Below are 57,671 nucleotides of genomic sequence, written 5' to 3' on the forward strand. Positions count from 1 at the left end.
CGGATGCCCAACGGATGCCCCTTGGCTTGTCAATCAAAAAAACTGCCTTGGAGCAATTGATATGGGAACTTTGATCAATGGATTTTCCATGTGTACTGAGGTGATGGGAAATAACCCTTATAAGGTGCAAGAAAGTCAAAGGGACAATTCCCTTTCAAAATACACCTCTTCCTTATCATCCGGAGAATCCTTGACATAGCAATAGTATATTTTATTCAGGAATGCCCTGACGATCAATGCCTTTTTTGGGTTTTTACTGGAATAGACGGTTTGTCCCGCTTTGTATAGTTTGTTTACAGTGGATTTTTTGTTCAGTCGCAAACATTTCAGGGTTATGTTCAAATCTATGGATATCATTTTGAACCTATGTGTCGCAACAATCAAATAATCCGTAAACTTTGGGATAACTACGGTGTCCCCCAATTTCAAGAGGGTCGTTTCGTCGTCCATGGTTATTTGAGCCTTACCTTCTATGATCTCAAAAAATATGGATTTTGTAGACCCCTTGCCCTTTAGTTCCATTCCCACATCAAAGGACACTGCCTTGATCTCCCCCGTTTTTTTCTTTAGCACCGAGATGGTGGATATGGCGTTGGGCGCATAGGCCAATCTTTCCGTTATGTCATGGGAGATCATTTTTGAAAATTGTGTGTCGATCATGGTATGGAATGTTAACGTTAAAAGGGACATTTATATCTTGAAAACCATTCTGGTTATCTTATCATGGGGCCCTTGCCCAGAACCTTTGGTCAAGAGCCAGATGTACTTCCCATTGGGGTTCAATCAGTTCGGTGTTTTAATTTTTCTTGAAAATCGCTGATCACCCCTCCTTTTAAAAGTACTTCCATCTGTCGATCGCTCATGGTATGTACCGCTTCAAATTCAAACAGTTGTCCGGACGCATTGGTTGCCCTTATTGGGATCCCGATCCTGCTTTTGATACCAGCTCGCAAGTTTTCAAAACTTAGCATACTTCCTTGCTCTATATTATCATAGTCCTCTTCATGTATAAATTCAAGGGGGAGTATACCAAAGTTTATCAGGTTTTGCCAAGCAATCCTTGCATAGGACTTGGCTATTACACATACCTGCCCCAAATATTTTGGGGCCAAAGCAGCGTGTTCCCTACTTGACCCTTGGGCATAGTTTTCGCCTGCTATGACGACATGCCCCCCATATATTGGTTTGGCCTTGATTGCCCTTTCGTAAAAAGTGGGGTCTATCACTGAATAGGTATATTTACTGATTTCAGGGATGTTGCTCCTAAATGGCAACACGTCCGCTCCTGCTTTGAGAATTTCATCGGTGGATACATTATCCCCCATTTTTAACAATACAGGGATATTGTATTGATCGGACATAGGTGAAAAATGCGGTAGCTCCTTTATGTTGGGGCCTTTCTCCAATTGAACTCCAGACCCATCTTCAAGTGGTGCCACCAAAAGGTCGGAATTTATGATCTCTTTTTCGGGGCTAGAATAGGTAGGATACGGTATATCGAATAATTTCCCCAAATCCCTGGGATCGGTAATTTTCCCTGTCAAAGCTGATGCGGCTGCCGTTTCAGGACTGCACAGGTACACTTGGTCATCTTCAGTTCCCGACCTGCTGGGAAAATTCCTTGGCATAGTCCTCAAGCTTATGGTATTTGAAGATGGAGCCTGTCCCATCCCAATACAGCCCATACATCCTGATTGGTGGAACCTAGCCCCTGCCTTGATCAAATTTGCAAAACTATGGTTCTTGATCATATTCAGGATAAGCTGTCTCGACGTCGGGTTGATATCAAAGGACACCCCATTATTGACCGTTCTGTTTTTAACAATATGACCAGCGATCCAAAAGTCCCGTAGTCCGGGGTTGGCAGATGATCCAATTACGACCTGTCCAACGGATCTTCCGGCCACCTCTCTCACGGGGACCACATTTCCCGGACTGGACGGCAGCGCAATTAAAGGTTCCAACCCATCCAGGACAATTTCTTCGTTTAGGTCATATTTACAATCCTTATCTGAAATGATTTCGACCCAGTCCCCAGGTCTCCCCTGCGCCTTTAAAAAGCGATATGTTTCATGGTCACTGGGAAAAACCGTACTGGTGGCACCCAGTTCCGCCCCCATATTGGCAATAACATGCCTGTCCATGGCACTAAGGTTTTTCAATCCGTCACCATAATATTCCATAATCTTGCCGACACCTCCTTTTACCCCATACCTCCGCAACATTTCCAGGACGATATCCTTGGCACTGACCCACTCGGGAAGGTTCCCTGTAAGCTTCACCCCCATGATCTGCGGCATTTTCACATAATATGGTTCCCCGGCAATCACCGACGCCACATCAAGTCCTCCCGTTCCTATGGCGAGCATTCCAAGCGATCCAGCGGCACAACTGTGGCTATCGGAACCAACCAGTGTTTTCCCGGGGATTCCGAACCGTTGCATGTGGACGGGGTGGCTTACACCATTGCCGGGACGGCTGTACCATAAACCAAACCGCTGAGCTGCCGTATAAAGAAATAAATGGTCGTCCGCATTCTTATGGTCGGTTTGCAACAGGTTATGGTCCACATATTGGACCGCTATTTCCGTTTTAGCCCTTTTAAGGCCCATGGCTTCCAGTTCAAGCTGGACTAAGGTTCCGGTTGCATCCTGTAAAAGGGCCTGGTCGATCCTTATCCCTATTTCCCTTCCAGGGATGGCTTCGCCTTCAATAAGGTGGTGGTCGATCAGTTTTTGGGTCACATTGAATGGGTTCATGGGCTTCTATATTTTTTACTGGACGAAAAATCAGGGAGCCACTTTCTTATACTGTTCCGTAGGGGGAAGGTGGATATCAAAATCGGGCAGGAGGTTTCCTTATGAAGTTACGCAAATTTTCTGGATAATTTTGGTTTTTCGGGAGAATTCATGGCTATGGCTTTTTAGGATGGAAGAGACCATATTAACGAATGGTCATTATGGAGTGCCAGGTTTATCCAACCTTCCCGTTTTAGCACCTATCCTGATAATTGATGAATGTAAAAGCTTCACTCAAAGTTAAAACCACAAAATTCATAAATCCACATATACCTGTAAAAAGAGATATAGTGCAAAAAACGGTCAAAGCGAACCACTGAAAACGGAATTCTTTAAGCCATCCAAAAAAACCGTTTCAGACTATGTCATAAAAGAGTTTATTTTAATTTTTGCCATGCTCTCTTTAACCCGGCGCGGGTGGTATACTAAGACCGTCCTATCCACTTTTGGCAAGAACTACAGTTTTGAATTAAAAAATATCAATGCGGAAAAATACAATGTTGCTGTTACCATAAAATTTCCGGTATAAACTGCATTTTTAATGGAAACACTGGTTTGGCATACTGAACGTACCCTTGTCGCAATGCTATTGAGAAGCGTGAAATACGAGAAGATATACTTGAACCCTCCAAGCGACCGTATTGAACCTTTTCTATCATTGGCGGTGTACTTTGATTCTTTTAACCATGAAAGAAGACATCAGTTCATCGACTATAAAAGACCTATCGATCTATTTAAGAGAGCGGCTTATAATCAAGGAGTATAATCCCTAAATATGACTATATTTGGGGAATACAATCCCTAAATATGATAAATAGAAGTTTAGAAGAGAAAATAAAAAATCGTTTTGGCACAGGTAAAGCTATTCTATTGATTGGTCCAAGGCAAGTAGGTAAAACTACGCTTTTCAATAAATTGCTCGAGGATAAGGATCATCTGTTTTTAAACGGAGATGATCCTACTGTCCGAAAACTACTTTCCAGTCCCAATTTAGAGCAACTCAAAAATATTATTGGTAATTTCAAGACCGTATTTATTGATGAGGCCCAACGAATCGATAATATAGGACTTACGCTTAAGCTAATCACCGATCAACTTAAAGGAGTTCAACTACTGGTTAGCGGCTCATCGGCTTTTGAATTAAACAACCATACCCAAGAGCCTCTTACCGGCAGAAAATGGGAATATCAGCTCTACCCTATATCTTGGACAGAATTTGAATCCGATGTAGGATATCTTAAAGCTGAACAGCAGCTGGAACTGCGTGTTATTTATGGAATGTATCCAGATGTCATCAATAATTTCGGAGCAGAAAAGGAAATCTTAAAACAACTTACCGATAGTTATTTATATAAAGACATTCTAAGCTATGGTGGCATTCGAAAACCAGAGGTTTTAGAAAAACTATTAAGAGCCTTAGCCTTTCAAATAGGCGGCGAAGTAAGTTATAATGAATTGTCACAGCTCTTAGGTATAGATAAAAAAACAGTAGCTACATACATTGATTTACTTTGCCAGGCGTATGTAATATTCAAGCTCCCAAGTTTCAGTAAAAATTTACGAAACGAAATCAAGACCAATCAAAAAATCTATTTCTACGATACTGGTGTTCGCAATATGATTATAGGTGATTTGAATCCTATGGAAATTCGCCAAGATAAAGGTAACCTCTGGGAGAATTTTTTAATAGCCGAACGTTTAAAGCATAATTCATATACTGGTTCACTGGCCAAAGGCTATTTTTGGAGAACGGTATCGCAACAAGAGATTGACTATGTTGAAGAAGAGGCTGGAAAACTAGAGGCGTTTGAAATCAAGTGGAATCCAAAAAGTAAAGTAAAAGTTCCTAAAGCTTTTGAAACCGCTTATGATGCCCAAATTACAGTGATCAACAAAGATAGTTTTAGAGATTTTTTAAAATAGAGGGTCATGTGAAAACGTCGGACACAATCAAGTATGGTCAAATTACTAATATGTTATTGGTTAGCATCCATATAAAGCCGTAAATGAGGTGGCTTAAATAATACGCTTTTAACGTTCTTCTCTTATTGCATCCAACGATAATAATTAAAACAGCTGGTTTTAAACTTTATCTATAAAGTGGTGCAAAAATGGATTTTTTTTTAATTGGCCCTATTCTTGATGGCCCCTCTCAATTAATGATGTCAAGATTACAATCCTGGATTATATTGCAAGGTCAGAGAACACTTCCCGTTTGAAGCAATACCCTGGCCCTGAAATCATTGAATTCTTTACAGAATTTTTCAAAACGATCTTTCAGGGAGCCGTGTTGTTCCCTAAAAACGTTGTCCCTATCGGCGTTCTTCCCTTTGGGCATTCCCAATAACAGACCATGATGGTTGGTCACCTCCGATTTGATATCGACAATCATATCCCTCTTGGTCTTGATCCTTTTTTTGTACAAGTGGTTCTGTTCCCTCATGGTATCTGTCGACACAGTGTCGAAAACATCCGAGCCCAATAAACGATCAAGGAACACAATCTCATTTTCCATATGGCCAATCAGCGATTTCCATCGTTTTATATCAAAATGGAAATCGGAGAATATCTCTTCAAATGAATCTTCCTTCTTTTTTGTCATCATACCCTTTTTTGACCTAATTATACTTGGGAGCGCTATTTCGTTTAAAGATCAACCCTGAATCAACATGCGATATTCCTTACTGCTCAATTTGCTGGTAAATATCCTCACCGAATTCTCCAAGATTTCTTTTGCCTTTTCCTCGGAATAGCCCAGTTCAACGGCATATCTTAGCACCAATTTCTGTTCTTGGTCATTCATATAATGTTCTGTATAAACGGTCCTGAACAGGGTATAAATGCCTTCCAGCCTTTCCTCAACACCCTTGGCGGGGGTTGGGACGTATTTTTCGGGGTGCGCCACTATACGTCGATAATCCTCTGGTTTAATATCCATTTTCTCGGACAGTCTGCGGATCACTTTTTCTTCTTGAGGGTCCACCGAGCCATCCTTCGTGACCAATCTGACGATGGACGCAAAATGGGCAATCCTATTTTTGTGTTCGTTGTATTCCAAAAGGTTTACTACTTCCATATAAAAGGTTTAATTGATGAACTTTATAAGCAGCAGGTCCATGACCTCGACAAGGATGAGGATAATGATCACCCATTCCAACCGGTTGTTCTCGCGATGAAAGGTAATCTCCTTAAAGAGATCCAGGTTATCCTTGATGATCTCTAACTGGTCGTGTATGCTCCTATATCTATTCTTAAGATCAAAAGTGGCCTTAAGGTGCTGATCGAGTTTGTTCAGTTCCCCATCTTCCCAAGTTGCTTCTGGCGAATCGAAAATATAGAGGTTCTCTGAAATCCTGTTTTTCACATTGAGTACCCTGCCAATGTATTTTTTAAGCTTTGTCCCTCCAATGCTCAACCGGCCGTTCACTTCCAGATTGGAGGTGTGCTTTTCGGTATCCGCCAAAATTTCCCCTGATATCCAGGCATATCTGTTCAACGCAATGGATTGGGATACATGGAGCATGATCAACCGGAGTGCATCCACATGGAACTTGGCAAGATTGACCTTATCATAAGTGATCTTGTCCTCCTTATTGCCCACACATATCTCTATTTTTTCCACTAGTCTGGTCTCCAGCGGATTTTTGCAATGGGGCAGGACCTCATCTATCACCTTCTCCCTTTCCTCCGGGCCGGCATTATAGGTACAGACCACACCATATTTGAAGATATAGACAAACTCGCCCTTATATCTTTCAAAGAATAGTTCGTCATTATCGGAAACAATGAGCCTGCCCCTGAACATTGTTTTACAGGAAGGGACGGAAATGGCTTCTGCAATCTGGTGTGCATGGGCCAAATGCCCAGATGATGGGTGCCTTCTCTTCATTTCCGGGGCGATTAAATCCAATGGTGTTTCCATGTCAACTATAATTAAAACCGATATTCACATCTCCCTCAAATCCAATCTGAAAGCTTACAGATCTTGATCAAGGGCAAAGTTCACAAAGATGCTCGAATGAAAACTGGCACATTCATCATTCCCATTTGGTTCGTTCTTTGCGAGAAAATAAGGGTCCGCTTCAGTCACTTTATTGGAAAGGTTGGGATCTGCTCCATTTTTCACCGGCAACCCGACGGATATAACACCAGAGTATTCCAATACTGTCGTAGGCCCATGTTTTTCAAGGACTTTGGATATGGTTATTAGGATGACAAGGAAGGTAAACAGTAAAAAGGGCTTTCTCATTTTTCGGTAAATTTTAATAGGTTTTTGTAATGGGTCTCACCGAAAACTATATCACCTCAAGATCGGTCGCTTTTAGCGGGGATTATAACAATGGTCCGCATGTGATCTGTAAAAAATGTTTCTGTCTACTCCATACACGCCTTTTTCTTCGAATTTTTGTCAGTTGTTGGTATTTAACGTTATTGGCCGGCCTTCTATGCCGATAAACTCCCCACTGATGTAAACTACTCCCATTTACTCCAAGGAGCGGTTACTTCCGTGGCAATCCAATAAAGACCGTGAAGATCAGTAATGGGTTCGGTTCCTTATCCATAAGGATACTTTTGGTATAGATCTCCAGAGATTCCAAAGCCCGAATCCAAAAAATAACTTTGTTGGGAGTTTTCGCCCCTACCCTTGGGAGCACATAAATTTCGTATCAAAGGTAGTCGAAATACGATCACATCGTATTTTTTTGTGCTTTATTTAATCATTCGCAAATTTCTGATATTTAAATAAATAGATGTTTTGTCATGAAGCGACTAAAAAGCCTTTAAATCACTGGCCCAAAGGCGGGAGGACTGAAAAATAAATGCACCCATAAATGATTCCATGTGATGAACAGCACCCGTAAGAGTATTTGGATACATATTGTCATGTAGTGTAGGTTGCATTGGATGGGGCAGACCATTGGAACCACTGAAAAAGGGCAAATATGAACCATCCAATATTACATTATAACCATGTATTGGTCGGTGTCCTACTTTTGTTTTACGGTGGCCATTTTTTCCAGCAAAGGTAGTATACCATGCCCGTTTTTGCATTCCGGGGCGTAAAAGACAAGGTGGTGATCAAAAAATACGAAAAGCATCAGGATATAGAAGGGGTAGGTAATTTCAGTGTCGGTAAACAACAAGACTACTTAGGTTCGTTTCGAAATCTTCAGCGTTCAAACATCCGGAACATAAAGAACTAAAAGAATGGGTAAATAACAAACATGTTGCTATTGATGGCGAATATGATATCCAAAACTTTCATCCAGAAAGGATAAATTATCAATTGCTCAATTTAGATACTTATATCAAGGATTGGGAAAATGAACATCATAAATAGTAAAAACCGTTTAAAAAAGTGGCTTGTCAACGATATTGGTTTTGAAGAAAACCTCCCCTAAAAATCGGTGTATCTACAGGGATACCTTTTCAAGGTATTGCAATAGTCCCATATTGCGGCCATTATTTAGAACCTTCTTGCAACGGTCAAAAATATATCGTATTATTGCGATTAAATAATTAATATGGGACTGGCCAAGACCGAAATATTTACCGAAAACCAGAATGAGCTCGCCCTCATCGGGAAGGTATTTGCCCATCCCGCCCGGATTGCCATATTGCAGCACCTCTTCAAGGTCAAGGCGTGTGTCTGCGGTGACCTTGTGGACGAAATTGGATTGGCACAGCCCACCGTTTCCCAGCACTTGAAGGAACTTCGGAACATGGGACTGATCAAGGGCGATGTGGAGGGTACTAGTGTCTGTTACTGTGTCAATGTGGCCAACTGGAACGAAATGAAGGATAAGTTCAAGGCATTCCTGGATCAGGGGATCGAACTGGACCAAGAGTGCTGTTAGTATTTTTTTGAACTAATTAATCGTTTTATTGCGATTAACAAATAAACTAAAACCATAAAAAAGAAACCATGAAAACAAAAATGATCCGAACCATGGCACTGCTGTTGCTGTGCCTTCCATTGACCACACATTCCCAGAAACTAAGGGGAAAGATCCAACGCACCGTAAAGGAACTGAAGACCGTTTTTCCCCAGATACCGAAAGAAAAGATCCAGCTTTTGGACCAACTTGCCGCCAGGATGGTGTCCAATATGGGGGAGACCTCTTATACCGTTGTATTTGTGGACCAGACCAATGACGATATGGGCCAATTGGCCATGATCTGGCTCAGGACAGGTCTTATGTATTACGGATTAAATGACAAGTTCAAGGTAGAATCCGCAGGTCTGGATACCGCCAACGAGACCCTTGCCGGCCTGGCCCTATTGAAGAACGATGGGTTCAGGGTCACCAATGCACAGGGCGAATCCCTGTTTACGTATTCGGTACGCTATGGCTCCGATAGTTGGACCATCAACAGAAAGGCCCTTGAATCCTTGGATTTGGACGAGGACAGCAGTATCAAGGTATATGTCCAGGATGGGCTGACGGACCGAAATGCGGAGATCCTTTTTGAAAACAAGGCCGTTATCGCGGGGGAGATGATCTATGTCGCCACGAAGGTCGATGCCATTATCAAAGCTAAAACAAACAATCCATGAAATTATCAGAAGTAAAAGAAGTGCTGTCCCAATTGAAGACCCTTGGTTTCCAATTGCCCGCCGGGGAAATGGTCCCCGGACATTTCCATGTCACCGAAGTGGGGAAGATCCACAAACACTTTATCGACTGCGGGGGAACCGTGCGCAATGAGGAGGTGGTCAGCTTCCAACTGTGGGAGGCCGATGACTATGACCACAGGCTGCATCCCGAAAAGTTGGTACATATCATCGAACTGTCCCAAAAGGTGTTGGGCATAGCGGATTCCTTGGAAGTCGAAGTGGAGTACCAGGGTACCACTATTGGGAAATATGGCCTTGCCTTTGATGACGGTCATTTTCTGTTGACCACCAAGATGACCGACTGTCTTGCCAAGGACCAGTGTGGGGTCCCCGAAAAAAAACCAAAGGTAAGACTGTCCCAATTGACCAACGAGCCCTGCTGTTCTCCTGACGGTAATTGTTGTTAAACCATAAATCCAAACCATGAAAATGACCACTAGTTTGTTCCCTGAAATAGCGGGATTCATCGCAACCTTGAAACAGGATGCCATTTCCCCGGAGCGTAGGGAAATCCTTGATCCCCTTGCCGGTTTCATCCAGTCGAAAGTCTTGGAAGATCAAGAAATACGTTTGAATTTCATTTGCACCCACAATTCCAGGAGGAGCCACCTGTCCCAGATATGGGCACAGACCATGGCGTGCCATTTCAACATCAAGAACGTGTTCTGCTATTCGGGGGGCACCGAGGCCACGGCCCTGTTCCCGATGGTGGCGGAAACCTTGGGAAAACAAGGGTTCCAGATCCAGCAGCTTTCAGAGGGACAAAATCCCGCTTATGCCATCAAATTTGCGGAAAATGCCCATCCAGTGATCGGGTTCTCCAAAAAAATGGACAATGCCTTCAACCCAAGTTCCGGCTTTGGGGCCATCATGACCTGTGATTCGGCCAATGAGGCCTGTCCCTTTGTGCCCGGTGCGGAAAAGCGGACCCCCATCACCTTTGAGGACCCCAAGGCCTTTGACAATTCCCCGCAACAGGCCGAGAAATACCTTGAACGAAGCGTACAGATCGCAACAGAACTTTGGTATGTATTTTCACTGATCAAATCATAACACATGGCAGTAAAAAAATTGAGCTTTTTGGACAGGAACCTTACCCTTTGGATCTTTATCGCCATGGCGGTAGGGGTCGGTATCGGTTACCTTTTCCCATCCTTCCCTGACATCATCAATTCGTTCAACAGTGGCACCACCAACATACCCATTGCCATAGGTCTCATCCTGATGATGTACCCACCTTTGGCAAAAGTGGATTATAGACTATTGCCCAAGGTGTTCAAGAACACCAAGATAGTGGCCATTTCCCTGGTGCTCAACTGGATCATCGGCCCCGTGTTGATGTTCATTCTGGCCATCCTCTTTTTGAGCGACTATCCAGAGTATATGGTCGGGTTGATATTGATAGGATTGGCCCGTTGCATTGCCATGGTACTGGTATGGAACGATCTGGCCGAGGGCAGTGCGGAATATGGAGCGGGGCTGGTGGCCCTGAACAGTATCTTCCAAGTGTTTGCCTATAGTTTCTATGCGTGGATTTTCATTACTGTTTTGCCCCCGTATTTTGGCTTTGAAGGGGCCATAGTGGACATCTCCATTAGTACCATAGCGGAGAGTGTGGCCATTTATCTGGGTATCCCCTTCCTTATGGGCATCCTTAGCCGAACGCTATTGGTCCGCATCAAAGGGGAACAGTGGTATGCCCAAAAGTTCATACCCGCCATTTCCCCCATGACCTTGGTCGCCCTGTTGTTCACCATCGTGATCATGTTCTCCCTCAAAGGGGAGCTTATCGTGGAGATTCCCATGGACGTTGTGGTGATCGCCATTCCCCTTTTGGTGTACTTTACCCTGATGTTCATCATCGGGTTCTTTTTCAGTAAGGCCATGGGTGCCGAATACGATAAGACCGCCTCTGTGGCCTTTACGGCTGCCGGGAACAATTTTGAGCTCGCCATTGCCGTGGCCATTGCCGTTTTCGGACTGGATTCCGGCCAGGCCTTTGCCGGGGTCATAGGACCCTTGGTGGAAGTCCCCGCCCTGATCTTATTGGTCCGGGTCGCCTTTTGGCTGCGTAAGAAGTATTTTTAAACCATCAACTGCTTAAAGCATGCGATTAACTTAGTTATTGTTCAAGGAAATAAGTTAAAGGATCGGTGAGAAAAGATTATTCATAGAAAAGTGTATTGAATAAAGAAAACAGTCTAAAGTTAAAATAAAGGATCATTCCAAATACTGCTTCAAAATTTCAATTCTAGAGGAGCTTCTTAACCTGGCCAAGGCATTTACTTTTATTTGTCTGACCCTCTCTTTTGTAAGGTCCAAATTAAAAGCAATTTCTTCCAATCCCATGGAATCTTCTGCTCCTATCCCAAAGTACATCTTAATCACAAAAGCTTCGCGATAAGATAAAATATCCAAAACACCATCAATTTCCAATTGTAATGATTGATCGATCAGCTTTTGTTCTGGGCTAACAAACCCATCGGAACGCATCACGTCATGTAAGTTCAATCCTCCATCCCCAACCCCCAATGGCTCATCCATTGAAAGGGGCCAGGAAGAGTGCTTTAAGCATATCTGAATCTCCGATAGTGAGAAATCGATCAGTTCAGATATTTCTTCTGCTGTTGGTGGCCTCTGATGCATTTGTTCGAAATGGGAAGAGATGCTGTTTATCTTGTTGATTACATTTATTTTGTTCAAGGGCAATCTGACCATCCTTGATTTTTCCGTAAGCGCCTGTATTATTCCTTGACGTATCCACCATACTGCATAGGAAATGAACTTGAAACCACGCGTCTCATCAAATTTGGATGCTGCTCTGACCAGCCCAACATTCCCTTCATTGATGAGGTCATGTAAATTTAGACCCCTTGATTGGTACTGTTTCGCTACGGACACAACAAATCGTAAATTGGCGGACACCAACTTTTCTAAAGCTTCGTTATCTCCTTGCCTTATGCGAACGGCCAGATCAACCTCTTCCTCTTCGGTTACCATTGGAATTCGACTTATATCACTAAGATACTTGTTCAGGGAAAGGGTATCCCGTGTTGTTATTTGCTTTGATATGGTAAGAGATCTCATAGGTTTTGTTTTTCATTAGGCCATCGTCCTTACATAAATCAAGTTTCCATTGCCCTTTGGATTTTTTCTAGACCCTATTTCGATTTGACCGATGGATTTGACCAAAGGGGTCAACTTTTTGAAACCATAATTCCTTGCATCAAAATTGGGTTGTTTCTTTTGCAACAATGTGCCTACCTCACCTAAGAACGCCCAACCTTCCTCATCCTCCACATCGGCAATGGTGGAAAGTATAAGATCAATAACCTTTGGGGTGATTTTATCAATCTTGTTTTTATCATTTTTCTCAGGAGTATTGGACTCTCCCACATGGGTCTTATGAAGTATCTCAAGGTATATGAACTTGTCGCATGAAACGATAAAAGGATCTGGGGTCTTTCGCTCTCCAATACCAAAAACTGTCATCCCAGCCTCTCTCAGCCGTATGGCCAGTCGTGTAAAATCACTGTCACTGGAGACCAGGGAAAAACCATTCACCTTTCCAGAATAGAGTATATCCATAGCATCAATGATCATGGCACTGTCCGTTGAATTCTTACCGGTGGTATACCCATATTGTTGCACAGGGGTAATGGCATTTTTTAGAAGGACATCTTTCCATTTTGTCAAACTTGGCTTTGTCCAATCCCCATAGATTCTTTTGATACTTGGATTCCCATATTTGGCAATCTCTTCCAACATTTCCTTCACATATTTGGAAGGGATATTGTCACCGTCTATTAAGACGGCTAGGTTTAAATCTTTGTCCATAAAATCACTCCTCATTCTTTTTTAAATATTCCTTTCTATGGATTGCCTTTTTCAGGCCCTCCCTTCTCTCCTCGGATTTTTTGGTAAACTCCTGATTGTCCCTGATACGTTTCAACTGTTGGGTGTTCCTCACCTTGTTCCTATACCTTTTTAAGGCCCTTTCTATGTTCTCGCCTGGAACTATCTTAATTATCAGCATATTTTCTTGTCATTACTTATTATTTAAATCCTACCATTAAGGGCCAATATTTACACATTGGACTCTTTTTCAGGGATATAGCGGATTCCCTGGCATATACAAAATTTTGGACTTTGACCTGTTTGGTCTGGTCTTAAAAATGTGAATATTGGTTCAAGCAAAAAATAACTAAGAGGTGGCCCTTTGTGAATTGTAAATGGGAAAAAGGGAGGGCTATCTTTTTATTTAAGGATTGGAGCAATCATCGTCCATAACCCGTGATGCGCTGTAAAGGAAAGGATTTAAATTGGAACTAAACCCGTTTGCCCAGTTTATTTTATGATAAGGAATGGTTCTACTTTCATAGTGCACGATCGTTTTTTCGATTCTAATTGCCTTTGAAATGGCAATTCAACCTTTCAATAGTTTCGTTTCCTAAAATACTTATTTTCAATAATTAACACATTATTGGGGAATACTGCCCAGATAAATGGTAAGTTTGTGAGGTTAAAATTCAGAAAGCCCAAGTCAATTTAGTCTTCGCAGATTTTCAATTCATTTTCAGCTCTCTTCTTTTTAATTTATAACGTAGTCAAATATTTTAAGCCAAACGTTAAGGATGGTGACGCCTTTATGGAGTCGGACAATTATGTAAGGGTCCCCATATTTGGATAATTCTTCAACATGCCCAAGCCAATTGCGCTTATCAATTATCCCTTTATATCACATGCGTGAGCAACACCAAACCGCAATTAATGGCATTAACAAGCCAAGATTTTCAAAAAATTCAAATTCTGATTTTTCAAAAACCCTAAGAAACCGGGTCAGCACCTATTTTAAAACGAACAATATCAGTAGGCATGCCAACAAAAGTATGGTTTTGAAGACCATGGTCATGCTCACTGTTTATTTTGCCCCCTTGATTTTCATAAACATAGGGATGGTTACCACTCCCTTGCTACTTTTTGGTCTTTATATAATAAGTGGAATAGGAATGGCGGGAATAGGAATGGGCATTATGCACGATGCCATCCATGGATCTTACTCCAAAAACCAAAAAGTGAACACATATCTTGGGTACACCATGAACCTTATAGGTGGTAATGCCGCTGTTTGGAAAATCCAACACAATGTACTCCATCATACCTATACCAATATAGAGGGGGCCGACGATGACATTAACGCTCCTTTTTTCCTTCGGTTTTCCCCACATGCCAAAAAAAATGGCCTGCATAGATTCCAATACTTGTATGTATGGTTCTTTTATGGCCTATCCACGGTCTCTTGGATAACCACCAAAGATTTCATAAGACTTGATCGGTATCGGAAAATGGGATTTTTCAACAAAAAAAATGGTTACAGGAATGCACTCATGAAGATTGTTGGGTGGAAGTTGATATACTTTTCGTATGCCTTGATCATACCCTTGTTGGTTGTACCTCTGTCCCCATGGATCATCGTCCTAGCTTTTCTCAGCATGCATTTTGTTACAGGTCTACTGATAAGCATCGTATTTCAAGTGGCGCACATCATGCCAAATACGGAATTTCCACTGCCTAATGAAGATGGGGTAATTTCAAGTGACTGGGCAGACCACCAACTGGCCACAACAACTAATTTTTCTCCCAAAAGCAGGATATTTTCATGGCTGATTGGCGGGTTGAACTATCAGGTGGAGCATCATCTATTGCCCAATGTCTGTCATATCCATTACAGAAAAATATCTGGTATCGTAGCGGATACTGCCAAGGAATTTGGGATTCCTTATAATACAAAAAGAACATTTATCGCCGCCATTATCGACCATGTTGGAGTTTTACGAAAGTTAGGAAAGGTACAACCTGTTCATACCTGAAAGAGGAGTGATAATAAAAACAAACATTGAATAGAATATTAATTTTAAACATAAAGTAATGCAAGAAGGAACAGTAAAATTTTTTAACGAAGCAAAGGGTTTTGGTTTTATTCAGCCCAATGATTCCAATGATGATGTTTTTGTGCACCAAACTGGTCTCATAGATAAAATCCGTGAAAACGATAAGGTGAAATATACAATGGAAAGAGGCCAGAAGGGCATGAACGCCGTAAATGTCGAATTATTGATCAATTAGATTCTAGAATCCAAGAACAATAAAAACCATCTCTAAATGATGGTTTTTTTATGCGGTAAACTGTCCCAAAGCCCATTTAAACAGTTGGTATCCTAAAGGTATATTTTTCAAACAAACGGGATTACCACGATCCATGGTCAGGTTTATTCCGTACATAAGAATCAATAGTGCCCCTTTTCACTCAATCCTTGCCGAACCATTGGAGCAAAACAACACTGAACCTGGAAAGTTTACTGAGAAATCCGATCCTGAGCGACTATATTTTATAGATGCGCTTCGTGCCTGGGCCATTTTGATGATGCTTCAGGGACACTTTGTGTCCGCATTATTGATGGAAAGCTATCGGGAAGATGGAGGTGCGACCTATTTCGTCTGGGCTTATCTCAGGGGAGTGACAGCACCCGTTTTCTTTACCGTATCGGGATTCATATTCACCTATTTGCTCTTCAAGCACTATGAAAAAGGATGGGCAAATCCCCGTATTAAGAAAGGATTCAAAAGAGGTGGCCTGCTCATTCTCATCGGTTATGTGTTGCAGATCAAGTTCGGCCTATTGTTGAAAGGCTCGATCAATACCAGTTTTGATATTGTCCATGTCCTACAATGTTTGGGACTCTCTATGATCTTGATCATTGTCCTTTATTTGACCACCCATAAGTTCAGCAAATACGTATTTCAAATCTTTTTGGGCTCCATTACCATCTTGCTCTTCCTCTCCAATGGCACCTTGGGCCAATGGGAGTACAGTTTCCTGCCCGACTGGTTCTCCAATTATATCACACGGGAAAATGGTTCCGTTTTTACCATGGTGCCTTGGTTTGGTTTTGCAACGGCAGGTGGGTGCATTTCGGGGTTTTTCCAATCCAATCTCACCAAAAAGGGGTTCTACCCCAAAGCATTTTTGATCATCCTGTCCATCGGCATCCTATTGATCTTCCAATCCTATGAGTCAATAAGGGACCTAGTAAGCTTGACTGAAATCCGTTTTTTTCATAGTGCACTTGACGACAGTTATCTTTTTGCCCGTTTGGGCGTGGTCCTTGTGGTCTTTGCGCTATTCATTTTTTTGAGAAATATTTTAAACCACAAGATCATTAATGATATTGGGCAAAACACATTGGCCATTTATATCCTGCATGCTATAGTCCTCTACGGTAGTATTACAGGATATGGCCTGAGCAGGTATTACCATCACTCCCTCTCTCTTTCACATGTTGTCCTTGGGGCAGTCCTTTTTCTTATCGTTATTTGTTCCGTGGTCCTAATGGCCGATAGGAAAGTAAAGCGGCTTTTTAGCTAAGACCGGTTGTGCCAAGGGTTCCCAATATTGCCCATCATGTGTGGTTCATTCCTTTTCCTTTCTGGACGAAGCCAAAATCACAATGGCCAGCGACAGGACAATAAACCCCAAGGAAGCCCATTCTGGAAAGCTATAATGATGTGCGAGTATCAACTTGACCACGACAAAGCCCAATATTGCCACCTGACTATATTTGAGGTGGTGGAACCTGTTGATCATGTGGAAAGGAAAAAGTTCATCGATTGGAGTCCCAAAATGGCAAACATATTGGAACTGAAGACCAAAAAGGGATCCGAGGCAATGGCCAAGTTGGCGGGAACACTGTCCAACGCAAAGAGGACATCGGAAAACTCGATAATCACCAAGGCGACGAACAATGGTGTGGCCGCAGTAATGTGGTGAAGTTTGATAAAAAACTTCTGGCCCTGCTTACTGAATTATAGTTCTTCTTTTAAATCTCTCCCAGATTCCTTAAATTCAGCAAAAGCTATTGGATATACATATCGCAAAACCAATGACACTTCATATAATCAACCTTGCATCTGGCGTATGTACCTTTTAAAGAACTTTATGCCCAAGATTGGTGATGGCACCAATCCTTTTGGAAAACGTTCTTTGAAAATATTCAGACTCCTTCTTCCCTACTTGATAAGTGCTGGACTTTCTTTTTTGATTTTTAAAGTCCACATGTTGGTCGAGGTCGACAGTATGCTCAACGAAAAAAACGATGTGATTTCAAACGGGTTCCTTACTTCACAGATAACTTATCATAAGGAATTTGCCCCCTTTGCCCGAAGGCCATTGACCACCTTATTGGTGGAACAGGTGTCAAACGGCTTAGGGATCACTTTGGGCAAGGCCTTTGTATGGGTCAATTTTTTCTTATTGTTCCTAGCTGGGGTATTGTTGTTCCGTTTTTCAAGGGAAATGGGTTCTGGATATGTAAAAGGCATTATGAACATCATTTTTTTCTTCTTGTCATTTTCGGTGTTGTTCGCCTTTTTTCCACCTATCTTCAGTTATGATGAACCGTTGCAGTACTGCTTGCTCTTTGCAGGTATGACCTGTTTCCTTAGAAGACAATGGATGGGTTACGTACTTTGGTTCACAGCTGCGATGATAGCCCGGGAGAACACAGCTTTTTTGATTCCGGGTCTTTTGGCCTTTCTTCCGGACCTTCACCCTAAAGGTCACAGACTCTATTCCTCGGAACACTTATTGGATTACCTTTTGATCGGCTCGCCCATACTGATCTATGCGGCGTTCCTTGTATTTTTTATGGAATGGAATGGTCTATGGATACCGACACAAATGGAATTTCAGGACAGGTTGCTTTCTATTAAGGAAAATTTCAGGGATGCCCAAAGCTCTATCGAAACTTTGATCTCTATCGTCTTGACCTTGGGGATGTTCGTTTACTTCATCTTCGGTCCAATTGGCCATGCCCCCAAGAAGACAGAGAAAAAGTTTGTCCGGGCATTTGTGCTGAGCTGTTCCGTAAACACCGTTGCCGTTCTCGTGGGGGCTTTGGCAAGGGAAGCCAGGTTGTTCTCCCTTCCACTTATCTTTTTATGGCCCATAATGGGACAATATTGTTCCATGGAAATTTCCTTGTTGCTCTCCTATAAGACCTATGTTGCTTGTTTTTCAAGATTAAAGTATATGGCCCTTTTAGGCATCCTGACCCTTTTGAACTATCTCGTTTCCTTTAAAGTGTACCAACCCAGTTCGCACCCTGCCGACAACTACTTCAACGAATATCTTTTCACCGCACTGATGATTATGTATGTACACTATTTATTAAGACAATATACTAGGCACGATGCTTTGGAGGTCACTCCTACTTCATTTTCGCTATAAAAAATTGCCCGAAAAGATTGTTTTTTGGATAAAAGGGCGTGAGTTCCAGGTTTCAGGCTCAAGTTTCTTGAATACTTAAAAACATTTTAGGGTCAGGTTTCAATATCTTGACGATGGTTTTCCTTTCTTATAGACCATTGACCTTTTGAACAAACTTCAGTGTCCATCAACCTCACTACGCATCATTTTTACTGGCGTTTGACGCATTTCAGTTCTTAAAAGGATAATAATAAGATTCTTGTAGTTACCTGCATTTCCCATATCATATTTGGTATAAAAGTCCTGGCCTTAGGAACAATGATTAAATTAAATAGTTCCCCTTTGTTTTTAATGAAATTTTTTTCTTTTTCAACACTACCACAAATCGACCCCTTGTACAGAAAGGTTGTACAATTCTCAAAAAATAGAATTGCTTATCGTGAATCCCTTATGTTTCGCACGAAAGAGGAAATATCAAGATCAAGGACTCCCCCTTTAAGTCATTGTAATAATTTAAGCATATAATCGGAAATAATCCGATTATCATGTGAAAAAACATCAATATGGATTTTAGAGCATTAGTAAAGGAATATGCCGAAGGCCCAATATCAAGACACCTGATTCTGGGGCTACTACATGAGTATCAAAGTCCGAACGACAAAATCAGTGGATTGATCAAAAACAAGGAACTTATTTCCATTAGAAGAGGTCTTTATGTCATAGGCCCCAAAATAGACCTGCCGTCACCCGAGCCTTTTTTGATAGCCAATCACCTAAGAGGGCCAAGTTATGTGTCATTGGAATCTGCTTTGTTTTATTGGAACATCATTCCGGAGCGCTCCTATGAAATAAGTTCCGTAACCCTAAAAACCTCCAAAACCTATAAAATCCCTGTTGGGCGGTTCAGTTACCGACACTTAAAAACTCCTTATTATTCATATGGCCTAAAAAGTGTAGCTTACTCCAATAAACAAACTATCATTATTGCTTCTCCGGAGAAGGCCATATGCGACAAAATTGTCCTGACCGCAGGTATCAATCTTAGAAGTATCAGTCAAACCAGAGTATTGTTATTGGAAGATTTCCGAATGGACATCGAAGTACTGCGTACATTGGATACGCAGGCCATGGAAGCATGGATAGAAAATGCACCAAAAAAAATAGCTTAAAAACCCTCATCCAAACCCTAGTTGCCTTATGATCAAAGAATGGATTGCTGAATATGGCCCAAAAAATGAAGAAGAGGTACTGTCCGCATTGCGTGAAATCATGCAGGAAATTACCCTGGCAGGTCTATCAGATTTTTACGAAAAGGCCGCTTTTTATGGGGGAACCGCCCTGCGAATCTTTTATGGCCTTGATCGATTTTCAGAGGATTTGGATTTCTCCCTACTACAACCTGATCCCAATTTTTCCATTGAGCCCTATTTCAAAGCCATTGTGGATGAATTCAAATCATTGGGGCTCAATGTCAGCATAAAGGAAAAACAAAAAGCTGAAAATTCCTCGATCGACTCCGCTTTCTTGAAAGCTGAAACCATATGGCAAGAAATTGTGTTGGAGGACATCATCAAGGAAACCGGGGTCCGTTCCAACAAGACCTTAAAAATAAAAATAGAAGTGGGCCGAATGCCCCCTTTACATTTCAGCACCGAAGAAAAGCTGCTACTTCGTCCATTTTCCTTTTATGTGAAATGTTACACTAAACCCAGCCTATTTGCAGGGAAAGTCCATGCCCTACTTTTCAGAAAGTGGAAAGATAGGGTAAAGGGAAGGGATTGGTATAATCTGGAATGGTACATTAAAAAGGGTATTGATCTGGATACCGATCACTTTTTGGCTAGAGCCAAAGATACGGGTAACTGGAAAGAAGACAGCATTTCACCCGAGGATATCATGGAATTGCTCCATAAAAAAAATCGAATCCGTTTCTTTTAAAAGTATCAAGGAGGATGTCGTAAGGTTTATTAAAAATGATGAAGTTTTAAATATTTGGGGGCCTGAATATTTCAATGACCTAATAGAGAAAATCAAATTCAAGAATACTTAATGTGTTAGGATATTTGGAAGAATGGTGGGTTTAAAAAGAGTTGCTTTAAAGGTCCAAAAAAAGAATGAAAAATCTATGCCATAAAATGGAATTAAAAAATACACATTTACAACACAGAAATAGTAATCCTAGCCTTATTGAAACCAAAACTTCATTTTACACTAAAATCCATCATTTTTAATGTTAAAAAGGTTAAAATTTGTTAAAAGGTGAGCAATTCGGTGCCTCTTGATTTTACCCCTCTCGGAAGCCCTGAAAAATCGGCTCTTCTGGTAAAAAGTTCGAGTCCCGTCCAGACCGCAAAAAGCTCCGAGAAATCGGAGCTTTTTTGTTTTGAACCATTTGCTCCCACAATCACCGGACAGCTAAATCCAAAGAATTTCTATATTTATTTACAGTCCAAGTGCCCTATCTAATTTATTTGGACCTATTTTTTGATACAGTCAAACATCTTATCGTTTGAGCAAAGCTCTTCTTCATCGAACCCCTATATTGCTGATAATCAAAAATAGTACAAAACAAAACATATGAAGATTTAAAAACAGGGCCAAGATGGCAGGGACAGAGTTGGGTAAAGGTTTCATCTATGTGATTTCAGAAATCAATAACTGACGTAAACATTACTCGATGTAATCATCATGCAGGGCAAGGTGATTTGTATCCAATGTTCGATAGCTACAGGGGTAACAGGTATTGACCATCTAACCTTGAGGAGAATTTCAGACTTTTTTTGGTGCAAAGAAATAGTTTCAACATCCACGTAAAGCAACATGAACTATGGCTTTACAAACGTTATTAAAATCTTAAACCCCAGTATTATTGGGATTTATAGACGGTTTTACTTACCTTTGCACCGATGAACGTCAAGCTCCACGAGAGAAAGAATTGCAGAATCCTGAGTTTTCATTATCTGGTATTCAGAAACCAGCCGGATAAGTTCATTCCGCCTACCCTTTAATTACCTCTCCCTTTATTGGGAATTCAACCCTGTTGTCCAGGGGATTGGAAAAATTAACTTTTTCCGGCATTTCCTTTTTTGCCCTTTTTAAATCTATCAACTAAAAACAAAAAAATTAGAACCGTTATCGTTCAAAATAAAAGCATGGTAATCAAGACCTACGATGCCTATACCAGACTTTCAACTATGGAAGCTGACCGTTATGCCAATTTTCTATTCGAAAACCAAGAAGGCAAAAAGGCTACCAAGCAAGCCATTAGAAAAGCTATACAATATTCCACCAAGGACATTCCCGGATTGGGCGGTTATGTGTTTGCCATGGAGGATAAGGATGAAATTTTGGGTTTGGCCGTGGTGAACAAAACAGGTATGGGAGATTATATTCCTGAAAATTTTCTGGTGTTTTTTGTAATACACAGGGAACATAGGGGGTACGACATCGAAAAAAAATTATTGGACTATACGCTACAATATTGCAAAGGGGATGTTGCCATACACATAACCAGCGAAAACCAATATCCCAACAAAGAATTTTTTGAAGAGAAAGGGTTCCACACAACCCATTTAGAAATGAGATTGAACAGATAAATCATTATATGCTAAAAATAGAAGTAAAACCCGGCGAAAGTATTGAGAGAGCCTTAAAGCGCTACAAAAGAAAATATAGGAATACCAAGCGTTTGGATCAAATCAGAGATCGCCAAGAATACACGAAAAAATCTGTAGCGCGCAGAAAAACATTAAAAAAAGCGCAATACAAGGAACAATTCCTGAGAGAACAGGATGACCAATAACATTAAAACAAAAAGTATCAACAACAAAATGAGACTTTCAAGAATTAAAAGGGAAACCAAATATGAAAAACGCTATAGTGTTAAAATGGGAGAACTTACGACCCGTGTGACATACATTAAAAGGTATGTTATGGGATTGCCCATTCGCACTTTGCACAAATACCGTGAGACTTACAACGGAAAAATCAAAGATTGCAAGGAATGTAATGTATTAGCTTAACATCAACCATTTATAATCTTAATTAATTATTTAACCTTTTAATAAAAACAATGAAAGTATTGGTTATTGGCGCAGGTAACATGGGGCTTACCTATGCCACAGGTATGTCTAAATCCAAACTGTTGAAAAAACGCAACATTATGGTACTGGACAAATCAAAAGAAAAATTAGAAGAAGTAGGAAAAATAGCCTATTTCGATGCCATGGACAAAGTTGAGGATTGTGTACCACAGGCAGACATCATCTTTTTGGCCGTAAAGCCATATCATGCAGAAGACTTATTCAAACGCATGAAAAGTTTGGTCAACCCGGAACAACTTTTTATATCTATCATGGCCGGTGTTACCATAAATTACATTCAAGAATCACTTGGCATCAAAAAAGTGGTAAGGGCCATGCCCAATTTACCGGCACAGGTAGGCAAAGGACTCACAAGTTATGTTTCTGCCGAAGAAGTATCCCGCTTGGAACTCTTTATGGTAGAAGGTCTTTTGGACACTACTGGTAAATCCTTAAGGGTAAAAAACGAAAAGTTTATCGATGCCTCAACTGGAATATCCGGTAGTGGACCGGCATACGTATTCTACTTTATGCAGAGCATGATGGAGGCCGCCCTACAAATGGGATTCTCTGAAAACGTATCCAAAGTTTTGGTAAGCCAGACTTTTACAGGTGCAGTAGAGCTGTTCAACCAGAACAACCTGAACCCGGATACTTGGATGGAAAGGGTAGCATCCAAAGGTGGAACTACTAGGGCCGCCCTAGATTCCATGGAAGACAACAACGTAAACGAATTAATTAAAGAAGCCGCCTTTGCAGCATTTGGAAGAGCTGTGGAACTAGGCGAAGAATACTAAATCATGTATAAAGAACTAGTGGTCATCAAAGTAGGAACCAATGTGATGACCAATAAAGACAACAGAATTGTAAGACCCGTGCTCAACAATTTGGTACAACAAATTGCAGAGCTTTATGAAAGGGATATCATGACCATTTTGGTCTCCTCTGGATCGGTAATCGCCGGTAAAGAGGTTTTGGGTAAAGCAAAAATCAAAGATAAGACCCAACGCAGACAGGTATATTCTGCGATTGGGCAGCCCAGAATGATGAGACATTATTACAACATCTTTAATGATTATGGTATGAAATGTGCCCAAGTACTGCCCACTAAAAGGGATTTTAATCCCGGGGTTCACAGGGACAACATGATCAACTGCCTCGAAGGCCTACTTTCGGAAGGGGTAATACCTATTGCCAATGAGGACGATGCAGTTTCCGTGTCCATGTCCATGTTTTCGGACAATGATGAGCTGGCCACATTATTGGCTCAGCTTATGAAGGCCGATAAATTGATTCTGATGACGGATATCGATGGCCTGTACGATGGACACCCAGAACAAGAAGATTCCAAGGTAATCGATAAGGTAGAACCAAAAGAAGACTTGGATAAGTATATAAAAGAAGGAAACAAGGAAGAAGGTGAAGGCCGTGGTGGCATGGGCTCAAAATTGAACTATGCTCAAAAAGCCGCTGCCAATAACATTCCATCCTACATTGTGAATGGAAAGAGAGACAACGTCATTTTAGATGTTATAGAAGGAAAAAACGTAGGAACAGAAGTTTCAAAATAACAGTAATGAAATTATTAGACACAGATTTAAAAAATAAAGTATTAAAAGATATGGAGCGAATCCTCGATGAAAATCGGGATGAGTTGCTCCAAGCAAATCAAAAAGACTTGGACGCCTTTAACCGCGACGACCAAGCTCTGTACGATCGTTTGGTCGTCGACCAAAAGAAAGTAGACCAAATGATCCAGGCCGTTAAGGAAGTCCGCTTGCAGGAGGATCCAGTGAACAAGGAAATTTCTACAAGAGAACTTGACAACGGACTAAAAATTATTAATAGAACGGCACCATTCGGTACCATAATGATCATTTACGAATCAAGGCCGGATGTGACCGTTGAGGCAGCAGTGCTTGCATTTAAGGCCAACAACAAAATATTGCTAAAAGGAGGTAAAGAAGCCTACCATAGCAACAAGGCCCTTGTAAAATTTTGGCACCAGGCCCTTAAGGAAAATAATTTATCCGAGGATTTTATTCAGTTCTTGGAAATGGACAGAACTCAAACACAAGAGTTTTTAAGAAACCCGGATCAAGATTTGGACCTGATAGTGCCTCGTGGAGGTGAACGCTTGATCGCTTTTGTAAAGGAACACGCCAAGTGTGCGGTACTTATCAGCGGTAGGGGCAACAATTTCCTATATGTACACAAAGAGGCGGATTGGGATAAAAGCTTAAAAGTCATTTTAAACGCCAAAACCCACAAGATTTCGGCCTGTAACGCTTTGGACAAAATTTTGATGGATACCCAAATAGATGGTTACGAGGAAAAGCTAAAGGAACTAAAGAAGGTCCTCGAGGCAAACAACGTTTCCATTATTGTGGACGACGAAGTCAAAAAAGTATTGACAGACGAAAATACGATTACCGATGAATCCATTTGGCAGGAAGAATTTTTGGCCATGAAATGTGTAATCGGTGCTGTTGATAATATTGATGCAGCGATTGAAAAAATCAACAAAAACTCAGGTGGCCACTCTGCATCCATAATGACAGAGAACAATGAGGTGGCAAGAATGTTCATGGAAAACGTGGATTGTGCCGCTGTTTACCAAAATGCCTCAACAAGATTTACCGACGGAGGCCAGATGGGTGTTGGCGCAGAACTTGCCATAAGTACCGATAAATTGCACCACAGAGGTCCATTGGGGCTAAAACAATTGGTCACCAACAAATATTATGTATTTGGCGATGGACAGATAAGAGTATAACCACTCACAAAAACTTTCAAAAAGGAGGCCTAAGCGCCTCCTTTTTTTATGGTTATGCCAAAGGGATGAATCCCGTATTTACCCCAAAACATCCAATAGCTTATTTTATTTGCAATTTTTAATCCATTTATTGGTCAAATTTTGAGAAAATATCTAGATTTATTACTCAAAATAGAATAAACATGGGAAAATTTGAGATTAAAACGGATAAAGCCGGAAAATTCAGGTTCAATTTAAAAGCTGGAAACGGTCAAGTAATTTTAAGCAGCCAGGGGTATTCCTCTAAATCTGCATGTGAAAATGGCATCGAGTCTGTGAAAAAGCACTCACAGGATGATGCGAATTTTGAAAGAAATGAGGCAAAGGATGGAAGTCCATATTTTAACCTAAAGGCCTCTAACGGTCAGGTAATCGGGAACAGTGAAATGTATTCTAGCGATTCCGCCATGGAAAACGGCATTGCCTCTGTTAAAAAGAATGCTCCCGATGCTTCGGTTGAGGAAGTGGAATAACATTTGGATAAATTTATTGGAGCAGCCCTTTTCTAGGGCTGTTTTTTTATATCCTTTTTAGTCACAGAATCAATACCATACTTCATGGTTATAAATCGGCCGAAACAATAAAAGTATATCAACCCCAAAGAAGCGTGACCTATTAGGAGCATAGATATGGAAATTAATAAAAACTCGAGGAAAAAAGATGACTTGATCGAAGCTATGAAGCCCTTATAAGATCAATCCTTTTTATTTACAAGACCTTTGGTAAACTCATTTAATGCCTCCACTTTCTCTTCAAAATCCCCCTTTAGGGTCTTGCGATATTCGTTCAGGTTATTCACCAAATCGTCTATATTTTCGGGTAGTACGTCTTCGAAAAACTGACGCAATCTTTTAGCCGTGGTAGGTGATTTTCCATTGGTGGAAATAGCGACTTTAACATTGCCCTTTGTTACAATTCCCCCCATATAAAAATCACAAAAAGGCGGATTGTCCGCAACGTTGACCAATTTGCTCAACCTCCTACAATCGTGATAAACCTGTTCATTTACTTCTGGTTTATCGGTACAGGCCACGACCATATGCTTACCTTCCAAATACTTTTCAGTGTAAACATCTTTAGTAATTTCCACATTGTGCTTTTGGGCAAGCTCCAAGGTATCCGTTAAAAACTCGGGGGCTACCATTTGTACTTGGGCATTTGGGCTGGATTTCAGCAGAAATGTCAATTTTTCCAATCCTACGTTCCCCCCACCTACAACTAATACATTTAAATTGGAAACCTTTAAAAAAACGGGATATAGCTCATTTCTCTCCATAGCAGATCAATTTTATCAGCAAAATGCAAAGTTAAAGATACTGACTATTTCTGGCTGAAGAACCGTATGTTTTAAAATGTCGGGGCCTCTTTTTGTTTTTGGGAAGACTTGAACTCGTAACGAACAAATAATTCATGCGAACCACCAGTATAACTAGCCAAATTGGATGTGGTAAGATCATAGGCGTAACCTGCACTGAAATTGGAGTTTATCTGCATACCCAATAAAGTGGAAAAAGAATCGTCCCAGCGATAGGCCAGTCCAAAAGTGAACGTTTCCTTGAGCAATGCATTTACGGAAACATCCGCAATAATCGGAGCGCCCGGCACCCATTTCACAAAGAACGCTGGCTTTAATTTTACATCTGGGGTCAAATCCATCACCTTACCTCCGATAAAGTAATAGTGCAAACGTTCGGCAGCAATTTCCTGTTCCTCGCCATCGTAATGTTTTTGCGAAAAAAAGTTGGGTATGGCAAAGCCCAAATACCCCTTCTTCGTATCGTAATACAGTCCGGCACCAATGGTGGGAAAGAACTTGCTCTTCATATTGTTCTGAAAGGCCACATCGGCATCTTCTGTAAGTCCTTTTGAGAAATCAACATCAAAAATTCGACCGCCCAACTTCATTCCAAAAGACAGCTTGCTGTTGGTACTATCCAACTGAATGGTATAGGAAACATTTCCATCCACCGATATTTCAGAGGAAGGTCCCAACGCATCACGGGAAATGATCCCTCCAACACCAAGTTTATTTTCCAAGGGGGTATCTACGGCCAACACCTGGGTATTGGGAGCTCCATTAATGCCCACCCATTGCGAACGGTGGAGAAGCAGAGCGGTTAAATGACCGTTATTACCCGCGTAGGCAGGATTAACGCTCATTGTATTGTACATGTACTGGGTAAATTGTGGATCCTGTTGCGCATAAATGGAAATTGAGCACAGGGTCAGTAATAGTACACATAGTTGCTTATATCCCTTTTTTATATATTTTGATGATACCATCCCCATTCTTATCTATTTAAATACAACCAATCCGTTCGCGGTTCCGAACCATCACCCAAATCCAGTACATAATAATAGGTTCCAACGGGCAATTGGTCTTCTGGTTGAACCATGGCACGTCCATTGGGGGTACCGTCCCAATCATTATTATAAGATTTGGTCTGGTAGACAATGTTGCCCCATCGATTGTAAATCTGAAGCGTATTGCCCGGATACCTCGATATGCAATCGATTTTAAAAAAATCGTTGACACCATCTCCGTTGGGTGAAAATTCGTTGTATACGACCAAACAGCTAGGTTCCACAAAAGCTTCGTCCGAGTTGTTGTTTTCATTGGAATCCCATTGGTCCATATAGACTAAACCGACCCTGTTTATATAATCTTCAATATCCAGAACTTCCACGGTAAGTGATAGAGTGGCGGTTTCAGAAATTGCCAAGGATTCGATCTCCCAAAAAGAAGCTTCAGTATCGAACGTTCCCATGGATACTTCTGCACTGATAAATCGGTAACCCAAAGGGAGTTCTTCCTGAACACCGATATGGGTAGCATCATCCGTGCCTTGATTGGTCACCGTAATATCAAAAACCACCTCATCACCGATATTGGGCGCGACGTTATTGACACTTTTCGTAATTGCTATATCCGCAACTTGCGGTACCACAAACGCAGTGGCTTCGTCATCATCCGCAATACCATCTGCAAAATCGTCCTCTCCAATCCCTGTTGATGGGTCACTGTCCGGATCCGCATACAAACTGGAAGAAATAAATGTCTTGTTCAGATACTCGTCTTCTGCACCTATTGGTGGATTGACCACGGCCAATATTTCCAAACTTTCCGAATCCTGATTCAAAATGGTTCGGTTCACGTTCCAAACTCCAGAAACAGGATTGTATACCCCTGCAGTAGAAGAATGGGACTCGTAAGTATAGCCAGCTGGCAACCTATCAGTCACCTCAACATTTCTGGCATCCGAAGGACCGTTGTTGGTTACACTGATAACAAAACGAACCACATCTCCGACGTTAGGATTCCCATTATCTACGGTTTTGGACAATGAAAGGTCATTAAGACCGCCAGGAACAGGAATCACCGTTGCTTGATCGTCTTCGGAACCCAAATTATTGTTAGGAGTGGAATCGGGGTCATAGGTATCCAAAGCTGTTAATTCAGCAGTATTTTGGTATTCCCCGCTAGAAAGAACAATTGCCCTGATCGTCAATGTTTCGGTGGCTCCGTTGGAAACCGATGGCAAATCCCATGAGCCTGCAATTTCATCGTAGAGTCCAGCTGATGTTATAGCGGAAACAAATTGATAACCATTTTCCAACTCATCCTCAATAATCAATCCTGAAGCATCATTGGGTCCATTGTTGTTCACCTCTATGGTAAAAACAACCTCATCCCCTACTTCGGGATTCATATCGTTTATAGTTTTGTTCACCGAAATATCGGTTACCTGTCTTGGCAGAACCGTTAATTCATCTTGATCATCTTCCGAAACAATGCTATTGTCGGGAGTAGAATCCACATCAAAAAAAGTAGCATCCACTACTTCGGTGGTTACCATATAATTTCCGGAAGGATTCACTTCGGCCACAATCCGTAGCTCTGTTTGCGACCCTAAGGCCAGATTGCCGACATTCCAAATCCCGTTGGATGGATTAAACACTCCTCCCGAATCATCGGAAACATAAGTAAAGCCATTTGGCAATCTATTCTCTACTTCAATTCCAATAGCATCACTAGGTCCCTCGTTCAACAATACTATGGTGAAGGTGACCTCTGAACCCACATCTGGGGTCGCATTGTCCACACTAATATCCAAATTCAAATCCGCAGATGGAATGGGAGTGGTTCCCGCATTGTCCTGATCGTTTTCAAAAACGTTATTGTTGTTGGGAATGGAATTAGGATCGTATTGATCCGAAGCAAACACTTCGGTTACATTGAAATAATCACCGGTATTGTTCACCTCGGCCACTATGGTCAGGGTCTCGGTGCTAACATCCGCCATATCCCCATTAAGTGTCCACATTCCCGTGGTAGGGCTATAAATTCCTGCCGTGGTACCATGTGACACATAGGTGTATCCATCTGGTAATAAATCCATTACCTCAACACCCGTAGCATCACTTGGACCCAAGTTTGTAATATTGATGGTAAAAATGACTTCTTGACCCACATATGGGCTTAAAATATTTACCGATTTGCGCAACAAAAGGTCGGCCACTGGAATTACAACGGGCTCAATGGTCTGTTGATCATCTTCGGACTCATTGTTATTATTGGGCGTTGAATCCGAGTCCTGTTCAGAAACATTGGTCAACTCGGCGGTGTTGCTATAATTTCCCGCTGATAAAACCTCAACGGCAATTTCCAAAGTCTCGGAAGCTCCATTGGCCAAATCACCTACGACCCAAGATCCATTATTGCCATTATAGGTTCCATTGGACGGCGTTGCATTGATCAATCGATATCCTGTTGCCAAAACATCGGTAACCACAACATTGGTAGCATCACTAGGTCCATCATTTTGAACCGTTACTGTGAAAAGTATCTCTTCTCCAACCTCTGGAATAAACTGATCCACTGTTTTGCTTACAGCAATATCCACTAATGGTTCTGGCACCACCGAAACACCATCCTGATCATCCTCGCCAGGAGCATTATTGTTCGGTGCAGAATCGATATCGGTCTGGTCGTGGCCTGTGATTTCAGCTATATTATCATAATCCCCAGAAGCATTTACATTGCATAGAATACTGAGGCTAATGGACTCACCATTTACCAGTGACCCCACATTCCAAACTCCAGTATTTTCATTGTAGGACCCTCCGCTATCATCTGAAACATAAGTGTACCCCGATGGCAGTAGGTCGGTTACTTCAACATTAGTAGCATCACTAGGCCCTGCGTTAGTCACCGTAAGGGTAAACCTTACATTGTCGCTTACCAAGGGAGGTGATTTATCAATGGTCTTTGTCAACGATAAATCTATGACAGGTTGTGGAGTCAAAAGAATATCGTCTTGATCGTCCTCAATAAGATTATCGTTATTGGGAGTTGAATCTATATCAAATGCATCTGAAGCTGTAATTTGAGCTGTATTGGAATAATTTCCTGTAGGGTTGATATCGACAACAATGGTCAATGTTTCCATAGCGCTATTGGACACCGTCCCAACATTCCAAATCCCTGTAATAGGGTCATATGTTCCTGTGGTCGCTGAATATGAGTCAAAGCTAAACCCGGACAACAACTGGTCCTCGACCTGTACATTGGCTGCATCGTGGGGACCACTATTGGAAACTGTTATCTCAAAACTGGCCTGTTCGCCTACAAAAGGCGATAAATCCCCACCTACAATGGATTTGTTCAATGATAGATCGGCCTGAACAGGGGCAGCTTCAATATTGCCTTCATCATCTTCGCTTTGATCGCCATCGTCATTGTTGGGTGTACTGTCCGTATCGATTTGAGCGGCAAAAATAATTTCAGCAACGTGGATGTACTCTCCTATAGTACCCGTTGGCGTGAGTACTGTAGCATTAAAGCTTAACGAAACCGTATTACTGCCTACCGGGACATTAAAACCAAACCAAGTTATTTTTTGAGAACCATCGACAGAACCAGAATTATCGATTGCTGTTATATTATTATAACCCGATGGTACAAAATAATCCAACACAACATTGGTGGCACCAATATCCCCAAAATTGCTGATGTTTACCGTAAATGTGACTTCTTCTCCTATATCCGGTACTGCATTACTGGATACAATTTCTATTTCCAAGTCTATGGCCTCAACCGTTATACCAACTAAGTCTGATGCCGTATCGCAGCTTGGCCCAGAAACTGTCCACTCAAAAACATAATCTCCAGGGACCAAATCCAATAGCTGGGTCTGGGGGTCATTGATATCATCGAAATTTACCGAGGTTGGTCCAGACAAACGGGACCATGTTCCGGAACCGCCTACTGGAGGCGTATCCGCATCCATAAATACAGAAGTAACCTGAGATATTGTTTGATCGGGTCCTGCGTTTACTGCACAATCCTGAGCGTATCCTTTTTGTACCGAAGCCAGCACAAGAAAAACCATCAATAAAAAAAACCTGATAAAAAAGGAGGTTTGGGGTTTGTTCATAGTTTGTATGATGAGGTTTTCCTTACGTAGTAAGGCTTAATCAAACTTATCAAGAACAGGGTAAAATGGAGAAGTTATGTTGTATGGCAAGATGGTTTTGTTGTGAAATGACAGATAACTGAAGAAAGAAACATCCCACTATCATCATATATAAAAACAAAAAGAGGCCCCGATTACCGGAACCTCTTTTAATTTAGAATTGGTTATTTACTTTCCTATGCCTCGCAGCTTACACAATCCTTCTTTTGTTTGAATTTTTGTGCCGCGTTCATGCTGTGCTGATAATACAAGGATTTAAGACCTAGTTTCCAAGCGGTAACATGGATTTTGTTGATATCCTTTGTCGGCATCTCCGGATGTACAATGATGTTCACCGATTGCCCTTGATCGATATGATTTTGCCTATTGGCCGCTTGATAGATAATGTCCATTTGATCGATCTCGGAATAGGTTTTAAAAACAGCCTTTTCTTCTTCCGTTAAAAAGTCAAGGTGCTGTACAGACCCATCCATATCACGTATACTCTTCCAAACTTCGTTGGTATTTTGGCCTTTCTCCTCCAACAAATCCATTAAAAATGGGTTTTTGATGGTTGTCTTGATCTTGGCAATGTCCTTTACATAACAATTGGACCAGATCGGCTCTATTCCCTGGGAAACCTGACCTAGGATAAACGCAGATGAAGTTGTCGGTGCTATTGCATTCAATGTAGCATTTCGCCTTCCATATCCTTTCAACACTTCCGGTTCACCAAAACGTTCCGCCAATTGCTCGGATGCCTTGTAAGAACGTTCCTTGATTTCCCTAAAAATCTCGCTGTTCAAATTATAGGCCTCTTGACTGTTGAATGCATACCTTTTTGATTGCAACAAAGAGTGCCATCCTAGGGCCCCTAGACCCAAGGAACGGTTTTGTTTTGCAAAGTTGTAAGCCCTTTCCATAAATAGGAAAGTTTGTCTGTCATCCCTATCCGATGAATCCCTGTAAGCTTCCAATTTTTCAATAAACTCAGTGATTACCGCGTCCAAGAAGTGAACCATGGTCTCAACGGCATCGGTCTTCTTCCATTTATCGTAATGCATCAGGTTGATACTGGAAAGTACACATACAAAAGACCAGTCGTCGTTTGATGGCAACATGATCTCAGTACATAGGTTACTGGCATAAATACGATGATCTTTGTCCTTGTAAACATCAGCTGCACCATCGTTGGCATTGTCGGAGAAGAACACATATGGATATCCCATTTCTCCTCTACGTTGCAACACTTTGGCCCAAACCGTTCTCTTATCCGTATCGCCTTCGATCATCTCCTGCATCCACTGGTTGGTCACCGTTACACCGTGGGTCAATTGCTGGATGGGGTTACCTTCGGTTCCTATTTCCAAAAATTCCATGATGTCTTTGTGGTCAATCGGTAAATATGGAGAAAAACGTCCGCGACGAACCGAACCTTGGCTAACGACATCCACCATGGATTCGAACAACTGCATAATATGGACCGCTCCCGAAGCCTGTCCGTTATTCTTTACAGGCGCACCTCTGTGTCGGATTTTACCAAAATACCCTGATGTTCCACCACCAAGCTTGGACATCATCCCAACCTCTGACTGGGTATAAAGGATGTTCCCCATATCGTCATCAATATGAGAACCAAAGCAACTGATGGGCAACCCTCGTTTTTTTCCAAAGTTTGACCATACTGGTGAAGCCAAAGAAAAGAAACCTTCGGACATATAACCATAGAATTTGTCCGAATACCCCGGAATCTGCAAAATCTCCTCTGCCCTATCGCCAATCTCACGGATACGCTCCTCTGGGGTCACCCCTTCGGTAAGATATCCTGAAGCCAAAAATTTTCGGCTATACTCGTTCAACCATTCAAATCCCTTGGTTTCCTCACTCTTTAGTTTGGACAAGGTATCCTTTCTTGCATTAACAAGTTCTTGTGTCTTATTATCTTGTTTTTGGTCAGTGGTCGGGGTTATTTGTGTTCTCTTCTCCATAATTTAAAAAAGGTCGTCGCTTGTTATACTTTGTGTTCTTTTGCTATAGTTGATGGATCTTTTTACAAAAAAGTCTCCGTGTTTTGTTCCTATGATCTCGTCATCGAACCATTCGGTCTGTTCCAATAGTTTTTGATCGACATCGAATATTTTGGAAATGCCAATGCTCTCCAATGAATTATTGAATCTGTTTTTGATGAATTCGTTAACCAAGTTCTTTGGCAAGAAATCAAGTTCACCTTCTTCAAAGATCCAATCCACTATTTTGCTTTCTGCCTCAAATGCCTTTTCGCAGATATCTTGAATCATTTCCTTATAGGCATCATCGAACCATTCCGGATGTTCTTTTTTTATGATATTGATAATATCGATACCAAAATCACCGTGGATCTGCTCCTCTTTCGACGTCGCCTCAACGACATTCGAAATTCCCTTCAGTACGTTCTTGTGCTTGTTGAAGGCCATGATGATCAAAAACTGTGAGAATAGGGATACGTGCTCTATGAAAAGGGAGAACAAGAGTACCGATTCGGCATAATCTTTATTGTTCTCGCTTTTGGCGTTTTTAAGTGCAGTCTCCAAATACTGCACCCTTTTCATGATTACCGGCTTTTTCTTTAGGTTCTCAAACTCTTTGTTCAATCCCAATATCTCCAACAAATGGGAATAGGCATCGTGGTGGCGCACTTCACTTTCTGCGAATGTTGCCCCAACGGAACCAATTTCAGGTTTTGGCATTCTGTGGTAAATATCTCCCCAGAAAGATTTTACCGCAACCTCGATTTGTGAAATGGCCAGCATCGTGTTTTTGATGGCACTACGTTCCACATCCGATAAACCAGATTTAAAATCCTGGATATCGCTCGTGAAATTGAACTCGGTATGAATCCAGTAGGAATGCCTTATCGCTGGCACGTATTCATATAATTGTGGATACTCGTAAGGCTTCAAATTGATACGCTTTTCGAAAATATCCGACTCACGCATCTGGGCCCGTTTGTTCCTATAAATAATGTATGCTTTTGCCGCATCGTGGAACTCACTATCCATTAGTTCGTTTTCCACAACATCTTGCACTTCCTCAACGGTCGGCAAATAATGTTCGTCTTGGCTCTTTCTCTCCAACAACACTTTGTTAACGTTGTCGGCAATGGTCTGCGCATCACTGATTTGGCCGTGCTCCACAGCTGTCATGGCCTTTAAGATTGCATTAGTAATCTTGTGTAAATCAAATTCTTGCGTACTAAAATCCCTCTTAGTTATCTGAGTAATCTGCATGAAGAAATCGGTTTGGAGTTGTAAAAAATAGCTTGACTGTAAAATTCACATTTTCTTGTTTTCAATTTTAAGTTACCCCGATCAGGTTCTTAACACTTTTATCAACATTCGTGTTTCGGGACAACAAAAAATCATGGGAACAAACGTAGAACAAGGGCTCGGAAAAAAAGCTGACTTTAATCTTTCATCGAAAATACTTTTTCACAGTTTCTTAACAGATCTGTTAATAATATGAGTGAGGGCAGAAAACACCTAGCCCAAACACTATTCCGATGAAATTTTACCAAAACATCAAGTTCAACTCAACAGTCCAACTTATACACAGGTCTAACCATAATCAAAACTCAAAACATTTGAAACCTTTCCTTGAATTAATGAAGAGACCCAACCCTGCAAGAAAATCACCAATTCTTGTAAAATTTTTATTTTAGCCAAGAGCAAATCAAGCATTATGATCGATACTCCCAACACTACCATTACTCCTATATTGAGTTTTGACTTTTATATTGAAAACTACCATAAGCTTACCTTATCCTTAAAAAAGGAGGTCGACCTCAAAGCACTCAACTCGGTGCTCCGAATTGAACTTGATGGTAAAACCAAACAAATAATCGAAGAGGAACCCTATGAGGCTATGGTAGTCACCTCACCTGACCGACAAATTGTTTGGGTCAACCAGGGTTTTGCCGAAATGACGGGATACGACAAAAAGTTTGCATTGGGCAAAAACCCAAAATTTCTTCAAGGCGAAAAAACGGAAAAAGAAACCATCCACAACATAAGCAAGCATCTCAATCAACAACAGGTCTATAGTGGGTCAATAATAAATTATCGAAAAAATGGGGAACGGTATCGCTGCGACATCAAAATTTTGCCCTTGTACAATTCAAAACAAGAACTAACACATTTCATTGCCCTTGAAAGGGAAGCACCAGCCGCATAAAATTAAAAAAGCCTGAAAATCAATTGATTTTCAGGCTTTTGTTTTTGTACCTTGGGTGTGAATTCTTTATTAATAATATTTGATGTAAAATGATATTAATTAACTGTTTACCAGTTATTTAAATCATTTTTATATTTGTAAGTTTTCTCTTCGTTTCGTATTTTTAGACGGAAACCGTCACTTTTACGTCACTTTTATGTCCGTACATATTCGAAGCAGAAAATTAAAATCGGGAGAGAAAAGTCTCTATTTGGATATTCACTATAATGGTGAAAGATGGAGAGAATTTTTAAAGATAAAAATCTCCCCTCAAGATCCATCTAAAATAGAAAAAAGAAAGATTGCCGAGAGGATTCGTGCCAACAGGGAATTGGAACTGCTTTCCAATGGAACTGGACATGTCCCAGAGCATTTAAAGAAAATGAATTTCTTCCTTTTTGCGGAGAATTACATCAAGGAGTATAAAAACAAGGATGTACGAATCGTCGCCAGTTCAGTTGAAAAATTCAAAAAGGCCGTCGGAAATCCAAGATTGACCATCTCAGGAATAAGTCCAAGAACAATGACCTTGTTCAAAGACTATTTAGTCTATGATGCCGGTCTTTCAGGTGAAACCGCACACAACTACTTCACCCGATTCAAAAAGGTTCTAAAGGCTGCAAAGGTTCAAGGTTATCTAAACGAAATGCCAACAACTGACATCCGGTTTTCAAATCCCAACAAGGACGACACCTTAAAAAAACAAGTCTTGGACAGAGATGAATTGCAAGTACTTGCAAACACCAAATGCGGAAATGCTGCAGTTAAAAAAGCCTTTCTATTTGCGTGTTTCACTTCCCTTGGCCTTGCAGAGATCCGATTGCTCAAGTGGAAAAACATTAATAAAGGGCGTTTAATAACCCATAGGAACAAAACAGGGGAGCTGATAAACAATAGACTTAGCCAAACCGCCATTAAAATACTTGGCCAACCAGATAACAAAGATGATTTCATCTTTGACCTACAATCACTTAGTGATAATGGTGCCAACAAAGCCATTCGACATTGGGTGGAAAGGGCGAAGATTGATAAACATATCACCTTTTATTGCGCCAGGCATACATTTGCCTGTCAGCTTTTGATCAATGGAGCCAACTTAAAAACTGTGGCAGATGCAATGGGACATAGCTCAACCAGAAGTACCTTGAAATATCTTAATCATGTACAAAAATTGCAAGATGAGGCCATTGACAAACTCCCTTATTTACAAATTGATTAATCATTTTAACTAATAATAATTTATCTGTGATTGAAACACCTCTTTCCAGTTTTAATTGATTAATGAGGCTTTTCGATGTTCTCCAGTCCATTCTTAATTCAGTCTCTCTAAAGTCTGAAAATTGTCCTTTTCTGTTCTTTCTTAGCTCCATTTTTAGCGAACGAATCAAATTTTATGGTCAAGCTACCCATAAAATATTGTTTTAGGACAGTCCCCTGATAATCCTGTATAAAGTCCTGTCCTGTGGTCCTTCTCGTATTAATATTTTGATTAAGAAGGTCGAAAGCCAAGAATTTGAGTGTGGCAAGCTTTTTCATAAACTGGAAACCAATACTCATATTCCAATAGATCGCATCCTTATCAAACCCTTGACCCACATTTCCATTATATATATAGGCAACATCATTTCCCCATATCACATTTCTTGGCCAATAGAGTGTGGTCTTCAAGGATAAATCCTGTCTTATAAAATCTACATCTGACAAATTTTCAAGATTATAGGAAGTTCGATATATATTATAGGTGTATTCCGGTTCTATCTCTATGAGTTCCTTAAAATTAAAAGTAAATCCAACCCTTGGTCTTATATTGATTTGATTAGCCTCCAAACGACTCCCATTGGTAAAACCAATGGCTTTATTGATATACAAATAGGGTCTAAGATTGTATTTAAGTGTAAAGGTGCTGTCCTTTTTTATTTCTCTTGAATAGGTAATACCGGTATAACTACCATAATTCCCGCTGACATTGGTATAGGTGGTAGTCCGAACCAAATCCTCACTGGTCTCGGTACTCGTTACCACCTGATTATCTTGCATATCAAATCCTGAGTACAACAAAAATCCTGTTCTATCCCTCCAATTGTAATTATTGAAACTAAAGTATATGTGATGGTTGGTCTGTGGCAACAATCTGGGATTTCCCGTTACAATATTCAAGGGGTTGTTCACATTGGCAATAGGTTGTAATTGTTGGATAGTTGGAAAACTCAAGTTGGATCGATAGGACAATGACAGTCTTTTGTTATTCCCTAAAGAATAGTTCAAAAATGATTCAAACAATAATTTATCAGAATCTCTATCATAAGTAGACTCTTGGAAATCATCTCGATTGTCCATGTTGAGCCTATTGAATACCGCAGTTATATTGAAACTTATTTTTTTTGCATTGTACCTTAGCCCCAATGATGGTAGATGTTGCTTGGTCGAAAATTTAAAATCGGAACTCAGTGAACTATCAAAATCTGAATAATCTTCCAATGTTGGGTTCTTTTCAAATACTGTTCGAGTGTTTGTTTGAAGCCAATTTTCGAATCCATATCCAAACTCCATAATTAAATTTTTGGACAATGGTTGTCGATATCTCACATTAATGTTATATCGATCATTTGCACTGTTGATCAATGATTGTTGATCCAGTAACTCAACACTGGGGTTCGATCCAAAAATCTCCCTTTGGGAATAAAGCTTTGATGTTACATCGTTAATATCATTTTGGTTTTCAAATACTAAACTTACATATCTTCCCAATGAATCCAATTTCTTCAAAATCCGTATCTCATTTGAAAACTTTCTTTGATAAGCTTCGTTTGTTTCCCGAGAAATATTCTGATTGATAACCTGGTCATCATCATCATAACTTGAAGATAAATTATAATCTGTTGACCTTGCTCTATTGAAGTTCAAACTTGGTTTAGCTGTGATTCTTAATGACTTGTCAATATCAAATTCAAGATTAGCAGTTCCTTGGTTCGTACTGGTATTCCCTTCAAAATTGGATTCGGTTTCCGTAAAAAAATGGTTGTCCGGCAATAGATTCTCACGAAATGTTCTTTCTTCATTTTGGGAACCACTGTAGGTATAAAAATAGTTACCGTCCATTTTATAAACATTCTTTTCTTGATTGGCATAACTACCTCCCAATGTCGATGAAGTCGTTATTCCCTGACCAAACCCAAAAGATAGGTTGCCTATAGAAAAACCTCCGTTATTATTAAAACTCAGACCACCACTTCTAGCACTTCCAACCATTTCATAGATTTCATCAAATGAAAACCCGGGATTATTTACATTATTACTACTTCCAATAAGACTTATTCTTTCAGTATCGTTAAAGTAATTCATTAATCCATTTGCTTGATACCTATCATCAGTTCCATAACCCCCAGAAAGCCTTCCCATATATCCGCGGTTTTTGTCTTCCTTCAAAGTCAGGTTAATAGTCTTGGTATTTCCATCTCCTGCATCTCCGGTAAATTCCTGTTCCTTTGTTTTGGTATCCGTTATCTGGATAGTATTGATGATTTCTTTTGGCAGACTCTTTGTGGCCACTTTTGGATCACTGCTAAAGAATACTTGTCCATTGACCAAAACCTTATCTACTTCCTTCCCATTGACCGTAATTCTGCCATCGCTGTCGATTTCTACTCCGGGGAGTTTTTTCAAAACCTCTTCGACCGTTGCATCTGGCCTTGTTTTAAAGGATGCGGCATTAAATTCCAAAGTATCTTTTTTGATTGTTATAGGCGCTCTTCTTCCAATTATACTGACACCTTCCAATTGTTCCGCTTGTTCGACCATGTACACTAAGTCCATATTGGTATTAGACAATGGCTCTATTATTTTTTCAATTGTTTTATAGCCATTGAAAGAAAAGACTATTCGTATCTTCCTATGAACGGCCCTGCCTTTAATACTATATCTGCCATCAACATCCGTTATTGCATATTGAATTAAAGTACTATCGGATAATGTTTCGGTATGGACTGTTGCAGCTTCTAAAGGTGTTTTGGAAATACTGTCAATTACCCTACCTCTAATATGAAACTCTTGGGCATTGATTATGGGTGGACAAAAAACAAAAGCGAAGAAGCAAATAAAGTAAGATTTCATTCAATCTATATTAAACTAAACATTTAGTTCAACTAAACTATTAGTTTTATTTTAAAATCATCCCATTTAACTGCTTTTTTTTAATAAAGTTTAAACCAAATACTTCAAAAAGCATCTAAAATAAATATTTATAAATGGCACGTTTGCACAAAAAAATAAGTAGTAACTAACATTCGTCCCAAATTTTACCCCAACTTTAGCGCATGGATCCTGGCCTATTTTTGCAGTGTTCGGAAAGATAAGCGTCAAGCAAAAATAGGAAAGGGCGCTGCCCTACTTTTTGCTGTTATCCTCCAGCCATTTTTGGTAGTGTTCATTTGCTTGTGGGCTTGCTTCAAGGAATGCCCCAAAATGTTCCATGGCACTTTCCCGACCTTTGATAAAGGCCGCCTCCTCCATCTTGGATGTTCCTGATACCCGATAGATTGAAAAACCGAGCATCAAGAGGATACAGACCAGCAGGCCCCAGGCCAGTTTAACGGCCCAATTCGGCAATAAAAGGGACTGTTCCACCTTGCCAAGTATGGCCTGCGCCTGTTTGTGCTGTTCATCCATGGTCCTTACCTGTCGGTTACCATACTCTTTTAGAAGCGTGTTGATTTCCGTGGTATCGGGCCTTAGTTGAAGCTTTTTTATCTGTTCGTGCACCCGCTCTAGATGCGTAACACTTTTCTTAAAGTCATGGATTTCCTCGGTCAAGAGTTCCGCTATTTCATCCAGTTTTGCCATGGTAAATTCTTTAGATTCCTATTCCCGTGTCCCTGACCACTTTGATGGCCAGTTTGATGGATTTCTTTGTGATGGTCTTGGTCAAACTTATGGGGACATTCACCGTCCTGCCCAAAAGTTGCATGTTCTTCTCCTTTGCGATACGCTGTACCATATCCTTTTCAAAATTCATTTGGGTGGCTATCCTGCCCATGGACATGGAACGGTGCACCTCACTGCCCTTGAGATTGGTTCCCTTGTACTCAAAACGGAAGCCCTGCAATTGGTTCTGCCTGTTGATGCTCGGTACGACTTTAACCTTATGCTCCTCCATCGACTTGATATATTGGTCAAAATCCCTTGGACGATCCTGGACCATCACCTTCTCATGAATCCGCTGTATCTGCGATCTGAGTTCCTGCATCCGGTACAGTTTTTCCTGCTGCGCCTCCCTTACCGTTGTCAGTTCCAATTGTCTGGCCACCCGTTCGGCCATCTGTTGGCTTCGCTTTCCGATAAAACTGTCATTGTAGGCCTTTCCCTCGAAGCTTATGCGGTTGGCATACAGATGGACGTGCAAATGTTCCTTGTCCCGGTGGACAAAGGCAACGGCCTGGTGTTCCCGAAGCTTCATTTCCTTTAGGAAGCGCTCGGTCATTTCCTTGAGCTGTTGCGCTTCCAGTTTCTTGCCATCCTCAATGGTGGGGCTGAGCACAAAACTCAGTGTATTCTTTTTGCACAGCTCGTTCTGCTCTTGGATCACACGAAACTCCTCGGTGATTTCTTGTGGGGTCTCCCCTGCCAGAAATTGGCTGTGGATGATCTCGGATTCTTTCTCCTCATTCATCCCGTAGCTCATCGAGGCTGCGGTGTGCGATATGGATTTTCCCATGCCGATCATTTCTTGAAATTTAAAAGGTGTTGTCGTATTTCTTTGGCCAATTGGGCAGTTTCCTCTGCCAACTTGGGGTTCCGCTTCCGGAACATGTTGGTGATCAATTTGAAGTTCCGTTGGTATTTGACCAAAAGCTTATAGGCCTCTATTTGTTCGTCAGTCATCCGTTCAACGATACGGTCTTCGAAGGCGGCACGCCGACAGTACTCACTGAGGGAAAGACCGCTCTTCCGGGCCTTGACCTTCAGCAGTTTTTTCTCGTAGACCGAGCACCGGAACTGGACGAACTCCTTCTTCATTTTTACATCATCTTTTGCGACCTTCGGGAGCAAAAGCAAGATTTGTCATGACAATGACACATCTTGAATTCGTTGCCGAACTTCATCTGCAGTGCTTTTTACTATCCATTCGTTCATATCCTTGAATCCCTCATAGAAAAAGGACATATCCTTACTGTTCGGACAACTTTCCAATAAAAGTTCCGTCATTCCCATCCCCGTTCCGTCCCTGTCCAGAAATAACATAACATCTTCATATTCCATGATCTCTGCAGCCATTCGTTTTACAAAGGCGGTGGTGTTCAATATCAAAAGGTCATGGGTTGTTCCAAGTTTTGGAACGTGTTCGATTAGGGAGAGCATATCGAACATCCCTTCTACAACGACCAATCTATTGGAACCGTTCTTGATCAATAAAACATCCTTTGGGGATGTGGATCCCTTCCAATATTTGTTTCGCAGTTCCCATCCCCCGGACCTGTTGGGGAGTCCAATGGCAAAATAGTTCCGCTCTCCGATTTGGTAATGGATCTCCCTGCAGTGTTTTATTGCGGTCTTGGTCGAAATCTTTCTGGACCGTAGATAGGTCTGCAGGGCCCAGTGCTTGATTTCCTTTTCCTGGATGATTTCAATAGGGTTGGCCCTATGTTCTGTTTTCGTTGAATTGGGCCGCCGGTGAAAAGAAAAATGGCCAATGTTCTCTGATAATCGTTCCAATGCCTCCTTTACGGAACAGTTCTCCATTTTCACCACCAGGTCTATTGTACTGCCCCCTTCAAAGGTCCCGAAGTCTATCCAATAGTTTTTCTTCAATGATACCTTGAAAGAGGCTTGGGTCTCGGTCCGGAACGGGCTGAGGAACCAAGCTTCTTTTTCCGTTTTCCGGACTGGAAAGTGCCCCGACTTGGCCAGCGTGGTAACGAGGTCAATGTTGCGGGCTTTTTCGCAGTCAATGATATTTATATTTTTTTCTCTCATTGTCACAAGTTTTGTCATTCCTCCTACCTTCTTACCTAGCCCAATGATGACACAGGTTTACAAGCTAGGTCAGATGTTTTTTCAACTTACCTATCTTACCCTTTAGGTAGGTTTGGTAACCTTTAGGTAAGATGGAATTTATATATCCTACCTAAGGTTTTGCCCCATGACCATTGGCATTATAATGCTTCAGGTAACTAGGTAGGCATTATTCTTCTTTCTTTGCAAATTCCATTTCCCAAGGGCTTCCCCCATAGAGCGGTCGGGCCAAATAACCGTATACCTGTCGCTTAGGATGCTTTACTTTTTGAAACCCAAACCCGGCCAGTGCCCGCCCGATATTGATATGGTTCAATCTTAGGTTGAGACATGCAATCTCAACCATAATATCCGATGCCGTCCTGAAATCCTCCATCTCATTCGATTTTTCGTAGTACTTGGCGACCACTTCCTGTTCCGATGTCAATTTGGTATACTTCCTGTTCCTTTCTTCGTTCTCCTGAATATCCTCAATGGAAAGTTCGGAATCAAAGTTGGGGTCCGAATAGGCCAAATGATAGGCCTGTGACCATACACTGTCGATATCGACCTCTTTTGAATACGAAAAATCGATTTTTTCTGTGAGCTCAAAACAAAGCCAACGCACTGAACCCGTCTCATCGTTCAGAAACGATGACATATTGGTGGAGCCCACAAAGGAGCATATCCGGGACAGGGTGGTGTTTTTCCTATCGTATGGCAAGCGCTCGTTTATAAAGGTCTTGGAAAAAAATGACTTTAGGGCATTCACATCCTTTTTGGACAGCACGGCCAGTTCGTCCAGATTGTACAAAAAATTCCGGCACAGTTGTATCCGTGCATCTTTGTCATTGCTGATATCCTCGGCCATATATTCAGCAAGTTCGGGCGGGCACAGAAATCTGCACCATGTGGACTTGCCCGAGTTTTGACCCTGATGGGAGAGCACAAAAGCCTGCTTATTGAAATAGTTTGGTTCCAGGGCACACCTTATGGCACGGACCATCCACTTCTTGAAGTGATAATTGAAAGCCTTTTTCTCATACGTTGGCACATAGGAGGCAAGCTTTAGGATATGGTCACCTCCGTCCCATTTTGGAAGGTTGTTGAAGTACTCTTTGATGGGATTGTACTTGGGAATCCACTCAGATCGTATCAGAATCTCCAATTTACCAGTAGGAATATCCACCCCCGCTTTAGCGAGCTCTATGATAAGGGAGTTCAGGTTCAGATAGTGCCATTCCCTGGAACCCTTGAATGCGATTTGGAAGTCATGTGAAATCTCATTGTACATGATATCATACTTGGCCTCCAGATATTCCATGGTGTAGTCATATACCGTTTTCTTCTTTGAATCCTTGACAAAGTACAGATTGCCATCATTTTTGGGCGAAACCATTACTTTCGATTTTTGAATGAGTGCTCCAAAGCCCTCCCATTGATCTCTTCTTTGGTCAATCTACTGTTTTGGAGGAGCCAGTCATTCAGCTTTTTCCTTTCAAAGAATATCATTTTCCCATTGGGCTTGGAATGCGGGATATTTCCTGAAGCCGTCAGCTTATATAAATAGCTTCTGGAAATTCCGGTATAGTCACAAGTCTCTTCAAAAGTGAGCACCTCTTTATTGGCTATCATAAGCCGCTCTAAACGGTCTAGCCGTTCAAGTATCAAAATATTGTCCATAAGTTTCCTTTTTTAGTTACAAAATGAACAAAAGCGCCTTTGTTTTCTTATAAAGAATTCTTGGTATAAAGGTAAATACAAGGGAAATGAGTGAATGAAAAATGCAAAATTAGTTGTTCACAATAATTTGATAAACAAGAACTTAATACATATAATGTCAATTTGTTACAATTCTAATTCCACAAATTATAGTTGATGACAAAAGACATTATTTGTTGCCAATAGATTTTTTGAAAAAAATCAAGATTTTAAGTTATCAACATTGAAAGAAAGGATACATAGGGATTGAAATTCCAAACCAAGTCGAATTTCAATAATAAGTCAATTAAAGGCCGATGTAGCCTTTATTCAGCCTTAAAACGAAGTATTTTGGAGATATTCGATGTGGATTGGAGTGCGTTTAAATTGGCTATTTTTTGCTTTAAAACCGTCACTTTTACGTCACTCCTAGAAAGACAAAACCCTGATAATCATATGATTATCAGGGTTTTTAAGTACCTTGGGTGGGAATCGAACCCACACGTCCGAAGACACTGGATTTTGAAGCCAACCAGTTTTAGGTCATTTTACCTCTTATTAACTCATTTTCAATTGCTTATCAGTTCTTTTTATTTTATTTGATTTCAAATAAAACCAATTAAACCCAAGAAATGTTGTACCTATGTTGTACCAACTTTGTATTATCTTTACTACAAGATTATCAAGTAGATGGCCAGTAATACAAAAATAGTACTCCGAAAAAAACCAAATAAATTTGGTGAATACCCTCTGGCCATCAGAATATCAAAAAATCGAAGAACAAGCTACATTTATTTGGGTCATTATGTCGATGCAAAATACTGGGATGCCAAAAAAAGACAAGTCAAAAGATCTCATCCTAATTCCGCTCACCTAAATAACTTTCTGGAAATAAAGCTTGCTGAAACGGGCAAGGTTATTTTAAGGCTGCAAGCGGAAAACAAAGATATTTCTGCCAGTCAAATCAAGGAAGAGATTGAATCTGTCTTAAATAAGAAAGACTTTTTTCAAGTTGCCCAAGAGCATTTGGATGAATTGGAAAACAACAACAGATTAAGTCAACATTCTTCAGACAAAGCACGCATCAATCATCTAAAGAAATATAGCAGGTCTGCGACCCTTCCATTTAAAGAAATAAGTGAACGCTTTTTAAAAGGGTTTATCACTTATCTAAAATCGGAGCGTAAAGTTTCCGAAAGATCGGTAGTCAACAATCTTGTGGTAATTAGAACCATTTACAATAGGGGAATTAAAATGGGGCTTGTTGACAGAAAGCTATATCCTTTTGGACATGACAAAATTGCCATTAAATTTCCTGAAACGGAAAAAGTGGGCCTAAATGCCAGTGAAATAAAAAAAATTGAAAATTTAGCTTCCTTGTCCGAAGATCAAAAACATGCCAGAGATGTCTGGTTATTTAGTTTTTATCTTGCAGGAATAAGGGCTTCGGATGTCCTACAATTGAAGTGGAGCGATATTTATGATGGTCGCTTGCACTATACAATGAAGAAAAACTCCAAAATAGTTTCGTTGTTAATCCCGGATAAGGCTAAGAAAATTATTGACTCCCATCAAAGAACAAATGGAGGAAACAATGATTTTATCTTTCCATACCTCAAATATGTAAATTCTAAGGACGAAAAGGTACTTTGGAAAAAAACCAAGCTAGCTATTAGAAAAATCAATTATGAAATGAGTACCATTGCGGACAAAGCGGAGATAAACAAAAAAATAACAATGCACATTGCAAGGCACAGTTTTGGAAATATTGCTGGAGACAATATCCCTGTGCAGTTACTGCAACAACTTTACCGCCATTCTTCGATTACCACTACAATGATGTACCAATCCAATTTCATGAACAAAAAAACCGATGACGCACTTCAAAGTGTGGTAAACTTCTAAATTGACTTTACTTGCCCCGATCTTACCAGAACTTTTGCACTTGGTTCCTGTTCCAATTTTATAGCGTTCGGGCAGATAAGCGTTAAAAAAATTGGAATAGGGTGCAACTAACTATTGTAATTGCGTTTAGGAAAAACCTTATTCGGTAGTGAATTATAGTACACTTAACTTTATCCTTATAAAAAATACTGCTTTGAGTTACTAAACTCAGTTCCACCTGCTTTTTGTTTTGGTACATCAAGTAGCTCAAACGTTGGTTTGTCATTGCATTGTGCAAAGGCATTGACCGAAACTTGAACGTTATTCTCCACCTGTTGTACGGTTGCCTCTTCAACAGCATAAAGCCTTAGTTTTTTCATTGCAGATTTCTTTAAAGCTACATTATTGCTCACACCTCCAAGTCTTACACTTGGATATAAAATGCCATCTACGTTGTGACGAGAGGCTGCCTCCGAGTATAGAGCAGTTATTTTATAATCATAGTTTCCCCTGATAGTTTTTTTAGAGAATTCATCCGCCAGAAAATCGTAAAATTCCAAGGATTTATCCATTAGCCTTCTATCATTATTTGCAAGGTGCTCTTTATATGCTTCGTAGATTTCTTTTGTATAGGGATTGATTTCAGTGTATTCCTTTTTGTGAACTATTGCCATTAAATTAAGTCTTTGGACGTTACACCAATATCCAAGCGTAAGTTTTCCTTGATATGGATTGTTCGGAACTCTAATTTCACAAATCGTTTCATATGCCGCTGTTGTTCGCATAACATCTAAATCATACTGGTTAAGTTTTCCAGACATGTATACTCCATAGAACATAGTTTTTCTTGGCGAACTTGCCCTTTGAAAATCTGAATTGTATTTTGCGGGTTTAATGGATAATTCTTGCTTCTTCGAAAAACGAGGACAGTCCTTATTGGGTCTGGCTCTTAAAAAGGTCGAATTAATTCCGATGGTAAGATTAATATTCACAGTCTCACCAATTGACATGAATAAAGAAATGATGTCATTTACATGGGTTGATTGAAGATCAAGCCTTCTTAATTTATTTATTGTATTGTTTAAATCTTCCAAACTGTTATTTTGTACTTTAAGTTATCATTGAATAAAATAGTTTCAGATTTTAATTTTTTCTTCTTATACACCAATACTATACCAGTTTAGTTCAAAATAGAGCGCCCTTATAGTATTATTCCGATCTCAAGCTTTTTACAGGGTTGACCATTGCTGCTTTGAATGATTGAAAGCTACAAGTAATAATTGCAATACTTAATGTTATACAACCTCCACTCAAAAACATCCAAACGGATAACTCAATCCGATAAGCAAACGTTTCTAACCACATATTACCAAAGTAATATACAAGAGGTGCCGCTATTATGAATGCCAAGGTTATCAAGCCAATGAATTCTTTTGTAAAAAAAGAGAAAATCTGTAAAATATTAGCCCCTAGCACTTTTCGAATCCCAATTTCCTTTTTCTTTCGGGACACTACAAAGGACATCAATCCCAAAAGCCCTAAACACCCAATGCATATTGCAAGAATCGAAAGGATGGTAAAACCCTTAAAAATAAGTTGTTCGAGAACATATTCTTTTTCAATAGAATCATTCAAAAAACTAAGACTGTAGGTTGAATCAGTAAACGTATTATTCCATATTTCCTTAATCTTATCAGCAGTCTCTGCATTATTGCCCCCGATTTTTATAAATGCCTGGTTTTGAAAAAATGTCCAGTTCATAATGATACAAGGGGTTATTTCCCTTTGGAAAGAATTGTTGTGAAAATCCTTAACTACCCCAACAATGGTAGCTTCTCCCTCATTGGTTTGGATTTTTTTGCCAATTGCTTCTTGGGGGCTCCAGCCAAAGGGTTTCAATAAAGTCTCGTTAACAATAAATTCATCGAAAGCTTCCTTATTTGTAGTAAAGCTTCTCCCTGCTAAAAGTTCCATCTCATAGAAATCAAGATAATGTGAATCCCCTATTTTAACTTCGGCATCTAAAGCTTCTTCGGAAGATTGTTCGGGCAGACGGAAACTTGTTCCCAATTGAAGGCCGTCCACGGCCATGGGAGGCCCTGAAGCAATAGTGACATTGGAAATATTATTATTCTCCAGCAATGATTGTCTATAAACCTCTGATTTTCCTAAATCGGGTGCCGGAGTCATCACTACTGCATCGGGCGAAAATCCCATAGGTTCGCTCTTAAAATAATCCATTTGCAATGAAACAACGATAGCTGCTATTACAAAAAGTTGTACTATCACGAATTGAAAAGTAACTAAAGACTTACGTACACTTACTCCGTCCCTTTTTGAAAATTGAACTTTGTCCCTAAGTGCCCTTATCGGTTTAAAAGCGGACAGAATCAAGGCTGGATAGAATGCGGCCAAAATAATGGTTGAAATGCCAATTACAAGTATTAGACCGATATGATTTAAACCTAATTCCAGTTGTAGGTCGATCACGGACAAATTTTCATTGAGTTGCGATAACAAAATGTTCAGAAATACAACAGAAAGGGCCAGAGAACCAAGGATAACCATGCTATTTTCGAAGATGAACTGGAATATCAAATCCAACCGTCTACTACCGAGAACTTTGCGTATCCCCACTTCTTTAGAGCGTGAAGTTGATTGTGCTGTAAGCAAGTTGATGAAATTTACAATAGCTATGACCAAAATGAACAATGCTACAACAGAAAGGGTGTAAAGGATGTTTGAAGGCATTATATATCCACCAGGACTACTTCCGTAGAGGGTTTCGTTATGAATGTCTGCAAGGGGTTGGAAAAAATAGGAAACACGTTTATCATCCTCGGGTTTGAGATACTTCTTCTTCCATGATGCAATCTTGGATTCAAGTGATTTTAAAAGACCGGGATTTTGTAAGACCACAAAAGTTGTTCCTTGATGATTTCCTGACCAGTTTTGGGCTAGACCAGGATTTTTTGTTTTAAAGAGCTCATATGGAATCAGTATATCGAAACGCTGGTTGGAGTTCCCCGGAACATTTTTGATTATTCCTGTAACTGTAAGAGGTTCATTGCCTTGGTTAAGTACTGTCTTGCCCAAGATTGATTCGTAACCTCCGCCTCTATTACCAAAGTACTTTTTTGCAATATCTTCAGTAAGCACTATGGAATTTATACCGTCCAAAGCGGTATTAGGATTTCCTGATAGCCATTCAAAATCAAAAGTCTTCGGATAGAATTGGTCTACAAAAAGAACCCTTGGCTCTTCGAATCTTTTTAAATCCAACCCATCTGTAATACTAAATTCCTGACTTATTGGACCTTGTGTTTGGGTTACCATTTCTATTTCAGGGAAATCGTTCCTAAGTGCCTCTGCCAAAGGATAGGGAGTAATGTTCCAATACAAGGTCTGGTCTGGTAACTTGTTATGCTGTACCACTCTATAAATATTCTCCGCTTTCGTGTTATAATTGTCAAAAGTCGATTCATATCTGACAAAAATCAGAATGACCATGCAAGCACTTATTCCAATGGACAGTCCAATAACATTAATAAAGGAACTGAGCATATTTTTTATTAGAGTTCTCCAAGCTATTTTGAAATAATTTTTGAACATGATTTCTGTTTTTTGGTCCTTTTATGGATAGATAAGTAGCAAACTTCACAAATGGGTGGGGGCAAATACATTTGTGGTTAAATAGACGGATTGATTATGCCCATTTTCATGCCATAATCATAAATTATTGAATATCAATCTTATATACAATTTGAATCATTTCATTATGTAAAAAATGTAGACAGTATTTGTCAAAAGTATTTACAACGAATAAGTTAGGAAGATTCAATTTATTGTATAAAGAAAAGTCGAAATATGTTAATCAAGAATAAAGCAAGAGGATAACACGCTAGCGCGGTGTTATTGATTCATTTTCCTTCGGAAAAGCCCTAAAAATGGGCTTTTTTAAAATATTGATTATTGACGGATGAGGCGTTTTTCACGAAAAAAGGTGTTCAGCCCAGTAAAATCAAGTAATTTTTCACGAAAAAATCAAAAATGATTAGCCCTTTTGAAGAAAATGCACCTTTTTCAACCCATAAATGGCATTTGTATTTTATTGAACCTGTTTTGTAAATTACAATCGGATTATTGTGGGAAACACCCTATATTTGAGATATGCAGACAAAGACCAAGAACAACCATATAGGCAGAAAGATCAGTAGAATCAGGGAACTCCGTGGAATGAAACAAGAAACCCTTGCCGAAGAACTGGGTATAAGCCAACAGGCCATTTCCAATTTAGAGAACAGTGAAAAAGTAGATGATGCCAAGCTGGAGGAGATTGCTAAGGCTCTTGGCGTATCCAAAGAGGCTATTGAAAATTTTTCTGAGGAATCAATGATTAACTATTTCAACACCTTTAATGAAAAGGTGTCCAGTAGCAACTTTGGCCACAATAATACTTGCACATTCAATCCTTTGGATAAATTAATTGATGCATACGAAGAAAACAAGAAGCTTTATGAGCGTTTGTTACAAGCTGAAAAGGACAAGGTTGCGTATTTAGAAAAACTGATCAAATAGATTGTTCTAAGCTGCGATTATATCCACCCTTTATTGCCTCTTGTCAATTTGTAATATCTTTATATCATAGAACGGTAATATATAGGCATATGCAAGTCCAATTTCGTACCAAAGATGAGGCCAATATGGAACAGGAAAGTGATTTCTTGGCACTTACCCCTATTGAGCGCGTTTACCGTTTCTTGGATTTGATGCAGCGCATCAACCGATTTCCCACAAAGGCCAAGCATGATGAGAATAAATTCATCATACAGATTACTACCGGGAAATGAGGCAATGGAAAGAGGATATCGACCTTTTCTTGGAAATGACCAACAAGCACGGGGTTAGGATGCTCATGGTGGGTGGGGGTGCCGTCAATTTTCACGGGCATCAAAGACACTCTGCGGATGTTGATTTTTGGATAGACCCAAATGAGGACAATTTCAAAAGGTTGGTGAAAGTATTCAATGAAATGGGATATGAGATCGAGGATTTCCCAAAAGAAGTGAAGGATGGACTCCAAAACATTTCTATTAAATTCTCCCCTGCCGATCTCAACCTAGAGTTGATAACCAATTTTTCAGTGAACAAAAGTTTCGACCAGGCCTATGAAGAGTCCGAAGAAGCTTCATTGGATGACCAACCCCAACTTAAATGGAAAGTGTTGAACCTTGATGATTTGATTACCAGTAAGATCAAAGCGGGAAGGCCCAAGGATTTGGCAGATGTCCAACAATTGAAAAGGATCAACAATAAAAACTAGTTAGAACAGTCTTATCTTCCAATAGACTAACTGGTGGGTCCTTCTCAAAAAGGTTCAATAGGAACTCTTCAAAGTTTAATTGATTTCGCCTCGCTCAGTAAATTAGTTTGTGTAAGATTTGGGGCTTGCAGCACTTCACTTCGTTTCGTTCGCTTTTTTATTCAGTTTTCTTTTGCGACCCTCCGGGAGCAAAAGCAAGATTGTCATGACAATGACACATCTTGAATTCGTTGCCGAACTTCATCTTCAGTGCTTTTTACCATCCATTTATTGATATCCTTTTATCCGTCATAGAGAATAGATATATCCCTGTGCCTCGCAAAGTATTCTTTACCGTTATGGGGTCAATCTCACTGGATGACGGTTAGGTTGCATGACCCTATGTTTGACTTCCTTTCCCTTGTAGGTGGTTGCCAATGAAAAGAGAAAACTTGGATGTCTTCTCAAAACGAACTTAGGGACCAAATTTCCTTTTACGTTTTTCTCCTCTTTGCCTCAAGCTTTATTATTTCTCCTACCTTCCTACCTAACCCAATAATGACTCGGGTTTTCAAGCTAGGTTAGATGTTTTTTCAATTTACCTATCTTACCTTTTAGGTAAGTTAGGTAACCTTTAGGTAAGATGGAAGTTATATATCCTACCTAAAGTTTTACCCCATGACCATTGGCTTTATCCTGCTTTAGGTAACTAGGTAGGTATTGTTATTCTTTCTTTGCAAATTCCATTTCCCAAGAGCTTCCCCAAAAGTGGGATAGAGCCAAATAGCCGCAAACCTGCCTTTAAGGGTGCTTTATCTTCTGATTTATTTGTTCCTTTGGCTCTGCGTTCAGTTTCTAACGAATTTTTGATGATTTGATGACAAACCTTTGGGAAACCCTATAAATACCGGTTGTTTCCCCGTCATCATTTTGTCATCGTTTCATCATTCTTGTTTTTTTCTTCATTGTCCCTGTCATCATTTTTTATTTTGATGACAGAATGATGACAAAGTGATGACAGCCTAAACCCTTATAAACACAGGGCTAATATCAATCTGTCATCAAATCATCAAAATTGTGGAACAAAAAAATCATTTTCTACCGCTAAGTAATTCCATCTGCATCATCGATATCGACTATCCGCTGTTTTATATGGTAGCTTTCTGCACTTTTAGAAGTTGGGTCGGCACCCCGGTCATAATGACTGAAAGCTCTAAAACACATGAATGGAGGTTGGTATAACTTGACCAAGAGCAAGAAATAGGGCCAAATGATACCAAAAAAGCACAACTAAAATGTTAAAGTTGAAGAATTTAAAATGTTGTACCTATGTTGTACCAAAATAAAAAAGCCGAGATCTAAATCTCGGCTTATCCCTTTTGTACCTTGGGAGGGAATCGAACCCTCACTCCCGAAGGAACTGGATTTTGAATCCAGCGCGTCTACCAATTCCGCCACCAAGGCTTGGCACCACATTTTCAAATGCGAGTGCAAAGCTAAAAAAATATTTTTATTTATCACCAAAAAATACTTCGATTTATCCTTTAGCAACCCAATTTAATTCTTAAATTTGCACCTCTTTATTTAGAAGTACTTTAAAACGCTAGTTAACAAGAGATTGTAATGGCCTATCAAGTTCCGGAACCTAAAATTTTTGCATGTACCCAAAGTGTTGAGCTGGGTGAAAAAATCGCTGCCTCTTATGGCGCTGAATTGGGCAAGGTCCAATTCTCCCGTTATAGCGATGGAGAATTTCAGCCTTCGTTCGAGGAATCTATAAGGGGAGCAAGGATTTTCATCATAGGTTCCACCAATCCAAGTTCGGAAAACTTGATGGAAATGTTATTGATGTTGGACGCTGCCAAAAGAGCATCTGCAAGGCACATAACTGCCGTAATGCCATATTTTGGTTGGGCAAGACAAGACAGAAAGGATAAACCAAGAGTTCCAATAGCTGCAAAATTAGTTGCAAAAATGTTGGAAACTGCTGGTGCCACACGAATTATTACAATGGACTTGCACGCGGACCAAATCCAAGGTTTTTTCGAAAAACCCGTGGATCATTTGTTCGCCTCTACACTGTTCTTGCCCTACTTAAAAGGTCTTAATCTCGACAATTTGTGCATCGCTTCACCAGATATGGGAGGTTCCAAAAGAGCCTATGCCTATTCCAAAGCATTGGAGTGCGATGTTGTTATCTGTTACAAGCAAAGAGCAAAAGCCAATGTAATATCCCATATGGAACTGATCGGTGATGTCCAGGGAAAAAATGTTGTATTGGTGGATGATATGGTTGACACTGCAGGAACACTAACCAAAGCTGCCGACCTTATGATGGAAAGAGGAGCAGAAAGTGTACGCGCTGTAACCACACACGGATTGTTGTCCGGCAAAGCATACGAAAGAATTCAAGATTCCAAACTATCCGAATTGATCGTTACCGATTCCATTCCAGTAGACAAGGATCAGAAGAAAATAAAGATATTGTCCTGTGCCGACCTGTTTGCAGACGTAATGCACCGGGTACACCACAATACATCAATATCTTCAAAGTTTTTAATGTAAATCAATTTAATATATAATAATGAAGTCAATTACAATCAAAGGATCCCAAAGAGAAAGCGTGGGCAAGGTTTCTACCAAAGCCTTACGTAATGCTGGAAAGGTCCCTTGCGTGCTGTACGGAGGGGATAAACCAGTGCATTTTTCAGCAGATGAAATCTCGTTCAAAGAATTGGTGTACACCCCAAATGCATACACCGCAGTAATTGAATTGGAAGACGGACAAAAGTTCGACGCTGTACTACAGGACATTCAGTTTCACCCGGTAACCGACAGCATCCTACACGTAGATTTCTACCAATTGTTCGAGGACAAGCCGATCACCATGAAGATTCCGGTACGTTTGGAAGGAAACTCTCCTGGTGTTAGAAACGGTGGACGTTTGCTTTTCAGAAAGAGAAAACTATCCATTAGGGCATTGCCTGCCTTGCTTCCGGATTTTATCACCGTGGACATTTCCAAATTAAGAATTGGTCAGACCATCGCGGTTGAAACCATTTTGAACGACAACTACACTTTCCTTCACCCAGATAGCACTGCTATCGTTCAGGTTAAAGCATCTAGAACTTCTGTTGATGAAGATCTTGATGACGAAGATGAAGAAGGAGTAGAAGGAGAAGCTACCGAAGGTGGTGAAGCTCCAGAAGCAGAAGCTGCGGAATAGCACTTTTGAAGAATTAACGGAAGCATCCCTTTTTTACACTCGTAAAAAATGGGATGCTTTCGTATTTTTAAGCACATCAATTAAAGCCGATGCTCCATTTTTTTACAAAGCTTTTTGGCAAAACTGAACAATTACTGCAAGAAACCGACACTATGAAAAAATTCCTTATCGTTGGCCTGGGAAACATTGGTTCAGAATATGAGGATACCCGACACAATATAGGATTCAAGATTTTGGACCATTTGGCCCAAGAAGAGGAATTCACCTTTGAAAGTGCCAAACTTGGCGCAGTGGCCACGTTTAAACACAAAGGCAAAAGTGTGATATGCCTTAAACCTTCTACCTATATGAATTTAAGCGGCAAGGCGGTAAAATACTGGATGGACAAGGAAAACATTGTACTGGACAACATCTTGGTCATAACCGACGATATCAACCTTCCCTTTGGAGCAATCCGATTAAAAGGAAAGGGCAGCGATGGTGGCCACAATGGCCTAAAGGATATTCAAAATGTTCTTCAGACCACGAATTACAACCGTTTTAGATTTGGAGTTGGCTCAGATTTTGGAAAGGGCCAACAAGTGGATTATGTTTTGGGCAAGTGGGACGAGGAGCAACAAAAAACCATGCCCGAGCGTCTCAAAAAATCCACTGACCTTATACGCTCGTTTGTGTTCGCCGGAGTTAAAAACACGATGAACCAATTCAACGGAAAATAAGTTAGAGCACTTTAAAATCGAATACACCCGAGATAGAGGTGTTCCCCTCAAGATCAGTTGTAACTACCCTCCAATAATATACCGTACCGGAAACCACACCCACGGGAAGCTCCATTGTAGAGGCATTGGTAAGGCCCACAGAAGTGGCAGGTGGATTTGTTTCGGAAAAAAACACTTCATAAGACTCAATATCGTTGTCCACATCTGCCCCGGACCATTGTAAGTCGACTTCATTGGCAATATCCATTTGGACCGTTGAGCCCGAAGAAGGGTGCACCAATTGTGCGGGAAACGGAGCATAGGTCGTCTGGGACCCTGCATTATAGAACAACCATGTTTCGCTAGAAGCCACTTGGTCGGAAACAGAATTTCTGGATGACACGGACCACGCATAAGGCGTTCCCTTGGTAATGGTTAAACTAGCCGAGGTAGCTGCCGTAGAAATGTTCTGGGGTACATTGGTATCCAAATTCACCACACTCAAGGTGTAACTGTCCGTATTGTTCGATGCCATCCATCGAAAGGTTACTTGACTGGATGTTTGATTTACATCGGTCCCGGTCGTACACTCCGAGTTTTCTTCTGGGAATACCAGCAAGGCTCCCTGAGGCGCTGGAGGCGGACCATCGTCTCCCCCACAGGATGCCAAAAAGGCCAAAGCGATAAATCCAATTAAAATCCGCATCATCTCTTTATAAGTTTAAACATTTCCTTAGTTCCTGCCTTATCTATCCCGAGATAATATATCCCCTTGGGCAAACCGGACAGGTTCAATTCCAAGTTCTCACCATGAACATTTTCACTATAAGTTCGAACCAACCTACCATTGGCCGTAAAAATCTCAATTCCAATCATACCGATATAACCTCCCGTATAAATCTGGGCAGTGCTATATACTGGATTAGGAGAAATAATCGGTCTTGATGTATAGAAAATCGATTTTTCCAAGATCCCTTGACATGGTAGATTTGAATATACCTTTAAGGTATTGAGTCCTTCCTTTAAGCTCAACTGAACTTCTGAAGCTTCGGTCTGTGTAACCAGTCCGTTCAATTCTACATTGTAGAAATCGGCACCGCTCAATTCAACACTCAATATGCCTGAATCCACCAACGCATCGATATCCAATACATCTGGCTGTGTGATTATGGCATTAAAACAAACTTCTTGATAGGTATTGACACCATTTGTACCTGTAATGCAAATAGAATATTCCCCTGCTGAAAGGTTTGAGAAAATCTGTTGATCGGTAAAGTCAAAAGATTGTGACACATTGTTTCCGTTCAACACGGCCGTATACGTAATTGAAGTATCAAAAGGAGTTATGGCAATAGATCCATTATTACTGCTCCTACAGGTTTCACTTTCAATTTCTATTTGGAAATTATCCTGGGCAAATCTATAGATAGCACAACCATTGGTATCCACTTCCACCCCTTTTGGGGTTCCAAGACAAAGATCGTCCCCATCATCAAAAACCCCATCCTCATCCTCATCAGGGCGATAGCTTCCTTCGATACAAATGTCCAATGAGAAGGATATGAGACTTCCTCCATCACTTGCCGCAGTA

The 57,671-nt window shown here is 40.5% G+C and carries 57 protein-coding genes and 1 tRNA gene (1 of these 58 cut by a window edge); 30 read left to right on the forward strand and 28 right to left on the reverse strand.

Translation table 11 applies throughout. The annotated features are described in order from the left end of the window. Positions 1-135 precede the first annotated feature (135 nt). Positions 136-660 carry a cupin domain-containing protein gene (locus tag PY091_RS10875; protein WP_275649686.1) on the reverse strand — a complete coding sequence of 175 codons (525 nt, stop codon included), beginning with the start codon at positions 658-660 and terminating at the stop codon, positions 136-138. Positions 661-779: 119 nt separating this feature from the next. Beyond that, the gene (locus PY091_RS10880) at positions 780-2,759 is read right to left on the reverse strand and encodes an aconitate hydratase (protein WP_275649687.1); all 1,980 of its coding nucleotides are present in this window, start codon (positions 2,757-2,759) and stop codon (positions 780-782) included. 580 nt (positions 2,760-3,339) lie between these two features. Here PY091_RS10880 and PY091_RS10885 point away from each other — a divergent pair. Together PY091_RS10885 and PY091_RS10890 are read left to right on the forward strand one after the other, a co-directional pair. Then, the gene (locus PY091_RS10885) at positions 3,340-3,564 is read left to right on the forward strand and encodes a hypothetical protein (RefSeq protein WP_275649688.1); all 225 of its coding nucleotides are present in this window, start codon (positions 3,340-3,342) and stop codon (positions 3,562-3,564) included. A gap of 41 nt (positions 3,565-3,605) precedes the next feature. Continuing rightward, the gene (locus PY091_RS10890) at positions 3,606-4,721 is read left to right on the forward strand and encodes an ATP-binding protein (protein WP_275649689.1); all 1,116 of its coding nucleotides are present in this window, start codon (positions 3,606-3,608) and stop codon (positions 4,719-4,721) included. Positions 4,722-4,995: 274 nt separating this feature from the next. Here PY091_RS10890 and PY091_RS10895 read toward each other — a convergent pair whose 3' ends face one another. From PY091_RS10895 to PY091_RS10910, 4 genes are read right to left on the reverse strand one after another with little or no spacing between them, the layout of a single operon-like run. Then, a complete protein-coding gene (locus PY091_RS10895) occupies positions 4,996-5,403 on the reverse strand; it encodes a hypothetical protein (protein WP_275616204.1) in 408 nt (135 codons plus the stop codon). 48 nt (positions 5,404-5,451) lie between these two features. After that, complete coding sequence (locus PY091_RS10900) at positions 5,452-5,874, reverse strand: hypothetical protein (RefSeq protein ID WP_275616205.1); 423 nt, start codon at positions 5,872-5,874, stop codon at positions 5,452-5,454. Between the two features lie 9 nt (positions 5,875-5,883). Continuing rightward, positions 5,884-6,720, reverse strand: coding sequence for an RMD1 family protein (locus tag PY091_RS10905; RefSeq protein ID WP_275649690.1), 837 nt, complete (start codon positions 6,718-6,720; stop codon positions 5,884-5,886). A gap of 54 nt (positions 6,721-6,774) precedes the next feature. Next, positions 6,775-7,047: a hypothetical protein gene (locus tag PY091_RS10910; RefSeq protein ID WP_275649691.1), complete on the reverse strand. Its 273-nt coding sequence runs from the start codon at positions 7,045-7,047 to the stop codon at positions 6,775-6,777. Between the two features lie 787 nt (positions 7,048-7,834). Here PY091_RS10910 and PY091_RS10915 point away from each other — a divergent pair. The 6 genes from PY091_RS10915 (at position 7,835) to arsB (ending at position 11,505) form a co-directional block, all read left to right on the forward strand. Continuing rightward, a complete protein-coding gene (locus PY091_RS10915) occupies positions 7,835-8,002 on the forward strand; it encodes a hypothetical protein (protein ID WP_275649692.1) in 168 nt (55 codons plus the stop codon). Between the two features lie 321 nt (positions 8,003-8,323). Further along, complete coding sequence (locus PY091_RS10920; protein WP_036379071.1) at positions 8,324-8,656, forward strand: ArsR/SmtB family transcription factor; 333 nt, start codon at positions 8,324-8,326, stop codon at positions 8,654-8,656. Positions 8,657-8,724: 68 nt separating this feature from the next. Continuing rightward, positions 8,725-9,357 (forward strand): hypothetical protein, encoded by a 633-nt coding sequence (locus PY091_RS10925; RefSeq protein ID WP_275649693.1) that lies wholly within the window; start codon positions 8,725-8,727, stop codon positions 9,355-9,357. Next, positions 9,354-9,824, forward strand: a complete 471-nt coding sequence (locus PY091_RS10930) for a DUF6428 family protein (protein ID WP_275649694.1) — start codon at positions 9,354-9,356, stop codon at positions 9,822-9,824. The genes PY091_RS10925 and PY091_RS10930 overlap by 4 nt, the downstream gene beginning before the upstream one ends. Before the next feature lie 16 nt (positions 9,825-9,840). Beyond that, positions 9,841-10,470 (forward strand): arsenate-mycothiol transferase ArsC, encoded by a 630-nt coding sequence (locus PY091_RS10935; protein WP_417957080.1) that lies wholly within the window; start codon positions 9,841-9,843, stop codon positions 10,468-10,470. Between the two features lie 3 nt (positions 10,471-10,473). Then, on the forward strand, positions 10,474-11,505 hold the full coding sequence (gene arsB / locus PY091_RS10940) for an ACR3 family arsenite efflux transporter (protein WP_275649695.1): 1,032 nt from the start codon (positions 10,474-10,476) through the stop codon (positions 11,503-11,505). Between the two features lie 132 nt (positions 11,506-11,637). Here arsB and PY091_RS10945 read toward each other — a convergent pair whose 3' ends face one another. The 3 genes from PY091_RS10945 to PY091_RS10955 are packed head-to-tail and all read right to left on the reverse strand — an operon-like array spanning position 11,638 to position 13,453. Beyond that, positions 11,638-12,504, reverse strand: a complete 867-nt coding sequence (locus PY091_RS10945; protein WP_275649696.1) for a sigma-70 family RNA polymerase sigma factor — start codon at positions 12,502-12,504, stop codon at positions 11,638-11,640. Between the two features lie 15 nt (positions 12,505-12,519). After that, a complete protein-coding gene (locus tag PY091_RS10950) occupies positions 12,520-13,254 on the reverse strand; it encodes an NYN domain-containing protein (RefSeq protein WP_275649912.1) in 735 nt (244 codons plus the stop codon). A 4-nt stretch (positions 13,255-13,258) separates the two neighbouring features. Then, positions 13,259-13,453 carry a small ribosomal subunit protein bS21 gene (locus PY091_RS10955; protein ID WP_152132369.1) on the reverse strand — a complete coding sequence of 65 codons (195 nt, stop codon included), beginning with the start codon at positions 13,451-13,453 and terminating at the stop codon, positions 13,259-13,261. A 706-nt stretch (positions 13,454-14,159) separates the two neighbouring features. On the opposite strand from PY091_RS10955, the gene PY091_RS10960 reads away from it, so the two are divergent. The 3 genes from PY091_RS10960 (at position 14,160) to PY091_RS10970 (ending at position 16,843) form a co-directional block, all read left to right on the forward strand. Continuing rightward, a complete protein-coding gene (locus tag PY091_RS10960; protein ID WP_275649697.1) occupies positions 14,160-15,287 on the forward strand; it encodes a fatty acid desaturase family protein in 1,128 nt (375 codons plus the stop codon). 58 nt (positions 15,288-15,345) lie between these two features. After that, positions 15,346-15,543 (forward strand): cold-shock protein, encoded by a 198-nt coding sequence (locus PY091_RS10965; RefSeq protein ID WP_275649698.1) that lies wholly within the window; start codon positions 15,346-15,348, stop codon positions 15,541-15,543. A gap of 133 nt (positions 15,544-15,676) precedes the next feature. Beyond that, entirely contained in the window at positions 15,677-16,843 is a 1,167-nt protein-coding gene (locus PY091_RS10970; protein ID WP_275649699.1) for an acyltransferase family protein, read from the forward strand. A 45-nt stretch (positions 16,844-16,888) separates the two neighbouring features. On the opposite strand, the gene PY091_RS18710 is transcribed toward PY091_RS10970, so the two are convergent. Both PY091_RS18710 and PY091_RS18715 read right to left on the reverse strand, forming a co-directional pair. Next, positions 16,889-17,062: a hypothetical protein gene (locus PY091_RS18710; protein ID WP_417957084.1), complete on the reverse strand. Its 174-nt coding sequence runs from the start codon at positions 17,060-17,062 to the stop codon at positions 16,889-16,891. Further along, positions 17,059-17,205: a TerC family protein gene (locus tag PY091_RS18715; RefSeq protein ID WP_417957157.1), complete on the reverse strand. Its 147-nt coding sequence runs from the start codon at positions 17,203-17,205 to the stop codon at positions 17,059-17,061. The genes PY091_RS18710 and PY091_RS18715 overlap by 4 nt, the downstream gene beginning before the upstream one ends. Before the next feature lie 187 nt (positions 17,206-17,392). On the opposite strand from PY091_RS18715, the gene PY091_RS10980 reads away from it, so the two are divergent. The 10 genes from PY091_RS10980 to PY091_RS11025 all read left to right on the forward strand — a co-directional run bounded on the left by PY091_RS10980 (position 17,393) and on the right by PY091_RS11025 (position 26,052). Continuing rightward, a complete protein-coding gene (locus tag PY091_RS10980) occupies positions 17,393-18,703 on the forward strand; it encodes a hypothetical protein (protein WP_275649700.1) in 1,311 nt (436 codons plus the stop codon). Positions 18,704-19,245: 542 nt separating this feature from the next. Next, positions 19,246-19,851: a type IV toxin-antitoxin system AbiEi family antitoxin domain-containing protein gene (locus PY091_RS10985; RefSeq protein WP_275649701.1), complete on the forward strand. Its 606-nt coding sequence runs from the start codon at positions 19,246-19,248 to the stop codon at positions 19,849-19,851. Between the two features lie 28 nt (positions 19,852-19,879). Next, positions 19,880-20,620, forward strand: a complete 741-nt coding sequence (locus PY091_RS10990; protein WP_275649702.1) for a nucleotidyl transferase AbiEii/AbiGii toxin family protein — start codon at positions 19,880-19,882, stop codon at positions 20,618-20,620. A gap of 1,214 nt (positions 20,621-21,834) precedes the next feature. Beyond that, complete coding sequence (locus tag PY091_RS10995) at positions 21,835-22,278, forward strand: GNAT family N-acetyltransferase (RefSeq protein ID WP_275649703.1); 444 nt, start codon at positions 21,835-21,837, stop codon at positions 22,276-22,278. An 8-nt stretch (positions 22,279-22,286) separates the two neighbouring features. Beyond that, complete coding sequence (gene rpsU / locus PY091_RS11000; protein ID WP_275649704.1) at positions 22,287-22,484, forward strand: 30S ribosomal protein S21; 198 nt, start codon at positions 22,287-22,289, stop codon at positions 22,482-22,484. Positions 22,485-22,512: 28 nt separating this feature from the next. Next, a complete protein-coding gene (locus PY091_RS11005) occupies positions 22,513-22,704 on the forward strand; it encodes a hypothetical protein (RefSeq protein ID WP_275649705.1) in 192 nt (63 codons plus the stop codon). A gap of 50 nt (positions 22,705-22,754) precedes the next feature. Next, positions 22,755-23,561 (forward strand): pyrroline-5-carboxylate reductase, encoded by an 807-nt coding sequence (gene proC / locus PY091_RS11010; RefSeq protein ID WP_275649706.1) that lies wholly within the window; start codon positions 22,755-22,757, stop codon positions 23,559-23,561. Between the two features lie 3 nt (positions 23,562-23,564). Continuing rightward, positions 23,565-24,335: a glutamate 5-kinase gene (gene proB, locus PY091_RS11015; protein WP_275649707.1), complete on the forward strand. Its 771-nt coding sequence runs from the start codon at positions 23,565-23,567 to the stop codon at positions 24,333-24,335. 5 nt (positions 24,336-24,340) lie between these two features. Then, positions 24,341-25,540: a glutamate-5-semialdehyde dehydrogenase gene (locus PY091_RS11020; RefSeq protein ID WP_275649708.1), complete on the forward strand. Its 1,200-nt coding sequence runs from the start codon at positions 24,341-24,343 to the stop codon at positions 25,538-25,540. A 182-nt stretch (positions 25,541-25,722) separates the two neighbouring features. Beyond that, on the forward strand, positions 25,723-26,052 hold the full coding sequence (locus tag PY091_RS11025) for a YegP family protein (RefSeq protein ID WP_275649709.1): 330 nt from the start codon (positions 25,723-25,725) through the stop codon (positions 26,050-26,052). 221 nt (positions 26,053-26,273) lie between these two features. On the opposite strand, the gene PY091_RS11030 is transcribed toward PY091_RS11025, so the two are convergent. The 5 genes from PY091_RS11030 to PY091_RS11050 form a co-directional block, all read right to left on the reverse strand. Further along, complete coding sequence (locus PY091_RS11030; protein WP_275649710.1) at positions 26,274-26,855, reverse strand: precorrin-2 dehydrogenase/sirohydrochlorin ferrochelatase family protein; 582 nt, start codon at positions 26,853-26,855, stop codon at positions 26,274-26,276. A 71-nt stretch (positions 26,856-26,926) separates the two neighbouring features. Then, positions 26,927-27,868 (reverse strand): PorP/SprF family type IX secretion system membrane protein, encoded by a 942-nt coding sequence (locus tag PY091_RS11035; RefSeq protein ID WP_275649711.1) that lies wholly within the window; start codon positions 27,866-27,868, stop codon positions 26,927-26,929. Between the two features lie 2 nt (positions 27,869-27,870). Further along, on the reverse strand, positions 27,871-32,016 hold the full coding sequence (locus PY091_RS11040; protein WP_275649712.1) for a T9SS type B sorting domain-containing protein: 4,146 nt from the start codon (positions 32,014-32,016) through the stop codon (positions 27,871-27,873). 215 nt (positions 32,017-32,231) lie between these two features. Next, the gene (locus tag PY091_RS11045) at positions 32,232-34,022 is read right to left on the reverse strand and encodes a ribonucleoside-diphosphate reductase subunit alpha (RefSeq protein WP_275649713.1); all 1,791 of its coding nucleotides are present in this window, start codon (positions 34,020-34,022) and stop codon (positions 32,232-32,234) included. A 3-nt stretch (positions 34,023-34,025) separates the two neighbouring features. Beyond that, complete coding sequence (locus PY091_RS11050; protein ID WP_275649714.1) at positions 34,026-35,300, reverse strand: ribonucleotide-diphosphate reductase subunit beta; 1,275 nt, start codon at positions 35,298-35,300, stop codon at positions 34,026-34,028. A 451-nt stretch (positions 35,301-35,751) separates the two neighbouring features. Between PY091_RS11050 and PY091_RS11055 the strand changes: the two genes are divergently transcribed. Further along, on the forward strand, positions 35,752-36,243 hold the full coding sequence (locus PY091_RS11055; RefSeq protein ID WP_275649715.1) for a PAS domain-containing protein: 492 nt from the start codon (positions 35,752-35,754) through the stop codon (positions 36,241-36,243). A 196-nt stretch (positions 36,244-36,439) separates the two neighbouring features. After that, complete coding sequence (locus tag PY091_RS11060) at positions 36,440-37,501, forward strand: site-specific integrase (protein ID WP_275649716.1); 1,062 nt, start codon at positions 36,440-36,442, stop codon at positions 37,499-37,501. A 107-nt stretch (positions 37,502-37,608) separates the two neighbouring features. Here PY091_RS11060 and PY091_RS11065 read toward each other — a convergent pair whose 3' ends face one another. The 7 genes from PY091_RS11065 to PY091_RS11095 form a co-directional block, all read right to left on the reverse strand. Then, a complete protein-coding gene (locus PY091_RS11065; protein ID WP_275649717.1) occupies positions 37,609-40,392 on the reverse strand; it encodes an outer membrane beta-barrel protein in 2,784 nt (927 codons plus the stop codon). A 273-nt stretch (positions 40,393-40,665) separates the two neighbouring features. Then, positions 40,666-41,121 carry a DUF6730 family protein gene (locus PY091_RS11070; protein ID WP_275649718.1) on the reverse strand — a complete coding sequence of 152 codons (456 nt, stop codon included), beginning with the start codon at positions 41,119-41,121 and terminating at the stop codon, positions 40,666-40,668. 10 nt (positions 41,122-41,131) lie between these two features. Continuing rightward, entirely contained in the window at positions 41,132-41,992 is an 861-nt protein-coding gene (locus tag PY091_RS11075) for a relaxase/mobilization nuclease domain-containing protein (RefSeq protein ID WP_275649719.1), read from the reverse strand. A 5-nt stretch (positions 41,993-41,997) separates the two neighbouring features. After that, positions 41,998-42,294, reverse strand: coding sequence for a mobilization protein MbpA (gene mbpA, locus PY091_RS11080; protein WP_275649720.1), 297 nt, complete (start codon positions 42,292-42,294; stop codon positions 41,998-42,000). 45 nt (positions 42,295-42,339) lie between these two features. Further along, the gene (locus PY091_RS11085) at positions 42,340-43,251 is read right to left on the reverse strand and encodes a toprim domain-containing protein (protein ID WP_275649721.1); all 912 of its coding nucleotides are present in this window, start codon (positions 43,249-43,251) and stop codon (positions 42,340-42,342) included. A gap of 208 nt (positions 43,252-43,459) precedes the next feature. Further along, positions 43,460-44,668 (reverse strand): virulence-associated E family protein, encoded by a 1,209-nt coding sequence (locus PY091_RS11090; RefSeq protein WP_275649722.1) that lies wholly within the window; start codon positions 44,666-44,668, stop codon positions 43,460-43,462. Continuing rightward, on the reverse strand, positions 44,668-44,952 hold the full coding sequence (locus PY091_RS11095) for a helix-turn-helix domain-containing protein (protein ID WP_275649723.1): 285 nt from the start codon (positions 44,950-44,952) through the stop codon (positions 44,668-44,670). The genes PY091_RS11090 and PY091_RS11095 overlap by 1 nt, the downstream gene beginning before the upstream one ends. A 708-nt stretch (positions 44,953-45,660) precedes the next feature. Between PY091_RS11095 and PY091_RS11100 the strand changes: the two genes are divergently transcribed. After that, positions 45,661-46,875, forward strand: coding sequence for a site-specific integrase (locus tag PY091_RS11100; protein WP_275649724.1), 1,215 nt, complete (start codon positions 45,661-45,663; stop codon positions 46,873-46,875). 176 nt (positions 46,876-47,051) lie between these two features. Here PY091_RS11100 and PY091_RS11105 read toward each other — a convergent pair whose 3' ends face one another. Both PY091_RS11105 and PY091_RS11110 read right to left on the reverse strand, forming a co-directional pair. Beyond that, positions 47,052-47,948: a hypothetical protein gene (locus tag PY091_RS11105; RefSeq protein WP_275649725.1), complete on the reverse strand. Its 897-nt coding sequence runs from the start codon at positions 47,946-47,948 to the stop codon at positions 47,052-47,054. A gap of 115 nt (positions 47,949-48,063) precedes the next feature. After that, positions 48,064-50,466 (reverse strand): ABC transporter permease, encoded by a 2,403-nt coding sequence (locus PY091_RS11110; protein WP_275649726.1) that lies wholly within the window; start codon positions 50,464-50,466, stop codon positions 48,064-48,066. Between the two features lie 558 nt (positions 50,467-51,024). Between PY091_RS11110 and PY091_RS11115 the strand changes: the two genes are divergently transcribed. The 3 genes from PY091_RS11115 to PY091_RS11125 all read left to right on the forward strand — a co-directional run bounded on the left by PY091_RS11115 (position 51,025) and on the right by PY091_RS11125 (position 52,177). Then, positions 51,025-51,432 carry a helix-turn-helix domain-containing protein gene (locus tag PY091_RS11115; RefSeq protein ID WP_275649727.1) on the forward strand — a complete coding sequence of 136 codons (408 nt, stop codon included), beginning with the start codon at positions 51,025-51,027 and terminating at the stop codon, positions 51,430-51,432. A gap of 89 nt (positions 51,433-51,521) precedes the next feature. Beyond that, complete coding sequence (locus PY091_RS11120; protein WP_275649728.1) at positions 51,522-51,704, forward strand: hypothetical protein; 183 nt, start codon at positions 51,522-51,524, stop codon at positions 51,702-51,704. Further along, the gene (locus PY091_RS11125) at positions 51,701-52,177 is read left to right on the forward strand and encodes a nucleotidyl transferase AbiEii/AbiGii toxin family protein (protein ID WP_275649729.1); all 477 of its coding nucleotides are present in this window, start codon (positions 51,701-51,703) and stop codon (positions 52,175-52,177) included. Before PY091_RS11120 ends, PY091_RS11125 begins: the two co-directional genes overlap by 4 nt. A gap of 1,361 nt (positions 52,178-53,538) precedes the next feature. Here the strand turns inward: PY091_RS11125 and PY091_RS11130 are convergent. Then, positions 53,539-53,620 (reverse strand) — tRNA-Leu (locus PY091_RS11130). Between the two features lie 159 nt (positions 53,621-53,779). Here PY091_RS11130 and PY091_RS11135 point away from each other — a divergent pair. The 3 genes from PY091_RS11135 (at position 53,780) to pth (ending at position 56,101) form a co-directional block, all read left to right on the forward strand. Further along, positions 53,780-54,721, forward strand: a complete 942-nt coding sequence (locus PY091_RS11135; RefSeq protein WP_275649730.1) for a ribose-phosphate pyrophosphokinase — start codon at positions 53,780-53,782, stop codon at positions 54,719-54,721. Positions 54,722-54,740: 19 nt separating this feature from the next. After that, entirely contained in the window at positions 54,741-55,382 is a 642-nt protein-coding gene (locus PY091_RS11140; protein WP_275649731.1) for a 50S ribosomal protein L25/general stress protein Ctc, read from the forward strand. 89 nt (positions 55,383-55,471) lie between these two features. Then, positions 55,472-56,101: an aminoacyl-tRNA hydrolase gene (pth, locus tag PY091_RS11145; RefSeq protein ID WP_275649732.1), complete on the forward strand. Its 630-nt coding sequence runs from the start codon at positions 55,472-55,474 to the stop codon at positions 56,099-56,101. Between the two features lies 1 nt (position 56,102). On the opposite strand, the gene PY091_RS11150 is transcribed toward pth, so the two are convergent. Together PY091_RS11150 and PY091_RS11155 are read right to left on the reverse strand one after the other, a co-directional pair. Beyond that, positions 56,103-56,789, reverse strand: a complete 687-nt coding sequence (locus PY091_RS11150; protein ID WP_275649733.1) for a hypothetical protein — start codon at positions 56,787-56,789, stop codon at positions 56,103-56,105. Beyond that, positions 56,786-57,671 carry the 3' portion of a reprolysin-like metallopeptidase gene (locus tag PY091_RS11155; RefSeq protein ID WP_275649734.1) on the reverse strand. The gene runs 2,909 nt beyond the window's last position, so 886 of the gene's 3,795 nt are visible here — the last part of the coding sequence; its start codon lies beyond the right edge, outside the window; its stop codon occupies positions 56,786-56,788. Before PY091_RS11155 ends, PY091_RS11150 begins: the two co-directional genes overlap by 4 nt.

This window comes from Flagellimonas okinawensis (assembly GCF_029194005.1).
Classification (GTDB): domain Bacteria; phylum Bacteroidota; class Bacteroidia; order Flavobacteriales; family Flavobacteriaceae; genus Flagellimonas; species Flagellimonas okinawensis.

Bases quoted from the DNA above. Each gene is read 5' to 3' on its own strand.
- PY091_RS10890 (WP_275649689.1), top strand. From the start codon at position 3,606: ATGATAAATAGAAGTTTAGAAGAGAAAATAAAAAATCGTTTTGGCACA.
- PY091_RS11035 (WP_275649711.1), bottom strand. From the start codon at position 27,868: ATGGGGATGGTATCATCAAAATATATAAAAAAGGGATATAAGCAACTA.
- PY091_RS11045 (WP_275649713.1), bottom strand. From the start codon at position 34,022: ATGGAGAAGAGAACACAAATAACCCCGACCACTGACCAAAAACAAGAT.
- PY091_RS11040 (WP_275649712.1), bottom strand. From the start codon at position 32,016: ATGAACAAACCCCAAACCTCCTTTTTTATCAGGTTTTTTTTATTGATG.
- PY091_RS10895 (WP_275616204.1), bottom strand. From the start codon at position 5,403: ATGATGACAAAAAAGAAGGAAGATTCATTTGAAGAGATATTCTCCGAT.
- PY091_RS10935 (WP_417957080.1), top strand. From the start codon at position 9,841: ATGAAAATGACCACTAGTTTGTTCCCTGAAATAGCGGGATTCATCGCA.
- PY091_RS11050 (WP_275649714.1), bottom strand. From the start codon at position 35,300: ATGCAGATTACTCAGATAACTAAGAGGGATTTTAGTACGCAAGAATTT.
- PY091_RS10915 (WP_275649692.1), top strand. From the start codon at position 7,835: ATGCCCGTTTTTGCATTCCGGGGCGTAAAAGACAAGGTGGTGATCAAA.
- PY091_RS10950 (WP_275649912.1), bottom strand. From the start codon at position 13,254: ATGGACAAAGATTTAAACCTAGCCGTCTTAATAGACGGTGACAATATC.
- PY091_RS11085 (WP_275649721.1), bottom strand. From the start codon at position 43,251: ATGAGAGAAAAAAATATAAATATCATTGACTGCGAAAAAGCCCGCAAC.
- PY091_RS10930 (WP_275649694.1), top strand. From the start codon at position 9,354: ATGAAATTATCAGAAGTAAAAGAAGTGCTGTCCCAATTGAAGACCCTT.
- PY091_RS11140 (WP_275649731.1), top strand. From the start codon at position 54,741: ATGAAGTCAATTACAATCAAAGGATCCCAAAGAGAAAGCGTGGGCAAG.
- PY091_RS10980 (WP_275649700.1), top strand. From the start codon at position 17,393: ATGTACCTTTTAAAGAACTTTATGCCCAAGATTGGTGATGGCACCAAT.
- PY091_RS11065 (WP_275649717.1), bottom strand. From the start codon at position 40,392: ATGAAATCTTACTTTATTTGCTTCTTCGCTTTTGTTTTTTGTCCACCC.
- PY091_RS10965 (WP_275649698.1), top strand. From the start codon at position 15,346: ATGCAAGAAGGAACAGTAAAATTTTTTAACGAAGCAAAGGGTTTTGGT.
- PY091_RS11075 (WP_275649719.1), bottom strand. From the start codon at position 41,992: ATGGGAAAATCCATATCGCACACCGCAGCCTCGATGAGCTACGGGATG.
- PY091_RS11090 (WP_275649722.1), bottom strand. From the start codon at position 44,668: ATGGTTTCGCCCAAAAATGATGGCAATCTGTACTTTGTCAAGGATTCA.
- PY091_RS10960 (WP_275649697.1), top strand. From the start codon at position 14,160: ATGCGTGAGCAACACCAAACCGCAATTAATGGCATTAACAAGCCAAGA.
- PY091_RS18710 (WP_417957084.1), bottom strand. From the start codon at position 17,062: ATGATCAACAGGTTCCACCACCTCAAATATAGTCAGGTGGCAATATTG.
- PY091_RS10945 (WP_275649696.1), bottom strand. From the start codon at position 12,504: ATGAGATCTCTTACCATATCAAAGCAAATAACAACACGGGATACCCTT.
- PY091_RS11125 (WP_275649729.1), top strand. From the start codon at position 51,701: ATGAGGCAATGGAAAGAGGATATCGACCTTTTCTTGGAAATGACCAAC.
- PY091_RS11095 (WP_275649723.1), bottom strand. From the start codon at position 44,952: ATGGACAATATTTTGATACTTGAACGGCTAGACCGTTTAGAGCGGCTT.
- PY091_RS11060 (WP_275649716.1), top strand. From the start codon at position 36,440: ATGTCCGTACATATTCGAAGCAGAAAATTAAAATCGGGAGAGAAAAGT.
- PY091_RS11005 (WP_275649705.1), top strand. From the start codon at position 22,513: ATGAGACTTTCAAGAATTAAAAGGGAAACCAAATATGAAAAACGCTAT.
- PY091_RS10910 (WP_275649691.1), bottom strand. From the start codon at position 7,047: ATGAGAAAGCCCTTTTTACTGTTTACCTTCCTTGTCATCCTAATAACC.
- pth (WP_275649732.1), top strand. From the start codon at position 55,472: ATGCTCCATTTTTTTACAAAGCTTTTTGGCAAAACTGAACAATTACTG.
- PY091_RS11110 (WP_275649726.1), bottom strand. From the start codon at position 50,466: ATGTTCAAAAATTATTTCAAAATAGCTTGGAGAACTCTAATAAAAAAT.
- PY091_RS10905 (WP_275649690.1), bottom strand. From the start codon at position 6,720: ATGGAAACACCATTGGATTTAATCGCCCCGGAAATGAAGAGAAGGCAC.
- rpsU (WP_275649704.1), top strand. From the start codon at position 22,287: ATGCTAAAAATAGAAGTAAAACCCGGCGAAAGTATTGAGAGAGCCTTA.
- PY091_RS10925 (WP_275649693.1), top strand. From the start codon at position 8,725: ATGAAAACAAAAATGATCCGAACCATGGCACTGCTGTTGCTGTGCCTT.
- PY091_RS10995 (WP_275649703.1), top strand. From the start codon at position 21,835: ATGGTAATCAAGACCTACGATGCCTATACCAGACTTTCAACTATGGAA.
- PY091_RS10985 (WP_275649701.1), top strand. From the start codon at position 19,246: ATGGATTTTAGAGCATTAGTAAAGGAATATGCCGAAGGCCCAATATCA.
- PY091_RS10875 (WP_275649686.1), bottom strand. From the start codon at position 660: ATGATCGACACACAATTTTCAAAAATGATCTCCCATGACATAACGGAA.
- mbpA (WP_275649720.1), bottom strand. From the start codon at position 42,294: ATGAAGAAGGAGTTCGTCCAGTTCCGGTGCTCGGTCTACGAGAAAAAA.
- PY091_RS11150 (WP_275649733.1), bottom strand. From the start codon at position 56,789: ATGATGCGGATTTTAATTGGATTTATCGCTTTGGCCTTTTTGGCATCC.
- proC (WP_275649706.1), top strand. From the start codon at position 22,755: ATGAAAGTATTGGTTATTGGCGCAGGTAACATGGGGCTTACCTATGCC.
- PY091_RS10920 (WP_036379071.1), top strand. From the start codon at position 8,324: ATGGGACTGGCCAAGACCGAAATATTTACCGAAAACCAGAATGAGCTC.
- proB (WP_275649707.1), top strand. From the start codon at position 23,565: ATGTATAAAGAACTAGTGGTCATCAAAGTAGGAACCAATGTGATGACC.
- PY091_RS10990 (WP_275649702.1), top strand. From the start codon at position 19,880: ATGATCAAAGAATGGATTGCTGAATATGGCCCAAAAAATGAAGAAGAG.
- arsB (WP_275649695.1), top strand. From the start codon at position 10,474: ATGGCAGTAAAAAAATTGAGCTTTTTGGACAGGAACCTTACCCTTTGG.
- PY091_RS11070 (WP_275649718.1), bottom strand. From the start codon at position 41,121: ATGGCAAAACTGGATGAAATAGCGGAACTCTTGACCGAGGAAATCCAT.
- PY091_RS11135 (WP_275649730.1), top strand. From the start codon at position 53,780: ATGGCCTATCAAGTTCCGGAACCTAAAATTTTTGCATGTACCCAAAGT.
- PY091_RS10880 (WP_275649687.1), bottom strand. From the start codon at position 2,759: ATGAACCCATTCAATGTGACCCAAAAACTGATCGACCACCACCTTATT.
- PY091_RS11020 (WP_275649708.1), top strand. From the start codon at position 24,341: ATGAAATTATTAGACACAGATTTAAAAAATAAAGTATTAAAAGATATG.
- PY091_RS10955 (WP_152132369.1), bottom strand. From the start codon at position 13,453: ATGCTGATAATTAAGATAGTTCCAGGCGAGAACATAGAAAGGGCCTTA.
- PY091_RS11055 (WP_275649715.1), top strand. From the start codon at position 35,752: ATGATCGATACTCCCAACACTACCATTACTCCTATATTGAGTTTTGAC.
- PY091_RS11025 (WP_275649709.1), top strand. From the start codon at position 25,723: ATGGGAAAATTTGAGATTAAAACGGATAAAGCCGGAAAATTCAGGTTC.
- PY091_RS11120 (WP_275649728.1), top strand. From the start codon at position 51,522: ATGCAAGTCCAATTTCGTACCAAAGATGAGGCCAATATGGAACAGGAA.
- PY091_RS11030 (WP_275649710.1), bottom strand. From the start codon at position 26,855: ATGGAGAGAAATGAGCTATATCCCGTTTTTTTAAAGGTTTCCAATTTA.
- PY091_RS11115 (WP_275649727.1), top strand. From the start codon at position 51,025: ATGCAGACAAAGACCAAGAACAACCATATAGGCAGAAAGATCAGTAGA.
- PY091_RS10900 (WP_275616205.1), bottom strand. From the start codon at position 5,874: ATGGAAGTAGTAAACCTTTTGGAATACAACGAACACAAAAATAGGATT.
- PY091_RS10885 (WP_275649688.1), top strand. From the start codon at position 3,340: ATGGAAACACTGGTTTGGCATACTGAACGTACCCTTGTCGCAATGCTA.
- PY091_RS11100 (WP_275649724.1), top strand. From the start codon at position 45,661: ATGGCCAGTAATACAAAAATAGTACTCCGAAAAAAACCAAATAAATTT.
- PY091_RS10970 (WP_275649699.1), top strand. From the start codon at position 15,677: ATGGTCAGGTTTATTCCGTACATAAGAATCAATAGTGCCCCTTTTCAC.